General features: G+C 70.6%; 44 protein-coding genes, 1 tRNA gene and 3 pseudogenes (1 of these 48 running past the window's edge). 30 read left to right on the plus strand and 18 right to left on the minus strand.

Going from position 1 to position 57,671, the window contains the following annotated elements; translation table 11 throughout:
• Nucleotides 1–721: the 5' portion of a metallophosphoesterase gene (locus ACFYY7_RS29810; protein ID WP_388666303.1), read on the minus strand. Its footprint begins 218 nt before the window's first position; 721 of the gene's 939 nt are visible here — the first part of the coding sequence; its start codon is at nucleotides 719–721; its stop codon lies off the left edge, out of view.
• Between the two features lie 79 nt (nucleotides 722–800).
• Here ACFYY7_RS29810 and ACFYY7_RS29815 point away from each other — a divergent pair, with 79 nt between their 5' ends.
• Nucleotides 801–1,265, plus strand: a complete 465-nt coding sequence (locus ACFYY7_RS29815; protein WP_329197178.1) for a GatB/YqeY domain-containing protein — start codon at nucleotides 801–803, stop codon at nucleotides 1,263–1,265.
• Nucleotides 1,266–1,356: 91 nt separating this feature from the next.
• Here ACFYY7_RS29815 and ACFYY7_RS29820 read toward each other — a convergent pair whose 3' ends face one another.
• Nucleotides 1,357–3,612, minus strand: a complete 2,256-nt coding sequence (locus ACFYY7_RS29820) for a transglycosylase domain-containing protein (RefSeq protein WP_388666306.1) — start codon at nucleotides 3,610–3,612, stop codon at nucleotides 1,357–1,359.
• 386 nt (nucleotides 3,613–3,998) lie between these two features.
• On the opposite strand from ACFYY7_RS29820, the gene ACFYY7_RS29825 reads away from it, so the two are divergent.
• On the plus strand, nucleotides 3,999–4,349 hold the full coding sequence (locus tag ACFYY7_RS29825; protein ID WP_176740522.1) for a WhiB family transcriptional regulator: 351 nt from the start codon (nucleotides 3,999–4,001) through the stop codon (nucleotides 4,347–4,349).
• Between the two features lie 14 nt (nucleotides 4,350–4,363).
• On the opposite strand, the gene ACFYY7_RS29830 is transcribed toward ACFYY7_RS29825, so the two are convergent.
• Together ACFYY7_RS29830 and ACFYY7_RS29835 are read right to left on the minus strand one after the other, a co-directional pair.
• Nucleotides 4,364–5,827 (minus strand): ArsA family ATPase, encoded by a 1,464-nt coding sequence (locus tag ACFYY7_RS29830; RefSeq protein ID WP_388666309.1) that lies wholly within the window; start codon nucleotides 5,825–5,827, stop codon nucleotides 4,364–4,366.
• On the minus strand, nucleotides 5,824–6,846 hold the full coding sequence (locus ACFYY7_RS29835; RefSeq protein WP_388666311.1) for an ArsA family ATPase: 1,023 nt from the start codon (nucleotides 6,844–6,846) through the stop codon (nucleotides 5,824–5,826). The genes ACFYY7_RS29830 and ACFYY7_RS29835 overlap by 4 nt, the downstream gene beginning before the upstream one ends.
• A gap of 83 nt (nucleotides 6,847–6,929) precedes the next feature.
• On the opposite strand from ACFYY7_RS29835, the gene ACFYY7_RS29840 reads away from it, so the two are divergent.
• The 4 genes from ACFYY7_RS29840 to ACFYY7_RS29855 all read left to right on the plus strand — a co-directional run bounded on the left by ACFYY7_RS29840 (nucleotide 6,930) and on the right by ACFYY7_RS29855 (nucleotide 9,516).
• A complete protein-coding gene (locus ACFYY7_RS29840; protein ID WP_003967454.1) occupies nucleotides 6,930–7,088 on the plus strand; it encodes a DUF4177 domain-containing protein in 159 nt (52 codons plus the stop codon).
• Nucleotides 7,088–7,558, plus strand: a complete 471-nt coding sequence (locus ACFYY7_RS29845; protein ID WP_388666314.1) for a RidA family protein — start codon at nucleotides 7,088–7,090, stop codon at nucleotides 7,556–7,558. Before ACFYY7_RS29840 ends, ACFYY7_RS29845 begins: the two co-directional genes overlap by 1 nt.
• Nucleotides 7,559–7,726: 168 nt before the next feature.
• Nucleotides 7,727–8,689: an NUDIX hydrolase gene (locus ACFYY7_RS29850; RefSeq protein WP_388666318.1), complete on the plus strand. Its 963-nt coding sequence runs from the start codon at nucleotides 7,727–7,729 to the stop codon at nucleotides 8,687–8,689.
• Nucleotides 8,686–9,516, plus strand: a complete 831-nt coding sequence (locus tag ACFYY7_RS29855) for an MBL fold metallo-hydrolase (protein ID WP_383711872.1) — start codon at nucleotides 8,686–8,688, stop codon at nucleotides 9,514–9,516. Before ACFYY7_RS29850 ends, ACFYY7_RS29855 begins: the two co-directional genes overlap by 4 nt.
• Nucleotides 9,517–9,586: 70 nt before the next feature.
• On the opposite strand, the gene ACFYY7_RS29860 is transcribed toward ACFYY7_RS29855, so the two are convergent.
• Nucleotides 9,587–10,261, minus strand: a complete 675-nt coding sequence (locus tag ACFYY7_RS29860; protein WP_014046869.1) for a Crp/Fnr family transcriptional regulator — start codon at nucleotides 10,259–10,261, stop codon at nucleotides 9,587–9,589.
• Nucleotides 10,262–10,514: 253 nt separating this feature from the next.
• Between ACFYY7_RS29860 and nth the strand changes: the two genes are divergently transcribed.
• From nth to ACFYY7_RS29875, 3 genes are all read left to right on the plus strand, one after another.
• On the plus strand, nucleotides 10,515–11,447 hold the full coding sequence (gene nth / locus ACFYY7_RS29865) for an endonuclease III (protein ID WP_388666321.1): 933 nt from the start codon (nucleotides 10,515–10,517) through the stop codon (nucleotides 11,445–11,447).
• Between the two features lie 215 nt (nucleotides 11,448–11,662).
• Complete coding sequence (locus ACFYY7_RS29870) at nucleotides 11,663–12,421, plus strand: NUDIX hydrolase (RefSeq protein WP_388666632.1); 759 nt, start codon at nucleotides 11,663–11,665, stop codon at nucleotides 12,419–12,421.
• 88 nt (nucleotides 12,422–12,509) lie between these two features.
• Nucleotides 12,510–13,715, plus strand: coding sequence for a MarP family serine protease (locus ACFYY7_RS29875; protein WP_388666324.1), 1,206 nt, complete (start codon nucleotides 12,510–12,512; stop codon nucleotides 13,713–13,715).
• 66 nt (nucleotides 13,716–13,781) lie between these two features.
• Here the strand turns inward: ACFYY7_RS29875 and ACFYY7_RS29880 are convergent, their stop codons facing one another.
• The 4 genes from ACFYY7_RS29880 to nhaA all read right to left on the minus strand — a co-directional run bounded on the left by ACFYY7_RS29880 (nucleotide 13,782) and on the right by nhaA (nucleotide 17,248).
• On the minus strand, nucleotides 13,782–13,985 hold the full coding sequence (locus ACFYY7_RS29880) for a hypothetical protein (protein WP_388666327.1): 204 nt from the start codon (nucleotides 13,983–13,985) through the stop codon (nucleotides 13,782–13,784).
• Between the two features lie 106 nt (nucleotides 13,986–14,091).
• Complete coding sequence (locus ACFYY7_RS29885) at nucleotides 14,092–15,264, minus strand: alpha/beta fold hydrolase (protein ID WP_388666330.1); 1,173 nt, start codon at nucleotides 15,262–15,264, stop codon at nucleotides 14,092–14,094.
• Nucleotides 15,261–15,794 carry a phage holin family protein gene (locus tag ACFYY7_RS29890; RefSeq protein ID WP_388666332.1) on the minus strand — a complete coding sequence of 178 codons (534 nt, stop codon included), beginning with the start codon at nucleotides 15,792–15,794 and terminating at the stop codon, nucleotides 15,261–15,263. Before ACFYY7_RS29890 ends, ACFYY7_RS29885 begins: the two co-directional genes overlap by 4 nt.
• Before the next feature lie 47 nt (nucleotides 15,795–15,841).
• Nucleotides 15,842–17,248, minus strand: coding sequence for a Na+/H+ antiporter NhaA (gene nhaA / locus ACFYY7_RS29895; RefSeq protein ID WP_388666335.1), 1,407 nt, complete (start codon nucleotides 17,246–17,248; stop codon nucleotides 15,842–15,844).
• Nucleotides 17,249–17,582: 334 nt separating this feature from the next.
• Between nhaA and ACFYY7_RS29900 the strand changes: the two are divergent.
• Nucleotides 17,583–18,122, plus strand: a pseudogene (locus ACFYY7_RS29900) (IS30 family transposase); the annotation flags it as partial.
• 90 nt (nucleotides 18,123–18,212) lie between these two features.
• On the opposite strand, the gene acs reads toward ACFYY7_RS29900, so the two are convergent.
• On the minus strand, nucleotides 18,213–20,210 hold the full coding sequence (gene acs, locus ACFYY7_RS29905; protein WP_388666338.1) for an acetate--CoA ligase: 1,998 nt from the start codon (nucleotides 20,208–20,210) through the stop codon (nucleotides 18,213–18,215).
• Between the two features lie 208 nt (nucleotides 20,211–20,418).
• Nucleotides 20,419–23,196 (minus strand): SulP family inorganic anion transporter, encoded by a 2,778-nt coding sequence (locus ACFYY7_RS29910; protein WP_388666341.1) that lies wholly within the window; start codon nucleotides 23,194–23,196, stop codon nucleotides 20,419–20,421.
• 282 nt (nucleotides 23,197–23,478) lie between these two features.
• On the opposite strand from ACFYY7_RS29910, the gene ACFYY7_RS29915 reads away from it, so the two are divergent.
• Nucleotides 23,479–24,909 (plus strand): hypothetical protein, encoded by a 1,431-nt coding sequence (locus tag ACFYY7_RS29915; protein WP_388666344.1) that lies wholly within the window; start codon nucleotides 23,479–23,481, stop codon nucleotides 24,907–24,909.
• A 204-nt stretch (nucleotides 24,910–25,113) separates the two neighbouring features.
• On the opposite strand, the gene ACFYY7_RS29920 is transcribed toward ACFYY7_RS29915, so the two are convergent.
• Nucleotides 25,114–26,109 (minus strand): ATP-binding protein, encoded by a 996-nt coding sequence (locus tag ACFYY7_RS29920; RefSeq protein ID WP_351254437.1) that lies wholly within the window; start codon nucleotides 26,107–26,109, stop codon nucleotides 25,114–25,116.
• Between the two features lie 102 nt (nucleotides 26,110–26,211).
• Between ACFYY7_RS29920 and ACFYY7_RS29925 the strand changes: the two genes are divergently transcribed.
• Complete coding sequence (locus ACFYY7_RS29925; protein ID WP_388666347.1) at nucleotides 26,212–27,036, plus strand: oxidoreductase; 825 nt, start codon at nucleotides 26,212–26,214, stop codon at nucleotides 27,034–27,036.
• A 624-nt stretch (nucleotides 27,037–27,660) separates the two neighbouring features.
• Here ACFYY7_RS29925 and ACFYY7_RS29930 read toward each other — a convergent pair.
• The gene (locus tag ACFYY7_RS29930; protein WP_388666350.1) at nucleotides 27,661–28,497 is read right to left on the minus strand and encodes an HAD family hydrolase; all 837 of its coding nucleotides are present in this window, start codon (nucleotides 28,495–28,497) and stop codon (nucleotides 27,661–27,663) included.
• A gap of 567 nt (nucleotides 28,498–29,064) precedes the next feature.
• Between ACFYY7_RS29930 and ssd the strand changes: the two genes are divergently transcribed.
• The 7 genes and pseudogenes from ssd to ACFYY7_RS29965 all read left to right on the plus strand — a co-directional run.
• The gene (gene ssd, locus ACFYY7_RS29935) at nucleotides 29,065–30,126 is read left to right on the plus strand and encodes a septum site-determining protein Ssd (protein WP_388666636.1); all 1,062 of its coding nucleotides are present in this window, start codon (nucleotides 29,065–29,067) and stop codon (nucleotides 30,124–30,126) included.
• On the plus strand, nucleotides 30,123–31,271 hold the full coding sequence (locus ACFYY7_RS29940) for a TadA family conjugal transfer-associated ATPase (RefSeq protein ID WP_388666353.1): 1,149 nt from the start codon (nucleotides 30,123–30,125) through the stop codon (nucleotides 31,269–31,271). The genes ssd and ACFYY7_RS29940 overlap by 4 nt, the downstream gene beginning before the upstream one ends.
• 14 nt (nucleotides 31,272–31,285) lie before the next feature.
• On the plus strand, nucleotides 31,286–32,149 hold the full coding sequence (locus ACFYY7_RS29945; protein WP_388666639.1) for a type II secretion system F family protein: 864 nt from the start codon (nucleotides 31,286–31,288) through the stop codon (nucleotides 32,147–32,149).
• Nucleotides 32,146–32,970, plus strand: coding sequence for a type II secretion system F family protein (locus ACFYY7_RS29950; RefSeq protein ID WP_388666356.1), 825 nt, complete (start codon nucleotides 32,146–32,148; stop codon nucleotides 32,968–32,970). Before ACFYY7_RS29945 ends, ACFYY7_RS29950 begins: the two co-directional genes overlap by 4 nt.
• A 58-nt stretch (nucleotides 32,971–33,028) precedes the next feature.
• Complete coding sequence (locus ACFYY7_RS29955; protein WP_266731795.1) at nucleotides 33,029–33,229, plus strand: DUF4244 domain-containing protein; 201 nt, start codon at nucleotides 33,029–33,031, stop codon at nucleotides 33,227–33,229.
• On the plus strand, nucleotides 33,216–33,641 hold the full coding sequence (locus ACFYY7_RS29960; RefSeq protein WP_388666359.1) for a TadE family type IV pilus minor pilin: 426 nt from the start codon (nucleotides 33,216–33,218) through the stop codon (nucleotides 33,639–33,641). The genes ACFYY7_RS29955 and ACFYY7_RS29960 overlap by 14 nt, the downstream gene beginning before the upstream one ends.
• Nucleotides 33,642–33,760: 119 nt before the next feature.
• A pseudogene (locus tag ACFYY7_RS29965) lies at nucleotides 33,761–33,982 on the plus strand (Rv3654c family TadE-like protein); the annotation flags it as partial.
• Nucleotides 33,983–34,022: 40 nt separating this feature from the next.
• Here the strand turns inward: ACFYY7_RS29965 and ACFYY7_RS29970 are convergent.
• Nucleotides 34,023–36,608: a DEAD/DEAH box helicase gene (locus ACFYY7_RS29970; protein WP_388666361.1), complete on the minus strand. Its 2,586-nt coding sequence runs from the start codon at nucleotides 36,606–36,608 to the stop codon at nucleotides 34,023–34,025.
• Nucleotides 36,609–36,686: 78 nt separating this feature from the next.
• On the opposite strand from ACFYY7_RS29970, the gene ACFYY7_RS29975 reads away from it, so the two are divergent.
• From ACFYY7_RS29975 to ACFYY7_RS30025, 11 genes are all read left to right on the plus strand, one after another.
• Complete coding sequence (locus ACFYY7_RS29975; protein WP_003967428.1) at nucleotides 36,687–37,040, plus strand: STAS domain-containing protein; 354 nt, start codon at nucleotides 36,687–36,689, stop codon at nucleotides 37,038–37,040.
• Between the two features lie 614 nt (nucleotides 37,041–37,654).
• On the plus strand, nucleotides 37,655–38,137 hold the full coding sequence (locus ACFYY7_RS29980) for an ATP-binding protein (RefSeq protein ID WP_388666363.1): 483 nt from the start codon (nucleotides 37,655–37,657) through the stop codon (nucleotides 38,135–38,137).
• A gap of 352 nt (nucleotides 38,138–38,489) precedes the next feature.
• The gene (locus tag ACFYY7_RS29985) at nucleotides 38,490–40,949 is read left to right on the plus strand and encodes a sodium-translocating pyrophosphatase (protein WP_388666365.1); all 2,460 of its coding nucleotides are present in this window, start codon (nucleotides 38,490–38,492) and stop codon (nucleotides 40,947–40,949) included.
• 324 nt (nucleotides 40,950–41,273) lie between these two features.
• Entirely contained in the window at nucleotides 41,274–41,888 is a 615-nt protein-coding gene (locus tag ACFYY7_RS29990; RefSeq protein WP_388666368.1) for a small secreted protein, read from the plus strand.
• A 182-nt stretch (nucleotides 41,889–42,070) separates the two neighbouring features.
• Complete coding sequence (locus ACFYY7_RS29995; protein ID WP_388666371.1) at nucleotides 42,071–43,585, plus strand: methyltransferase; 1,515 nt, start codon at nucleotides 42,071–42,073, stop codon at nucleotides 43,583–43,585.
• A gap of 430 nt (nucleotides 43,586–44,015) precedes the next feature.
• Entirely contained in the window at nucleotides 44,016–44,213 is a 198-nt protein-coding gene (locus tag ACFYY7_RS30000; RefSeq protein ID WP_266731806.1) for a hypothetical protein, read from the plus strand.
• Between the two features lie 330 nt (nucleotides 44,214–44,543).
• Nucleotides 44,544–47,402, plus strand: coding sequence for a type I DNA topoisomerase (topA, locus tag ACFYY7_RS30005; protein WP_388666374.1), 2,859 nt, complete (start codon nucleotides 44,544–44,546; stop codon nucleotides 47,400–47,402).
• 185 nt (nucleotides 47,403–47,587) lie between these two features.
• Nucleotides 47,588–50,710 carry a dTMP kinase gene (gene tmk / locus ACFYY7_RS30010; protein WP_388666377.1) on the plus strand — a complete coding sequence of 1,041 codons (3,123 nt, stop codon included), beginning with the start codon at nucleotides 47,588–47,590 and terminating at the stop codon, nucleotides 50,708–50,710.
• Nucleotides 50,711–50,873: 163 nt separating this feature from the next.
• The gene (locus ACFYY7_RS30015; RefSeq protein WP_388666380.1) at nucleotides 50,874–52,079 is read left to right on the plus strand and encodes a DNA polymerase III subunit delta'; all 1,206 of its coding nucleotides are present in this window, start codon (nucleotides 50,874–50,876) and stop codon (nucleotides 52,077–52,079) included.
• Between the two features lie 230 nt (nucleotides 52,080–52,309).
• Entirely contained in the window at nucleotides 52,310–53,854 is a 1,545-nt protein-coding gene (locus ACFYY7_RS30020) for an alpha/beta hydrolase (protein WP_388666383.1), read from the plus strand.
• Between the two features lie 118 nt (nucleotides 53,855–53,972).
• Nucleotides 53,973–54,046, plus strand: a tRNA-Thr gene (locus tag ACFYY7_RS30025).
• Nucleotides 54,047–54,149: 103 nt separating this feature from the next.
• Here ACFYY7_RS30025 and ACFYY7_RS30030 read toward each other — a convergent pair.
• The 4 genes and pseudogenes from ACFYY7_RS30030 to ACFYY7_RS30045 all read right to left on the minus strand — a co-directional run.
• Nucleotides 54,150–54,376 (minus strand): annotated as a pseudogene (locus ACFYY7_RS30030) (hypothetical protein); the annotation flags it as partial.
• Nucleotides 54,377–54,438: 62 nt separating this feature from the next.
• Nucleotides 54,439–55,974: a multicopper oxidase family protein gene (locus tag ACFYY7_RS30035; protein WP_388666386.1), complete on the minus strand. Its 1,536-nt coding sequence runs from the start codon at nucleotides 55,972–55,974 to the stop codon at nucleotides 54,439–54,441.
• Nucleotides 55,971–56,396, minus strand: coding sequence for a hypothetical protein (locus ACFYY7_RS30040; RefSeq protein WP_388666389.1), 426 nt, complete (start codon nucleotides 56,394–56,396; stop codon nucleotides 55,971–55,973). The genes ACFYY7_RS30035 and ACFYY7_RS30040 overlap by 4 nt, the downstream gene beginning before the upstream one ends.
• 65 nt (nucleotides 56,397–56,461) lie before the next feature.
• A complete protein-coding gene (locus ACFYY7_RS30045) occupies nucleotides 56,462–57,592 on the minus strand; it encodes an amidohydrolase family protein (RefSeq protein ID WP_388666392.1) in 1,131 nt (376 codons plus the stop codon).
• Between the last annotated feature and the right edge of the window lie 79 nt (nucleotides 57,593–57,671).

Consider the following 57,671-nt stretch of genomic DNA (forward strand, 5'->3'; position numbering starts at 1 on the left):
GACCGGCCAGGATCAGGGGGTAGCCGTCCTGGGTGAAGGCGTCCAGGGAACGCAGGTAGGGGGCGTGGACCACGCCGATGGAGAGGTCGGCGCCCGTCTCGGGGCCGCCGGACACCTCCGCGTAGCGGTCGCGCTTGATGTGCGGGTCGTCCAGGCCGGTGAAGGCGAGCTCAAGGCCGTCGATCTTGAGGCGGCCGCGGGTGTTGGACAGGCCCAGCCAGCCCGCCTCGTCGAAGGCGTCGCGCATCGGCTCCCAGGGGTTGTGGACGACGCCGACCGCGGGCGCGTTCCCGTTGAGGCCGTGCTTGCCCCGGGCCTTTTCGATGAGGTAGCGGGCGGGGTTGCGGAGTTTGGGGCCGTAGTAGTCGTTGGAGCCGAAGACGTACACACCCGGGAACTCCATCAGCGGGCCGAGGGCGTCGAGCAGCTCGGGCACGGCCTCGGGGTCGGAGAGGTTGTCGCCGGTGTTCACGACGAAGTCCGGGCGCAGGCCGGCCAGCGACTGGAGCCAGGCCCGCTTCTTGCGCTGGCCGCCCACCATGTGGATGTCGGAGACCTGGAGCACGCGCAACGGGCGTGCCCCGTGCGGGAGTACGGGGATGGCGACCCGTCGCAGGCGGAACGAGCGGGCCTCGAATCCGGCGGCGTAGGCGATGCCGGCTGCGCCGATCGCCGCGCCGACTGCCGTGACTTTCAGGGGTACTCCGTAGCGTGCGCGCATGCGCCCATCGTCGCAGACACCGTGCGGCCGGAAGAAAACCGGCGGGCGCCGCTCGCCCCGTACCTGCCACAATCAGCACATGACCACGCTCAAGTCCAAGCTCAAGGAAGACCTCACCACGGCCATGAAGGCGCGCGACGAGCTGACCTCGTCCACGCTCCGGCTGACACTCACCGCCATCACGAAGGAGGAGGTCAGCGGCAAGACGGCCCGCGAGCTCTCCGACGACGAGGTGCAGAAGGTGATCGCCAAGGAGGCGAAGAAGCGCCGCGAGGCGGCCGAAGCCTTCGCCCAGGGCGGCCGGACCGAGCAGGCCGAGCGTGAGAAGGCGGAGGGCGAGATCCTCGACGCGTACCTGCCGAAGCAGCTGAGCGACGACGAGCTGGGCGCGATCGTGGCGTCCGCCGTCGAGGAGGCCAGGGCAGCCGGGGCCGAGGGGCCGCGCGCGATGGGCGCCGTCATGAAGATCGTGAACCCGAAGGTGGCGGGGCGCGCGGACGGCGGCCGGGTGGCCGCCTCGGTGAAGAAGCTCCTCGCGGGCTGAGCGGCGCAGGAAGCGCAGGAACACGCGAAGGCGGGTGCCCCGGATCGATCCGATCCGGGGCACCCGCCTTCACGCGTATGAGCCGTGCCGCTCAGGGGCCCTGCGTGCCGCCGTTGGTCTGGCCGCGGTGGCCGCCGCCGTTGTTCCCGCCGATCAGGTTCGGCGGGATGGTGATGCCGGGGAACGGGTTCTTGCCGCCGGGCTTCTTGCCCCCGGCGCCGGGCCGTCCTTCGTCCCCGCGGTCGCGGCCCTTGTCCCTGTCCCGCTCGTCGTTCCTCGGCGGGTCCGGGATGTCGATGGTGTTGAAGGGGGGAGCGGCCACCCCGTTGAGGGCGCCCGTCATCGCGTCGCGCCAGATCGGTCCGGGGACCTGTCCGCCGTACACCTTGTCCTGGTAGACGCCGCCGATCGTGATGCGCTCCATCTCGACGCTCTGGGACGGGCTGCCGACCCAGACGGCGCCGGACATGTTCGGCGTGTACCCGACGAACCAGGCGTTCTTGCGGGCGTCGGTCGTACCGGTCTTGCCCGCGTTGTCGCGGTTCTGGAGCCCCGCCTCCTGGCCGGTACCCGAGTCGACCACGCCGCGCAGCAGGGTGTTGATGGTGTCGGCCGTGGTCGGCGACATCGCCTGCGAGCAGGAGGTCTTGGGCACGGGCAGCGAAGTGCCGTCGGCCGTGCTGACCGACTCCATGGCTATCGGCGTGCAGTACGTACCGCGGTTGGCGAAGGCGGCGTACGCGCTCGCCATCGTCAGCGGCGACAGACCATTGGAGCCGAGGGTCAGGGTCGACGGGTTCTGCGGGAGCTTGGAGCCGTCGCCCTGCACCACGCCGAGCTTGTCGGTCATCTGCGAGACCGGGCACATGCCGATGTCCTGGAGCATCTGGACGAAGTAGGTGTTGACCGACTTCTCCATCGCCTCCCGCAGCGCGTACGGGCCCTTCTCGGTCTCGCTCTCGTTCTCCAGGTGATACTTCGGCACCCCGTCGTTGACCCACGGCTTCCCGCAGGAGCGCACCGTGTCCGGGTAGTCCATCTCGTACGGGGACGGATAGACCTGCGTGGCCGGCTTGCCGCCCTGTATGGCCGCGGCGGCGAGGAAGGGCTTGAACGTCGAACCGGTCGGGAAGCCGTAGTTGGAGCCGCCCATGGACTTGTTGACCGAGTAGTTGTACTGGGTCTCGTTGGTCCCGAAGCCGTACGGCTTGGACTGGCCCATGCCCATGATCTTGCCGGTGCCCGGCTGGACCAGCGTCACGGCCGTCGCGACCTTGTCCGTCTTGTAGACGTGGCTCTTGATCGAGGCCTGCACCGACTGCTGGGACTGCGGGTCGAGCGTCGTCCGTATCGTCAGGCCGCCCCGGTTCCAGATCTTGGCCCGGTCCTCCTTGGTCTTGCCGAAGACCGGGTCGGTGAGGAAGACGTGGCGTACGTAGTCGCAGAAGAAGCCGGCGCCGCTGACGGCCGTGATGCAGCCGTTCTGCGGCTTCTTGACCTTCAGCTTGATCGGGGTCGCCTTCGCCTTCTCGGCCTGGGCCTTCGAGATGTCCCCGACGTCCGCCATGCGCTGGAGCACCATGTTGCGGCGCTTGGTGGCCTCGGCCGTGTCGTTGACCGGGTCGTAGCGGCTCGGCGACTGCACGACGCCGGCCAGCAGCGCGGACTCCTCCAGCGTCAGGTCCTTGGCCGACTTGGAGAAGTAGCGCTGGGAGGCGGCCTCGATGCCGTAGGCCTGCTGCCCGAAGAAGGTGATGTTGAGGTAGTTCTCCAGGATCTTCTTCTTGCCGAGCTCTTCCTCGACCTGGATCGCGTACTTCAGCTCCTGGACCTTGCGGCCCATCGTCTGCTGGGTGGCCTGCGCGACCTTGTCCGGGTCGTCGCCCGCCTCCTCTACGAAGACGTTCTTCACGTACTGCTGGGTCAGGGTCGACGCGCCCTCGGTGGTCCCGCCCGTCTGCACGTTGCGGTTCAGCGCGCGCAGGATGCCCTTGAGGTCGATGGCCCCGTGCTCGTAGAACCGGGCGTCCTCGATCGCGACGATCGCCTTCTGCATGTACGGCGAGATGTTCTTCAGCGGGACCACCGTGCGGTCGCGCGAGTACACCGAGGCGATCAGCCCACCCTTGCTGTCCAGGATCGTGGTGCGCTGGCTCAGCGGCGGAGTCTTCAGATTGGCCGGGATCTCGTCGAACCCCTCGACCGTTCCCTTGGTGGCGAGGCCCAGTGCTCCGGCGGCCGGCAGCGCGATGCCCGCGAGCACGACTCCGGAGAGCGCGGCGACACCGAGGAACTTGGCGGCCTGCTGGGTCGTCGAGAGACCCCCGCCCGAGCGCTTCTTTGGCATGGGGGCAGCCTACGTTCTCATTCGCCGGACACACGTATATGCCTTGGCCTAAGCTGCTCTCAACTGTCACAGCAGTCCGGTTCCGCATCAACCCCCGTGCAAATCCCGGCCACGACCGCAGGCGCTCCCGAATTCGCCTCGTTGGTCATCGAACGTCCGTTGTGATCCAGGTGATCTGTCCCGATTCTGGCGGGATAGTCGCGTATGCCCTCGCCTCACTCCCCTGGGTGATCTGCCGCATACGCATAGTCCGTTCGGGCCATTCAAGATTGGGCCCGAAGGGGGTGTTGTGCTGTCGCCACCTTCCGTAACGTCCTCAACTGGCAGCGGTGAATATGCCGCTGTCGCCGTGGGGGAGCCTCGATTCGGGAGAGGACGGCGCCGTGATGGGCTGGGTAACCGACTGGAGTGCGCAGGCAGCCTGCCGCACTACCGATCCGGATGAACTGTTCGTACAAGGGGCAGCGCAGAACAGGGCCAAGGCGGTGTGCACCGGATGCCCGGTGCGGACCGAGTGCCTGGCCGATGCGCTGGACAATCGCGTCGAGTTCGGCGTGTGGGGCGGAATGACCGAGCGCGAGCGCCGCGCACTGCTGCGCAGGCGACCGACCGTCACGTCCTGGCGTCGGCTGCTGGAGACCGCACGCAGCGAGTACGAGCAGTCGACGGGCATCCTGCCCGTGGCGATCGGACTGGACGACGACGAACTGCACGAGAGGTACGCCGCAGTGGGATAGGACCGGCGGGTTGTTCACGCAGCTCCGGCCGGGGCGGAACCGGTCGCGAGCCGGTCTCCGACGGCCCTGAGCCCTTCGAGATCGTGTACGTCACCGGGCAGCGCGGCCACTTCGGTCACGGCGACCTCGGGGTGCAGTGCGGTGAAGCGGTCACGTGTGCGCTGCTCGCGCGCGACCACCTGCATCCGTTCGGCATGCAGCCGCAACAGACCTGCGGTCAGCTCCTCGACGGAAGCGGTCCCGGGCGTATCGGGAGCGGGTGGATCGGGAACGTGTCCCGGCGTCGGCTCGCGGTCTTCGGTGTCCTCGCACTCGTACTCGGAGTTGTCGGGCGTGGGAGCGGCCTCGGGAGAGGTGGCCGACCGGTCGGTCCGGTCACGAAGTCCAGCCTTCCCGGTCGTCTGATCCACAATGCCGACCCCGTCAAGATTTTCTGCGGCGGCCAGGGCGTGCTCGGCGGAGAGCCGGGCGGCATCGCTGCCATGGACCCGGTTGAGCACCAGGCCGGCCAGCGGCATGTCCTCCGCGGCCAGCCGTTCCACGAAGTACGCCGCCTCGCGCAGCGCGTCCCGCTCCGGCGTCGCGACGACGAGGAACGCAGTGCCGGGCGCCTGCAGCAGTTTGTACGTGGCGTCGGCCCGGGTACGGAATCCGCCGAACATGGTGTCCATCGCCGCGACGAAGGTCTGTACATCGCGCAGGAACTGACCGCCGAGCAGTTTGCCGAGGGTGCCGGTCATCATCGACATGCCGACGTTCAGGAACTTCATCCCGGCCCGGCCGCCCATCTTCGCCGGGGCCATCAGCAGCTTGATGAACTTTCCGTCCAGGAACGAACCGAGCCGCTTCGGCGCGTCCAGGAAGTCCAGCGCGGAGCGCGACGGAGGGGTGTCGACGATGATCAGGTCCCACTCGTCGCGAGCGCGCAGCTGCCCGAGCTTCTCCATCGCCATGTACTCCTGCGTGCCCGCGAAACCGGCCGACAGGGACTGGTAGAAGGGGTTCTCCAGGATCGCGCGGGCCCGCTCGGCGTCCGCGTGCGCCTCGACGATCTCGTCGAAGGTCCGCTTCATGTCGAGCATCATGGCGTGCAGTTCCCCGGCGCCCTCGCCGTCGATGCCCGGCACCCGGCGCGGGACGTTGTCCAGCGAGTCGATGCCCATGGACTGGGCGAGTCTGCGGGCCGGGTCGATGGTGAGGACGACGACCTTGCGGCCGCGCTCGGCCGCCCGTACGCCCAGTGCGGCCGCGGTGGTGGTCTTGCCGACGCCGCCCGAACCGCAGCAGACGACGATCCGGATGTCCGGATCGTCGAGCAGTGCGTCGGTGTCCAGCGCGGGGGCCGGTTCGGGGAAGGGGGAGTCGACCGCGTCCGCCGACGCGTCCGTCGAGCCGGCTGTGTCCACCGACGCGGCCGAGCCCACCGACGCGGCCGTGTCCGTTCTTGCGGTCGTGGCCGCGTCCGTGCGCTGTGTCATGCACCCACCCCTTGTCCCGCCCCTTGTCCCGCCCCTTGTCCCGTCCCTTCGTCCCCCGCTTCGCCCACGCCCTGCTTGCGCAGCTCGGTCGCCAGGTCGTAGAGACCGGCCGGGTCCATTCCCTCGCCGATCAGCGGGAGTTCGTACCCCGGAAGCTCCAGTCCGGCGAGCACGGCGCGCTGTTCACGCTCCAGCTCGACCCGCTGGGCGTGCTCGGCCGCCTGCTCGACCAGCGGGCGCACGAGCCCCGCGGAGCCGGTCACCCCCGCCCGGGTCAGCGTCTTGGCGATCTCCTTGCGGCGGCCGCCCGCGGCGGTGCGCAGGGTGTCCTCGTCCAGCAGATGGGGCCGCACCATGTTCACGATGACCCGGCCTACCGGAAGTTCGGCGGCGCGCAGCTCGGCGATGCCGTCCGCGGTCTCCTGGACCGGCATCTCCTCCAGCAGCGTCACCAGATGGACCGCGGTCTCGGGGGACTTCAGTACCCGCATCACGGCCTGCGCCTGATTGTGTATCGGGCCGATCCTGGCCAGCCCCGCCACCTCGTCGTTCACGTTGAGGAAGCGGGTGATGCGCCCGGTGGGCGGGGCATCCATGATCACGTAGTCGTAGACGTATCGGTTCTGCTTGTCCTTGCGGCGTACGGCCTCGCAGGCCTTGCCGGTCAGCAGCACGTCCCGCACACCGGGCGCGATCGTGGTGGCGAAGTCGATCGCGCCGAGCTTCTTGAGCGCCCGGCCCGCGCTGCCCAGCTTGTAGAACATCTGGAGGTAGTCGAGCAGGGCGCGCTCGGCGTCGATCGCGAGGGCGTACACCTCGCCGCCGCCCGGCGCGACGGCGATCTTGCGCTCCTCGTACGGAAGGGACTCCGTCTCGAAGAGCTGGGCGATGCCCTGCCTGCCCTCGACCTCCACGAGAAGTGTGCGCCTGCCCTCGGTCGCGAGGGCGAGCGCGAGGGCGGCGGCAACCGTGGTCTTACCGGTGCCGCCCTTGCCGCTGACGACCTGGAACCTGCTCACGTATTCGAGCCTAACCAGTCACACCGCAGGCTACGCACGAGGCTGCGCATGCCAGGGATTGCACAGGCGTTACAGTCGGGCCCATGACCAAGTGGGAATACGCGACCGTGCCCCTTCTCGTGCACGCGACCAAGCAGATTCTGGACACCTGGGGCGAGGACGGCTGGGAGCTGGTCCAGGTCGTTCCCGGCCCGAACAACCCCGAGCAGCTCGTGGCCTACCTGAAGCGGGAGAAGGCGTAGTGGCGGGCGCGGTCGAGGCGAAGCTCGCCGAGCTCGGGCTGACGCTGCCGGACGTCGTGCCGCCGCTGGCCTCTTACCAGCCGGCCGTGCGGTCCGGGGTGTACGTGTACACCTCCGGCCAGCTGCCGATGGTGGGCGGCAAGCTCGCGGTCACCGGCAAGGTCGGCGCGGAGGTCACGCCCGACGAGGCCAAGGAGCTGGCGAAGACCTGCGCGCTCAACGCGCTGGCCGCCGTGAAGTCCGTCGCGGGCGACCTGGACCGGATCGCGCGTGTGGTGAAGGTCGTGGGCTTCGTCGCCTCGGCGTCCGACTTCACCGGGCAGCCCGCCGTGATCAACGGCGCCAGCGAGCTGCTGGGCGCGGTGCTCGGCGACAAGGGCGTGCACGCGCGCAGCGCGGTGGGCGTCGCGGTGCTGCCGCTGGACGCGCCGGTCGAGGTCGAGGTCCAGGTCGAGCTGGCCGGGGCCTGAGCCGTACGTTCCTTTCGTTCCCCTTTTGATCCCGTTTCTTTTTTGGTCCCGTCCGGTCGCGACGACCGGGCGGGACCATCTGTGTGCACGGGTGTGCAGGCATGCACGGGGCGTGTACGGATCACTGCACCTCTCGAACATCGGCGCGGTTCCGGATAGCCTCCGGCCATGTCCAATGGTCAGTGGTACCCACCGGAATGGCCCGACCGGATCCGGGCACTCGCCGCAGGTGAACTGAGCGCCGCGACGCCGAAGCGGGCCGCCACCGTGATGCTGCTCCGGGATTCCGCCGCTGACACCGAGGGCGGTCCCGCCGTCCACATGCTGCGCCGCCGGACCTCGATGGCTTTTGCCGGCGGGGCGTACGCCTATCCGGGTGGCGGGGTCGACCCGCGCGACGACGACCGGCTCGTCGGCTGGGCCGGGCCCGCACTGGAGAGCTGGGCCGAGCGGCTCGGCGTCGGGACTCCGGCCGAGGCCCAGGCCATCGTCTGCGCGGCGGTCCGGGAGACGTACGAGGAGGCGGGCGTCCTGCTCGCGGGGCCGAGCGCCGACACGGTGGTCAGCGACATCACCGGTGCCGACTGGGAGGCCGACCGCGAGGCACTGGTCGCCCGGGAGCTGTCCTTCGCCGAGTTCCTGGACCGGCGAGGTCTGGTGCTGCGTTCGGACCTGCTGGGCGCGTGGGCGCGCTGGATCACGCCCGAGTTCGAGCCCCGCCGCTACGACACCTGGTTCTTCGTCGCCGCGCTCCCCGAGGGCCAGCGCACCCGCAACGCCTCCACGGAGGCCGACCGGACGGTATGGATCCGGCCCGGCGAGGCGGCCGACGGATACGACCGGGGCGAGCTGCTGATGATGCCGCCGACCGTGTCGACGCTGCGGGCGCTGAGGCCGTACGGGACGGCCGCCGAGGCCCTGAAGGCGGCGGATTCCCAGGACCTCACGCCGGTGCTGGCACAGGCGAGGCTGGAGGGCGGCGAGTTGGTACTGAGCTGGCCGGGGCACGACGAGTTCACCAAGCGCATCCCGGGCGGGCCGGCCGGTGGCGGTCCCGGCGGCGGTCCCGGCGAGGGGCCTGGTGGTGGCTCCGGCGAGGGGCCCGGTGGCGTGGGAGGCGAATCCGTATGAGCAATGCGGCAGCGCTGCCCGGACAGCCGCGAGGCACGGTCCTGTCCGGCCCCGCCACGGCCCGCGCCGTCAACGTCCTCGCCCCCAACGCCTCGCCGATGACGCTGGACGGCACCAACACCTGGATCGTCGCCGAGCCCGGCTCCGATCTCGCGGTCGTCATCGACCCGGGCCCGCTGGACGACATACACCTGCGGGCCGTCATCGACACCGCCGAGCGGGCCGGCCGCCGGATCGCGCTCACGCTCCTGACCCACGGGCACCCCGACCATGCGGAGGGCGCGGCCCGGTTCGCCGAGCTGACCCGTACGAAGGTTCGTGCCCTGGACCCGGCGCTGCGACTGGGCGACGAGGGGCTGACCGCGGGCGATGTGATCACCACCGGCGGCCTGGAACTCCGGGTCGTGCCGACCCCGGGGCACACCGCGGACTCGCTCTCCTTCCATCTCCCCGCCGACCGGGCGGTGCTGACGGGGGACACGATCCTCGGGCGCGGCACCACGGTCGTCGCGCACCCGGACGGGCGGCTCGGCGACTACCTCGACTCGCTGCGGAGGCTGCGCTCGCTGACCGTCGACGACGGCGTGCACACGGTGCTGCCGGGGCACGGTCCGGTGCTGGACGACGCGCAGGGCGCGGTCGAGTTCTACCTCGCGCACCGGGCGCACCGGCTGGCCCAGGTGGAGACGGCGGTCGAGGCCGGGCACCGGACGGCTTCGGAGGTGGTGGCGCAGGTGTACGCGGACGTGGACCGGTCGCTGTGGCCCGCCGCGGAGCTCTCGGTGCTGGCCCAGCTGGAGTACCTGGGCGAGCACGGGCTGATCTGACCTGCGGCGGAACGCGGAAAGGCCCCACCGGGCGGCGGGGCCTTCCACGTCGTGCGGAGGAGGGGTCCGGCTAGCGGGACCGCTTCGCCAGGCGCTCCACGTCCAGCAGGATGACGGCGCGCGCCTCAAGGCGCAGCCAGCCACGTCCGGCGAAGTCGGCGAGCGCCTTGTTGACCGTCTCGCGGGAGGCGCCGACCAGCTGGGCCAGCTCTTCCTGGGTCAGGTCGTGGACGACGTGGATGCCTTCCTCCGACTGGACGCCGAAGCGGCGAGACAGGTCGAGGAGGGCGCGGGCGACGCGGCCCGGTACGTCGGAGAAGACCAGGTCGGACATCTGGTCGTTGGTCTTGCGCAGGCGGCGGGCGACGGCGCGCAGCAGGGCCGTGGCCACCTCGGGGCGGGCGTTCAGCCAGGGCTGGAGGTCGCCGTGGCCGAGGCCGAGGAGCTTGACCTCGGTCAGCGCGGTCGCGGTCGCGGTGCGGGGGCCCGGGTCGAAGAGCGACAGCTCACCGATCAGCTCGCCGGGGCCGAGGACCGCCAGCATGTTCTCGCGCCCGTCGGGGGAGGTGCGGTGGAGCTTCACCTTGCCCTCGGTGACCACATAGAGGCGGTCACCCGGGTCGCCCTCGTGGAAGAGCGCGTCGCCGCGTGCGAGGGTCACCTCACTCATCGAGGCGCGGAGCTCCGCGGCCTGCTCATCATCGAGCGCCGCGAAAAGCGGGGCGCGCCGCAGAACGTCGTCCACGAGTTCTCTCCTTGTCGGCCTGTTCAGGGAACCGTGGTCCCCATCATGCCGGACGGTAAAACAGTGCGATCAATCACAAACCAGTTTGACGCACGGGCGTGCCCAATCGTGCGGCAGGGGGCCGATTGGTGGCGGATGCACGGTGACGGGGGCAGATGTCGGTGTGTGGCTCTAGGCTGGCCGGGTGTCCAAATCGCCGGTGAGAGCGCAGGCCAAGGGGGCTGATGGGGTGTCGGGAGGCCGTGATTCCGCTGTGGGCGAACAGGGTGCCATTCGCCCGGAAAGAGCGACAAAACGCCACACCGGCGAGTCGGTGGGGAAGCCGGCGAAGCAGCCGGCCGTGAAGGCCACGGCGGCCGCAGCGAAGGCCACGGCGAAGTCCTCGGCGAAGACGAAGCCGACGACGAAACCGACGACGAAGCCGGAGTCGCGGCTGGCGATGGTGCGCCGGGCCCGCAAGATCAACCGCGAGCTCGCCGAGCTCTATCCGTACGCCCACCCCGAGCTGGATTTCCGCAATCCCTTCGAGCTCCTGGTCGCCACGGTCCTCTCCGCCCAGACCACCGACCTGAGGGTCAACCAGACCACTCCCGCGCTCTTCGCCGCCTACCCCACCCCCGAGGACATGGCCGCCGCTGTCCCGGAGGAGATGGAGGAGCTGATCCGGCCGACCGGCTTCTTCCGGGCCAAGACCAAGTCGCTGATAGGCCTCTCCGTGGCGCTCAGGGACAACTTCGGCGGTGAGGTACCGGGCCGGCTCGCCGATCTCGTCACGCTGCCGGGGGTCGGCCGGAAGACCGCCAACGTCGTGCTGGGCAATGCCTTCGGGGTCCCCGGGATCACCGTCGACACCCATTTCGGCCGTCTGGTCCGCCGTTGGAAGTGGACGGAGCAGGAGGACCCGGAGAAGGTCGAGGCCGAGATCGCCACGATCTTCCCCAAGAGCGAGTGGACGATGCTCTCGCACCGGGTCGTCTTCCACGGCCGCCGCATCTGCCATGCCCGTAAGCCCGCCTGCGGCGCCTGCCCCATCGCCCCGCTCTGCCCGGCGTACGGCGAGGGCGAGACGGATCCGGAGAAGGCCAGGAAGCTGCTGAAGTACGAGATGGGCGGACAGCCGGGCCAGCGGCTGAGCCCGCCCGCGGACTACCCCGGCAAGCCCGCGCCGGCCCTCGGAGCGGGCTGACACCCGGCACCGGCCGCCGGACGGTCGATGTGGCCGGAACGGCACGGGTGACCGCAACGGCCGGAACGAAATGCGTGATGACAGGCGTTGTGAGACGAGGGGTGCCTATGAAGACGCACGAACAGAGCACGGAAACGGCAGCCGCGCCCGCAGCGGAAAGCCCGGCAGCGGCCGGCCCCGCAGCCGCAGGACCTGCCGCGCCTGCCGCCTCCGCCATGGGAAACCCGGCAGCGACCGGCCCCGCAGCGGTCAGCCCCGCCGCGGCGGTCGCGGCGGCCGCCGCCACGGCGGGAGCCGGCGGGGACGGCACGATCACCGTCACGACCGAGGGGCTGCCCGCCTGGCTCGACCCCGTGGCCCGCGCCGCGCGGACCATCGAGCCCGACCAGCTCAGCCGCTTCCTCCCGCCGGAGAGCGGCGCAGGGCGGCAGTCCGCCGTGCTCGTGCTCTTCGGCGAGGGGGAGCGCGGCCCCGAACTGCTCCTCATGGAGAGATCCGGAAGCCTGCGTTCCCACGCCGGGCAGCCTTCCTTCCCCGGCGGCTCCCTGGACCCGGAGGACGGCGACCAGGCGACGACAGGGCCGCTCAGGGCCGCTCTGCGGGAGGCCCGGGAAGAGACCGGCCTCGATCCGCGCGGGGTCCAGCTCTTCGGCGTGCTGCCCCGGCTCTACATCCCCGTGAGCGGCTTCGTCGTGACACCGGTCCTCGGCTGGTGGCGCTCGCCCAGTCCGGTCGGCGTCGTCGATCCGGGCGAGACGGCCCGGGTCTTCACCGTTCCCGTGGCGGATCTCACGGATCCGGCCAACCGCGCGACCACGGTCCACCCCAGTGGCCACCGGGGCCCGGCATTTCTGGTCGAATCTGCCCTGGTCTGGGGTTTCACGGCCGGAGTGATCGACCGAATTCTGCACTTCGCGGGCTGGGAGCGCCCCTGGGACAGGGCCAAGCAGGTGCCGCTCGACTGGCGCGCATGACAGGCTGACTCCCGTGCTGCGCTGTCCGGCCCCGCCCGGACCCAGCAGAAGGAACGGGCCCGGTGACGAATCTGCGAGGCTATAGACGGTGAACGTGCTGGACATCCTGCTGCTGGCCGCCGCCGTGTGGTTCGCGGTCATCGGCTACCGACAGGGGTTCGTCGTCGGCATCCTGTCGGTGATCGGATTCCTGGGCGGCGGCCTCGTCGCCGTCTACCTGCTGCCGGTCCTGTGGGACCAGCTGACGGACGGCTCCGAGGTCTCGTCGACGGCAGCCGTCGTCGCCGTCGTCATCGTGATCGTCTGCGCCTCGGTGGGCCAGGCCTTCACCACCCACCTGGGCAACAAGCTCCGCCGGTACATCACCTGGTCGCCCGCGCGCGCCCTCGACGCCACCGGCGGCGCCCTGGTCAACGTCGTCGCGATGCTGCTGGTCGCCTGGCTGATCGGCTCCGCGCTGGCCGGCACCACACTGCCGACGCTGGGCAAGGAGGTCCGCAGCTCCTCGGTCCTGCTCGGCATCTCCCGGGTGATGCCCACACAGGCCTCCACCTGGTTCACGGACTTCTCCTCGGTCCTCGCGCAGAACGGCTTCCCGCAGGTCTTCAGCCCGTTCGCCAGCGAGCCGATCACCGAGGTCAAGGCCCCGGACCCGGCGCTGGTGGGCAGCCCCGTAGCGGCCCGCGCCAAGCAGTCCATCGTCAAGGTCGTCGGCACGGCCCCGAGCTGCGGCAAGGTCCTCGAAGGCACCGGCTTCGTCTTCTCCGACCGCCGGGTGATGACCAACGCCCATGTCGTCGGCGGGGTCGACGAGCCGACCGTCCAGATCGGCGGCCAGGGGCGGCTGTACGACGCGAAGGTCGTCCTGTACGACTGGCGGCGCGACATCGCCGTGCTCGACGTACCGGACCTCGACGCGAAGCCGCTGCGGTTCGCCGGCACCGACCGCGACGCCCGGACGGGGAACAGCGCCATCGTCGCGGGGTTCCCGGAGAACGGCTCGTACGACGTCCGGGCGGCGCGGGTCCGGGGCCGTATCGAAGCCGGCGGCCCGGACATCTACCGCCGGGGCACCGTCCACCGCGATGTGTACTCGCTCTACGCGACGGTCCGTCAGGGCAACTCCGGCGGACCGCTGCTGACCCCCGCGGGCGAGGTGTACGGCGTCGTGTTCGCCAAGTCGCTCGACGACCCCGACACCGGTTACGCGCTGACGGCCGACGAGATCCGCCAGGACATCGAGCGAGGCCGCTCCGCCAACCAGCAGGTCGACAGCCAGGCGTGCGCGCTCTGAGCGCCTTGGAAGTGTGATGAAGCCCCGCCCGGCCGGTGAGCTCTCACCGGCCGGGCGGGGCGGACATCATCCGCGTGGATGGCGCAGCCGCGCCGAGACCCAGCGGGCCCGACGGCGCAGAATGCGCGGAATACCGAGCCGGGGGTCATGCAGAACCTGCATATCGTGCACCCGGCCCTGGGGGCCGTCCCCCTCATGAGTGCTCGGACTCGCCGTGGCGGTCGAGCGGCGGTTGCGTGCTGTGTCACCGAAGTCGTGCGTCCAGCCCATACCGGGACGTCTGCCCGTGCCTCATGGTCGGTAACCGCCCATCCGTCAGCCAATTGGCCTATGCGCCGGGCAATTGGCCGTTCGGCGGACAACCGTGCCCCTACGGCTACCGATCGGGCTCCGAATCCTTGAGCCAGCTGATGAGTTCGGCCGAGAACCCGGCCGGGTCCTCCTCGTGGGGGAAGTGCCCCAGACCGTCGAAAAGTCGCCAGCGGTAGGGCGCTTCGACGTACTCGCCGGAGCCCGCCGCACTCCGGGTGCGGATCGCCGGATCGAGTGAACCGTGCAGGTGCAGTGTCGGTACCCGTACCGGCAGCTTCATCCGCCGGTTGAACTGGATTCCGTCAGGGCGGGCGAGGGAACGCACCATCCAGCGGTACGGCTCGATCGAGCAGTGCGCCGTCGACGGGATGCACATCGCGCGGCGGTAGACGTCCACCGTCGCGTCGTCGGGGAAGTCCGGCGTCCGGGGGCCGGACCATTCGTGGATCAGCCGGCCGACCAACGCCGCGTCGTCCGCGGCGAGCTGACGCTCCGGTACCCACGGGCGCTGGAAACCCCAGATGTACGAGCCGGACCGGGACTGCGCGAAGTCGGAGAGCATCGAGGAGCGCCAGCGGCGCGGATGGGGCATCGAGGAGACCACGAGGCGGCGCACCAGCTTGGGACGCATCACCGCGGCGGTCCAGGCGAGGTAGCCGCCCATGTCATGGCCGACCAGGGCCGCGTCCGGTTCGCCGAGCGAGCGGATCACGCCGGTGATGTCGAGCGCCAGGTTGGCGGGGTCGTAACCCCGGGGCGTACGGTCGCTGCCGCCGACCCCGCGCAGGTCCATCGCGACGGCCCGGAAACCGGCGTCGGCCAGCGCGGTGAGCTGGTGGCGCCAGGTCCACCAGAACTGCGGGAAGCCGTGCAGCAGCAGCACCAGCGGGCCCTCGCCGAGCTCGGCGATGTGGAAACGCGCGCCGTTCGCCGCCACGTCCCGGTGGGTCCACGGCCCGTCGATCCGCACGGGCCCGCCGGAGCCGGCCGGGGCGGGTGAGGTGGTTGGGGCAGCTGGGGCGGGTGAGCCGCTCGGAGCGGCTGGGGTGGCCGGGCCGACCGAGGCTGCTGAGCCGGTTGAGCTTGCAGGGCCCGCAGAGCTTGCAGTGTCTGAGGCGCCGCCCGAGCCTGCCCGGCTGCCCGAGCCTGTCCGGCCGTCCCTGTCCGCAGGGGCTGCCTGACCTTCCGGGCCTACGGGGCCTACCGGGTCGAATGCGCTGGAATCGGGGACCGTCATGTGGACGAGCGTGCCACAGAGGAGCCCTTGTCCTTGACCGGAGCCTTCTCCATGGCCTTGCCCGTCAGCGTGCTGCCCGAGGCGGTCGGGAGGCTCTTCCTCGCCGTGACGGCGGGCCGCGGGTGCGGCTTGACGCCCTGCAGCACGGCCGCCGTCTGCTTCGCCGAAGCGATGGACTTCTCCGGCGGCTTGACCTTCCTGAACTTGAGCCAGCCGATCAGCCCGAGCAGGACGGCCAGGAGGAAGAACCCGCCGGCCACGATCAGGAACGACCACGCGAGACCCAGGCCCAGGTTGTGGATCCCGTAGGCGGCCGCGAAGCTCAGCATCGGCATCATGAACAGAAGCAGCACGGCCGCGACGATCAACGCCACACTGCCGATCGCCCCGCGCTTGACGTCCTGCCGCACCTCTGCCTTGGCCAGGGCGATCTCGTCGTGCACCAGTGCGGACATCTCGGCCGTCGCCGCGGCGACCAGCTGCCCGAGACTGCGGTCGGCGCTGCCCGCGTTGTTGCCGGGGTCGCTCATCCCTGACTCCCTCTCCAGTCCTGCTGCTCAACACATCTGGTGTCAGATCATGCCGGACTGTCCGGCTCGTTGCTCGCTGCCCCCGCCAGTTGGGCAAGGCGACGGTGCTCGGCCGCCTTCCTCTCGTGGATCGCGGCCATCCGCAGGTGGTACGCCGGGTCGCCCTGTTCGTAGATGTCCGGCACCCCGTCCTCGTCCTCGTCGAGCTCCTCGGCCTCGTGCAGCGCCCGGTATCTGCGTACCCGGAGCCTGATCAGTACACCGGAGAACACGGCGGCCGTCAGGGAGCCGATCAGTACGGCGGCCTTGATCTCGTTGATCACGCCCTCGTCGCCGGCGAAGGCCAGCTCGCCGATGAGCAGCGAGACGGTGAAACCGATGCCGGCGAGCGAGGCGACCGCGAAGACGTCCGCCCAGGCCAGCTCCTTGTTCAGCTCCGCCTTGGTGAAACGGGTGGCCAGCCACGTGCCGCCGAAGATGCCCACGGTCTTGCCGACGACGAGGCCCAGGACGACGCCGAGGGTCTCGGGCCGGATGAAGACGTTCGCCAGCGCGTCGCCGGAGAGGGAGACGCCGGCCGAGAAGAGGGCGAACAGCGGTACGGCGAGACCGGCCGACAGCGGGCGGACCAGGTGCTCGATGTACTCGCCGGGCGAGTGGGTCTCGCCGTCCCGCCTGGTGCAGCGGAGCATCAGACCCATCGCGACACCGGCGATCGTCGCGTGGACGCCGCTGTTGTACATCAGGCCCCAGATGACCAGGGCGAGCGGTACGTAGATGTACCAGCCGCGTACGTTCTTGCGCAGCAGCAGGTAGAAGACGGCCAGGCCGATGAAGGCGCCGGTCAGCGCCAGGAAGTCGATCTGCTCGGTGAAGAAGACCGCGATGATCAGGATCGCGAAGAGGTCGTCGACGACGGCGAGGGTCAGCAGGAAGGCGCGCAGCGCGTTCGGCAGCGAGGTGCCGATGACCGCGAGGACGGCGAGCGCGAAGGCGATATCGGTGGCGGTGGGCACTGCCCAGCCGTCCGTCGAACCTCCGCCGACCACGTTCACCAGCGTGTAGACGACGGCTGGGACCGCCATTCCGCAGAGCGCGGCGAAGACCGGGAGGGCGGCTGCCTTGGGGTCGCGCAGTTCGCCCGCGACCAGTTCCCGCTTGAGCTCGACACCCGCGACGAAGAAGAAGATCGCGAGCAGCCCGTCCGCCGCCCAGTGCTCCACGGAGAGATTGAGGCCCAGCGCCTGGGGGCCGAAGTGGAAGTCGCTGACGGACGCGTAGCTGGAACCGAAGGTGTTCGCCCACACCAGGGCGGCTATCGCGGCGACCAGCAGGATCATGCCGCCGACGGTCTCGGTGCGCAGAGCCTCAGCGAGGTAGTTCCGCTCGGGGAGGGACAGCCGTCCGAACAGGGTGCGGCGGGGCGAAGGGGGTGCGGGGGTGGGCGCGGCCACGAGTGGAGACCTCCGGGTCGGTACGGCAGCGATGGCATGGCTGATGCACTTGCCGACCAGACTTCCCGGCACACCCTGTGGAGATTTCTTATTGCTTTATTGACGCGACTGCCACTGTACCCGTGGTGTGCGGGGTTGTATCCGGTGATCTTCACCTTAGATGCCCGAGGGGCACCCGGCGCGTCTTGGGTTCCAGGAGTCGTTGCAACATCCCAGCTCAGGGGATGTTGCAATGGACTTCGAGATCCGCGGGGACCGGGCGCCTCAGGACTCTCGGAAGCTGACCCGGGAACGGGAGGCACACTCCCGTCTCGTGCGGCAGGGCTACAGCAACAACGCCCGCAGACCGCGGTTCGCCGCCCCAATGGTCATGATCGGCGAGCGCCCGGCCGAGGTCGAGGACCGGGCGGTGCCCGGACACTGGGAGGGCGACCTGATCACCGGCAGGAACGGCAGGTCCGCGGTCGGAACCCTGGTCGAGCGGGCCACCCGTTACGTGATGCTCCTGCACCTGCCTGGCGACCACGGAGCCGAAACCGTCCGGGACGCACTGGTGACCACCGTGAAGACCCTGCCCGCCCATCTGAAGCGGTCCCTGACCTGGGACCAGGGCGGCGAGATGAGCCGACACGGCGAGTTCACCGTCGCCACGGACATCCCGGTCTACTTCTGCGACCCGGCCAGCCCCTGGCAGCGCGGCTCCAACGAGAACACGAACGGCCTGCTGCGGCAGTACTTCCCCGAGGGCACCGACCTGGCCGCCCACACCCCCGAGCACCTCGCTGCCGTCGCCGCCGAACTCAACGGCCGCCCACGCAAAACGCTCGGCTGGGAAACCCCAGCCGAGCGCCTGCATGAACTACTCGCGGCTTGATCGAATCAACCACGTGTTGCGACGACCGCTAGAAACCGCGCGTTGCCGGATGCCCCTCGGGGACGTACCGCTCTGTTCTGTCTGCCGTGGTCAGTCCTCGGAGGAGGACGACGGCAGCTGGGCCTGGATCAGGTCCATCACCGAGGAGTCGCTCAGCGTGGTGACGTCTCCCACCTTGCGGTTCTCGGCGACGTCACGCAGCAGGCGCCGCATGATCTTGCCGGAGCGGGTCTTCGGCAGCTCGGCGACCGGCAGGACCCGCTTCGGCTTGGCGATCGGGCCGAGCGTGGCCCCGACGTGGTTGCGCAGCTCCGCGACCAGCTCGTCGGAGACGTCGGCCGTACCGCGCAGGATCACGAACGCGACGATGGACTGGCCGGTCGTCTCGTCGGCGGCACCGACCACGGCCGCCTCGGCGACCGAGGGGTGCGACACGAGCGCCGACTCGACCTCGGTGGTCGAGATGTTGTGCCCGGACACCAGCATCACGTCGTCGACCCGGCCGAGCAGCCAGATGTCGCCGTCCTCGTCCTTCTTGGCGCCGTCGCCCGCGAAGTACTTGCCCTCGAAGCGCGACCAGTAGGTGTCGATGAAGCGCTGGTCGTCGCCCCAGATGGTGCGGAGCATCGACGGCCACGGCTCGGTGAGGACGAGGTAGCCGCCCCCGCCGTTCGGAACCTCGTTGGCCTCGTCGTCGACGACGGTGGCCGAGATGCCGGGCAGGGCGCGCTGGGCGCTGCCCGGCTTGGTCTCCGTCACGCCCGGCAGCGGGGCGATCATCATCGCGCCGGTCTCGGTCTGCCACCAGGTGTCCACGATCGGGCACTTGTCGGCGCCGATGTGCTTGCGGTACCACATCCACGCCTCGGGGTTGATCGGCTCACCGACCGAACCGAGGACCCGGAGACTGCTCAGGTCGAACTTGGCGGGGATGTCGTCACCCCACTTCATGAACGTACGGATCGCGGTCGGCGCGGTGTAGAGGATCGTGACGCCGTACTTCTGCACGATCTCCCAGAAACGCCCCTGGTGCGGGGAGTCGGGCGTGCCCTCGTACATGACCTGCGTCGCGCCGTTGGCCAGCGGGCCGTAGACGATGTACGAGTGGCCGGTCACCCAGCCGATGTCGGCGGTGCACCAGAAGACATCGGTCTCCGGCTTGAGGTCGAAGACCGCGTTGTGGGTGTACGCCGCCTGCGTGAGGTAGCCGCCGGAGGTGTGCAGGATGCCCTTCGGCTTACCCGTCGTGCCGGAGGTGTAGAGGATGAAGAGCGGCTGCTCCGCCTCGAAGGCCTCGGGGGTGTGCTCGGCGGACTGCCGGCCGGTGATCTCGTGCCACCAGACGTCGCGGCCCTCGGTCCACGCGGTGTCCTGCCCGGTGCGACGGACCACGAGGACGTGCTCGACGGTGTCGATACGGGAGACGGCGTCGTCCACGGCGGGCTTGAGCGCGGACGGCTTGCCGCGACGGTAGCCGCCGTCGGCGGTGATGACGACCTTGGCGTCCGCGTCCTGGATGCGGGCGGCGATGGCGTCGGCGGAGAAGCCGCCGAAGACCACCGAGTGGGCGGCGCCGATGCGGGCGCAGGCCAGCATCGCGATGGCGGCCTCGGGGATCATCGGCAGATAGACGGCGACCCGGTCGCCCTTGCCGACACCGAGCTCGGTGAGGGCGTTGGCGGCGCGGGAGACCTCGTCCTTGAGCTGTGCGTAGGTGATCGCGCGGCTGTCGCCGGGCTCGCCCTCGAAGTGGATGGCGACCCGGTCGCCATTGCCGGCCTCGACGTGGCGGTCCACGCAGTTGTACGCGACGTTGAGCTTGCCGTCCGCGAACCACTTCGCGAAGGGCGGGTTGCTCCAGTCGAGCGTCTCGGTCGGCTCCGTGGCCCAGGTCAGGCGACGGGCCTGCTCTGCCCAGAAGCCCAGCCGGTCCGCCTCGGCCTGCTCGTACGCCTCCGCCTTGACGTTGGCGTTCGCGGCCAGATCGGCAGGCGGTGCGAACCGCCGCTCCTCACGAAGCAGATTGGCCAAGCTTTCGTTGCTCACGACATCTCCCATTCCCAGGGTGTCCGTTGTGTCCCAGGGCATAGCTCATCAGGCCAAAGGCCGGGTGACAAGTGTCTGCCCGGAATTGGTTTAGACCTGTGCCTCGTGTATGGAGACACGGTCCCGCATCCACGTGCGGTGCGACGCGGTACGGCGCAGTGCGGAGGGAGCTGTGCAATGCGCCGCGGCGCGACTCGGAGCAGTGCGGAGGCAGGACCACAAGGTCTCACGGACCTGGGACGAATGCGGTTCAGGCGCCCGTGCGTTCCAACTCGCCGGAATTGGGGGCGTCGCCGGGGTCCACCCGGTCGAAGACCTCGTCGAGCTCCAGTCCGCTGCTGGCCGCCTCGGTCAGCAGATAGGCCTGTGCCTCGCCCACGTGGAAGTACATGCCGTGCAGCCGGATCGTGCCCTCGGCGAGTCGCCGAGCCACCGATTCGTGTGCCCGCAGATGGTCCAACTGCTGGACCACATTGGTGAGGCAGAGCTGCTCGAGCGCGTCGGTCGGCAGTCGTCCGGAGATCCGGGCCCAGGCGTGGTGCCGGGATGCCATCCGCTCCAGGCTCGGCAGCCCATGTCTCAGCCACCGCCACAGGGACGTGACCGGATTCTCCTGGTCCGGTTCGGCGCCCAGCAGTGCCTGCATCGCTCCGCAGCCGGAGTGCCCGCAGACGGTGATGGACTCCACCTTCAGCACGTCCACCGCGTACTCGATCGCCGCACCCACCGAGTGGTCCCCCGACTCGGCGTTCGGCAGGGGCACCAGATTGCCGATGTTCCGCACGGTGAACAGGTCGCCCGGGCCACTTGCCGTGATCATGCTGGTGACGAGGCGGGAGTCCGCGCAGGTGATGAAGAGCTGGGACGGGCGCTGCCCCTCGACGGCCAGCCGGGCCAGCTCGTCGCGCACCAGCGGAGCGGTGTTGCGCTGGAACGAACTCAGACCGCTGACCAGCCGGTTGCCGCCGGTCGGGCGGGGGGCTGCGGTGGCCGGCTCACGACCTGGGGTGTTGGCGTTGGCGCGGGTGTTGCCCGGGGCGCCGGGGGCCGTGCCGTGGGTCGCGTCGTGGGCAGCGTCGTGGGCCGCGTCGTGGGAGGTGCGGTGGTCGCCGCCGGGGCTGATGCGGCCGGTAGTGACAGCATTGCCGATGTTGCTGATATTGCCGACGTTGGCGGTACTGCCGGCATTGCCGATGTGGGCTCTGTCGGGGCGGGCGTCGGTGGACGGTTCGCCGGGGCCGTGGTCCGCTCCGGGCGTACGGCCGGGCTCGTCGTGGCAGTGGTGGTTGCGCCACGGTGTCCAGGGGCGGCAGCAGGAGTGCGCCGCCGAGGCGGGCTCGGCGATCCGGCTGCCGGACCTGCCGGTGAACACGACCCTGCCGCCATGGGCGGTCTGGGTGGTGCTCCAGTCCTGGATCGCCTCGTACGCCGCATGATCCATGAAGAAGCCGTCCAGCTCGACGACGGCATCCCCGCCCTGGGGCAGCTGGCCGAGCGTACGGCTGAGCCGGGGCACCGCGAGAAACGTCAACTGGCCGCGTACGACGACCAGATGCTGTCCGCCCTGATCGGTGACCGTGATCCGGGTCCGGGCCAGCCGGTGCAGGGCGACCGCCACTGCCACCGCGATGCCGATCGCCACGCCCTTCAGCACGCCGAAGACGACCACGCCGGTGATCGTCGCGCCGTAGACCAGGAATTCGCGGTGCTTATGGACGTTGCGGATGTGGGCGAAACTCACCATCTGGATCCCGACCATCATCACCAGCGCAGCGAGCGCGGCCAGTGGGATCCACTCCAGCACGGTGACCAGCAGTCCGGTGGCGAGCAGCACCCAGACGCCGTGCAGCACGGTGGAGGCGCGTCCGGTCGCCCCGGCGCGTACGTTCGCCGAACTGCGCACCGCGCCACCGGACACGGCCAGCCCTCCCACCAGCCCGGACAGTGTGTTGGCGATGCCCTGGGCGCGCAGCTCGCGGTCGAGATCGGAGCGTCTGGCGGGCAGGGCGAGCGGCGCGGCCGGAGTGGGCGGCGAAGGTGCGTGTGCGAGCGCGGGTGCGGGCGCCCCGGTTGAGGCCCCCGCCTGGGCGGGTGCCGACATCGCACCCGCACTGGGCCGGGCGGCCGTTCTCTCGGCGGCGCGGTCGGCCGACAGCTTGTTCACGGCCACCGCGGCGAGAAGTGATTCCAGGCTGGCCACCAGCATCACCGTGAAGACGGCGGTGGCCAGGGCGAGTACGGGGCCGTGCGGCATTTCGGGCAGGGCGTGCGAGCGCCAGGACGGCAGATCGACCCGGGCGATGCCGGGCGCGACGATCGCGGCCATCGCCGTAGCGGTCACCACCGCGGCGAGGGCGGCCGGAATCCGCCGTACGGCTCTGCCGACCCCGCCCGGAATCCGTGGCCAAAGGATCAGGATGGTGATGGTCAGTACGCCGATGAGCGGGGCGGCCGGGCTCACCCGGCCCAACTGATCGGGGAGCGCTAGGGCGTTGGCGACGGCCGAACTCTGTGGCGAGCCGCCGAGCACGATGTGCAGCTGGGCGAGCGCGATGGCCACGCCGATCCCGGCGAGGGTGCCGTGGACGATGGCGGGGCTGACGGCGAGGGCGCTGCGCGCCGCTCGCAGCGAGCCGAGCAGGATCTGGAGCAGCCCGGCGCCGATGGTGATCGCGCAGGTGGTGCGCCAGCCGTAGATCTGGATCAACTCGGCTGTGACCACGGTCAGCCCGGCGGACGGGCCGCTTACCTGGAGTGGGGTGCCGCCGAGCAGTCCGGCGACGATGCCGCCGATCGCGGCGGAGATGAGGCCGGCTTCCAGCGGGGCGTCCATGGCGACGGCAAGGCCGAGCGACATGGGGACGGCGAGCAGGAAAACCGTGATCGATGCGGACAGATCGGCGCCCGCGATACGGAATCGACCACCGCGCGGTGGCGGCGGGCTGTGTGGTCGCTTGACTCCCGAGGCGCGCGAGGGACGCGAACTACGGGATGTGCGGTTGTGACGAGTGGGGACGCAAGCAGACATGTTCCCGTCTCCTCCGGGCAGCGCGGTCGCGGAATGTAGTGACGCGGCCGTGGGTCAAGGCGTGCAGCGGCGGGGATTTCTCAACTCTCAGTAAACAGATCGTAATGGAGAGTAAATATCTGTGTCCACACTTGTGATCGAATGGGCAAGTCGATCACCCATTCAAGTGAATAAGCATCTTTTCATTCAATATGTCCTACTGATCTCGAGTGGCCGCGTGCGAACTTGACCGCGCCGTGTCGGCACTTCGACGCGAATAACCCGCAGGGAAGAGGTGGGCGGATGATGGCTGCCACGACGAGAGTCGTTTCGCGGAGGGCCGCCACGGAGAGGGCGGCCACCGGGCGGGTTGCCCTGGGCGTCGTGGCCGTCGCTCTGACCGCTGGAGTGGCCGGGTGCTCCGGCGGCTCCGGCGACGACACCGGAGCCGCCGGCCCGGGGGCGGCGGAGAAGGCCCCTGAGGCGAAGGAGGCCCCTGAGGCGAAGAAGGCTCCCGAGGTGAAGAGGGCTCCCGAGGTGAAGAAGGAGGCCCCTGAAGTCCCGGCCGCGCCCAACAGCGTTCTCCGGCTCATCGGCGACGGGTCCACCGCGTTCACCGGCAGCCAGCCGAAGCAGCCTGTGGCCAAGCGCCTGGCGCCCGGTCAGAAGCCGCCGCAGTTCGTGGTGTTCTCGTGGGACGGTGCAGGCGAGGACAGCCAGAAGCTCTTCTCCCGCTTCCGCGAGGTCGGCAGGAAGTACCACGCGAACATGACGTACTTCCTCAGCGGCGTGTACATGCTGCCGGAGGACAAGCGGGAGCTCTACGACCCGCCGAAGCACAACGTCGGCAGCTCCGACATCGGCTTCAACGACACCGAGGGAATCCGGAACACCATCACCCAGGTGCGCGGGGCCTGGGAGGACGGTAATGAGATCGGCACCCACTTCAACGGGCACTTCTGCGGCCCCGAGGGCGGCGTCGGGACCTGGTCCGTCGACCAGTGGAAGAGCGAGATCAGCCAGGCCAAGGCCTTCGTGAAGAACTGGAAGACCAACGACCCGGGCCTCGAAGCGGAGAAGCCGCTTCCCTTCGACTACGACAAGGAGCTCATCGGCGGCCGCACCCCCTGCCTGGAAGGGCAGAAGAACATGGTGGCGGCAGCACGGACGATGGGCTTCCGCTACGACTCCAGCGGGGTCAACAACCAGGTCTGGCCGAAGAAGAAGGACGGCGTCTGGGACCTCTCGCTGCAGCTCGTCCCCGTGCCGGGCCGCAAGTTCGAGACCCTGTCGATGGACTACAACTTCATGGTCAACCAGTCCGGCACCGAGACACAGGGCGATCCGGGCATGCACGAGTACTGGGGCAACCAGATGCGCGACGGCCTGCTCCAGGCCTTCTACCGCTCGTACGACGGGAACCGCGCCCCGCTGATCATCGGTAACCACTTCGAGTCCTGGAACGGCGGCACCTACATGCGCGCAGTCGAGGACACCATTGCGACGGTCTGCACCAAGGAAGGTGTCCGCTGCGTTTCCTTCCGGCAACTGGCCGACTGGCTGGATGCGCAGGACCCGGCGACGCTGGCGAAGCTTGCCACGCTCGATGTCGGCCAGGCACCCGAGGAGGGCTGGTCCGCGTTCCTCGACGGAACGGGGACTTCCGAAGCCGGCCGGGCAGCGGGTGCCGACAAGGCTCACGCGGGGCCGGGCGAGGACGAGAACAGCCGCTGAGCCGCGCGGCCTCCGGCCGTGACCGACGCGTCGTGCGCCGGACCGGCCGGATGGCGGGGCTGTGCGTCGGGCGCCGGACGGGCCGGGCGACGGGGCTGTGCGTCGGGCGCCGGACGGGCCGGAGATCCGATCCTGTCCGGCGCTCTGTGGAGATGACGGCTTCCGCCGGGAGGGGCGAAACCCGTACGGCAGGGCGCCGAGGGTTCAGGCGGGTTGAGCGGCGCCGTCCTGGGCGTAGCGCTCATCGAGAACGAAGGCGGGATCGACCTGGGCGGCCAGATCGGCGCCCGTCTTCTCGTTGCCCCAGCTCTCCGCGTTCTTCAGATGGAAATGGACCATCTGACGCGTGTAGCGCCCCCAGTCCCGCTGCTCGTACGAGTCCTCGGCGGCGTTCTGCAGCGCCTGCAGAGCCATCCGGTTGTCCGCCTCCAGCAGCTCGAAGCGAGCGGGGCGGCCCTTCTCCATCGCCCGCACCCAGTCGGAGTGCCCGACGCTGACCAGTAGATCGTCGCCCACCTCGGCGCGCAGGAACTCCAGATCGTCCTCGCCCTGCACCTTGTTGCCGATGACCTTCAGGGCGACCCCGAAGTCCCGTGCGTACTCCTTGTACTGGCGGTAGACCGAGACGCCCTTACGGGTCGGCTCCGCGACCAGGAACGTCATGTCGAAGCGGGTGAACATCCCGGAGGCGAAGGAGTCCGACCCTGCTGTCATGTCAACGACGACATAGTCGTCGGGGCCGTCGACGAGATGGTTCAGGCAGAGTTCGACCGCGCCGACCTTGGAGTGGTAGCAGGCCACGCCCAGATCCGACTCGGTGAACGGCCCGGTGGCCATCAGCCGGATCTCCCCGTCGTCCAGCCGGACCGTACGCGCGCATGCGTCATAGATCGGGTTGTCCTCGCGGACCCGCAGCAGTCGTGAGCCCTCGCCGGGCGGAGTCGTCTTGATCATCGTCTCGCCGGAGGCGATGCGGGGGTTGCTGCCGCGCAGATACTCCTTGATCAGAGGCAGGTGCGCTCCCATGGCGGGCAGCGCCGCGGCCTCCTGGTCGTCGAGGCCGAGCGCGGCCCCGAGGTGCTGGTTGATGTCGGCGTCCACCGCGACGACATGGGCTTCATTGGCGGCGAGGTGGCGGATGAAGAGCGAGGACAGCGTTGTCTTGCCGCTGCCGCCCTTCCCTACGAAAGCGATCTTCATGTTCACCTAGGGTAGCGGTGCGATCGCGTTCTGCTGTCGCACTTCGTGAAGAAGGCCACTCCCGGGCGGTATCGGCACGGTGGACGCGTAGCCTCGCTACTTATGAGTACGCCTGCCCCTGATCCGCTCGCCGCCCTGGGCACCCTGCCGGGGGTCGCCGACGCGGTGGACTCCGTACGCAAGGCCGTCGACCGGGTCTACGGTCACCGCGTCATGCGGCGCCGCAGTAATGAGGTCACCGCGGAAGCGGCGCTGCGCGGTGCCCGTGGTTCGGCGGCGCTGTCGGGCGCCGACTGGAACCTGGAGGAGGTGCGCCGGCGTGCCGACTTCAGTGGTGACGGCGAGGCGCACGTGATCGGGGCGGCTCTGCGGCTGACCGCCGAAGCGGGCCAACTGCTCTCCATCTGGCGGCAGTCACCGCTGCGGGTGCTGGCGCGGCTGCATCTGGTCGCGGCCGGCGGAGCGGTACCCGACGACACCGTCGGCCGGCCGAGGCTGGCGGGCGAGCCCGTGGACGAGCCGCTGGTCGAGGCGCCGTTGCCGGCTGCCGACGAGGTGGCCGGGCGGCTGGAGGGACTCTCCGGGCTGATTCTTTCCGGCACTTCGGCGCCCGCGCTCGTCACGGCGGCGGTGGTGCACGGCGAACTGCTCGCCCTGCGTCCCTTCGGTTCGTACAACGGGCTCGTCGCACGGACCGCCGAGCGGATCGTGCTGATCGGGAGCGGGCTCGACCCCAAATCGATCTGCCCGGCGGAGGTGGGTCACGCCGAGCAGGGGCGGGCGGCGTACGTCGCGGCGTTCGAGGGTTATCTGTCGGGGACGCCGGAGGGCATGGCAGCCTGGATCGCGCACTGCGGACGCTCCGTGGAGCTGGGTGTCAGGGAGTCGACGGCGGTGTGCGAGGCGCTCCAGCGCGGGGCCGCGTAGAGGTCCCGCAAGAAGCCGCGTGGAAGCTGCGCAAGAAGTCGCGTAGAAGTCGCGTGGAAGTCGCGCAATGGGGAAACGGCTGGATTTCGGACCGAGGCTGCGAGCCCGTCGGGTGCCGGTTTCGCGGTGTGCGTCGCGATAAAACCACCGAGGTAACTTCATCGCGGTAACTCGCGAATTGTCTTCGCCATGTCGACTTGTCGAGTCGACTTCACTCCCCGGTAAAAGGGTTGCGGCGGTACCGTCCTCGGTACCGCCGCTGGCATGTCTACCCAGTTACCATGCGTCCTCGATATATGCCCATCAGGTCGGGATGCTTTGCCCGTTCCCTGGTGCGGCTGGCCCGTAATCGACGGGTCGACGTCGCGTGGGTGCTCGGTTTTCATGCTCGGTCCGTGGGGCCGTCTCTGCGTTACAGGTAATCCTCTCGGATGTCCTTGGTCTCGCGGGCCGTTGAGTCATTTGTACTCCAGAGCCGGGGTGAGCGGTAGTGCTGGCCCCACTTCTTTACTTTTAGGTTCAATTACGGGCGAGTTGGATATTTCGCGCCGGCCGTCGAGTCGGCGTGCCGGGCCGTCGCTCGGGAGGTCGCGCCGGGCCGTCGCTCAGGGGTGCGTCAGCGCGTCAGGCGGAAGCCGCGGCGCGGCGGCGCGAGGAGTACCAGACCAGTCCCGCCGTGACGGCGGCCGCGCCCACCGCTGCCGCCGCGACCAATGCCGGACGTGGCGGCAGTGAGAAAGCGGGCAGTCGCTGCTTGAGCCGGACCGGCCGGTCGAAGACGAGAATCGGCCACTCGCGGAAGGTCGCCTCGCGCCGCAGCGCGCGATCCGGATTGACCGCGTGCGGATGGCCGACCGACTCCAGCATCGGTACATCCGTGGCGGAGTCGCTGTATGCGTAGCAGCGTGAGAGGTCGTACCCCTCCGACACCGCGAGGGCCCTGATCGCCTCGGCCTTCGTCGGCCCGTAGGCGTAGTACTCGACTTCGCCGGTGAAGCAGCCGTCGTCGCCGACGACCATTCGGGTGGCGACGACCCGGTCGGCGCCGAGCAGCTCGCCGATCGGTTCGACGACCTCGGCGCCCGAGGTCGAAACGATCACTACATCGCGTCCGGCGGTGTGATGCTCCTCGATGAGCGTCGCCGCTTCGTCGTAGATGATGGGGTCGATCAGCTGGTGCAGGGTCTCGGCGACGATTTCCTTCACTTGCTGGACGTTCCAGCCCTTGCAGAGTGCGGAGAGATATTCCCGCATCCGCTCCATCTGGTCGTGATCTGCGCCCCCGGCAAGGAACACGAACTGTGCGTACGCAGTGCGCAGTACAGCGCGGCGGTTGATCAGTCCGCCTTGGTAGAAGGACTTGCTGAAGGTCAGCGTCGAAGACTTCGCAATGACCGTCTTGTCCAGGTCAAAGAAGGCGGCTGTGCGCGGCAAGAAGCGGTTTTCCACAAGGCAGAGCATAGGGGGACATCATTCGGCGTAAACTCCGGTGCGTGGGTTTGCCTGAGAAGGCTCTCGGGTACACCATGGAAGTCACGGATCGTTCGCGACCGTGCTAACCCGGTCCGGCTCCTCCCCCCCCGAGTCGGCCGTGGGGACGACCCCCGCTCTCCCCCCCGGCGGGGGTCGTCGCATGTCCGGACGCGTTTCTGTTGTTCGGAATCAAGCATTCCGCCCCCCGTTTCGGTCTCTGCGGCCCGCTTCTCGGGCTGCCGTCTCCATCATGACTCGTCACGGTGCGTAGCGGAAGGGCTGCACTCCGGAAGTCGCCGGTATGGGCGACGGAGATATTCACAACGGTGGAGTTGTCCACAGTTTTCGAGCAAGATCCACACGATTTTCCGAAGCGCTGCACGGTGATTCCAGCCGCGAAGTCCGCGGGTTGTGGAATCGCCGATCCCGGAACGCTCCGAGATCACCGCGAACCGCGATGAAGGTGCAGTGAGAAGGGGGGCGGAGATCGTGGTCGAGTCCATCGCGCGGGATCCTCTGCCGGCCGCCGGAGGGCGGCAGGGCGGACCGCTGATCGTGACCGAGGATGTGGAACTGCTCGACGATCTGCTGAGGCTGTGTGCGGCCGCCGGAGCGGAACCGGAAGTTCATCACTCGCCACCCGAGAACAGGGGCAGCTGGGAGCAGGCTCCGATGGTTCTCGTGGGCGACGATGCCGCCCAGCGCTGCCGAGGGGCGGTGCGCAGGCGGGGCGTGATGCTCGTCGGCAGGGAACAGGACGCCCCGGATGTCTGGCGCCGAGCCGTGGAGATCGGGGCCGAATATGTGCTGAGGCTGCCCGATTCGGAGAGCTGGCTCGTCGACCAGATCGCCAACGCGGCGGAGGGGGTGGGCCGGCCGGCACTCACCGTGGGGGTGATCGGCGGACGGGGCGGCTCGGGCGCGTCCACACTGGCCTGCGCCCTGGCGGTGACCGCGGCCAGGGCCGGGCGGCGGACGATGCTGATCGACGGCGACCCGCTCGGCGGTGGCATCGACGTGCTGCTCGGTGGCGAACGGGCCGAAGGAATGCGATGGCCGGATTTCGCCCACTCCAAGGGGCGGGTCGGCGGGGGTGCGCTGGAGGAGTCACTGCCGGCGCTGCACGGGCCGCGGGTGCTCAGCTGGGGCCGCGACGACTGCGTGACCATCCCGCCGCAGGCCATGCAGGCCGTGCTGGCCGCCGCACGGAGGCTCGGCGGGGTGGTGGTCGTCGATCTGCCGCGCCGGGTCGACGAATCGGTGGCCGAGGCGCTCGCGCAGTTGGACCTCGGGCTGTTGGTGGTCCCGGGGGAACTTCGTGCGGTCGCGGCGGCGAAGCGTGTGGCGTCGATGGCCGGGATGATCCTGGACGACCTTCGAGTGGTGTCCCGCGGGCCGTACGCGGCGGGCCTCGACGAGCGGTGGGTGGCACAGGCACTGGGGCTTCCGCTCGCCGGTGAACTCCCCGTCGACGCCGGGCTGCTGGCCGCCCAGGACGGCGGCGCGCCTCCGGGTGGCAGTGCGCGCGGTCCGCTGGCCCGGTTCTGCGCGGCGTTCTGGGAGCGGGCACTCGCCCCGGAAGGCGCAGGAGGACGAGCCGGTGGGGGTGCGTCATGACCCAGACGCTGCTCGACGCCGTACGGCAGCGGCTCGCGCAGAGTGGCACCGCGCCGACGCCGGCCGGGGTCGCGGCGGCGCTGCGGGCCCAGGGGCGGCTGCTCGGGGACGCCGAAGTGCTCGGTGCGGCCGATGAGTTGCGGGGCGAGTTGGTCGGGGCCGGGGTTCTGGAGCCACTGCTCGCAGATCCGGTGGTGACGGATGTGCTGGTCTCCGCGCCGGACCGGGTCTGGGTGGACCGGGGTGGCGGCCTCGAACTCACCGGGGTGACCTTCACGGACGCGGCCGCGGTGCGCAGGCTGGCGCAGCGGCTGGCCGCCGTGGCGGGGCGGCGGCTGGACGACGCCCGCCCCTGGGTGGACGCGAGGCTGCCGGACGGCACCCGGATGCATGCCGTGCTGCCGCCGGTGGCCGTCGGCTCGACGTGCCTGTCGCTGCGGGTGGTTCGGCCCAGGGCCTTCTCGCTGGCGGAGCTGGTCGCGGCGGGGACGGTGCCGCCCGGCGGTGACCGGGTGCTGCGGGCTCTGGTGGAGGCCCGGGTCTCGTATCTGATCAGTGGAGGGACGGGGGCCGGGAAGACGACTCTTCTGTCGAGTCTGCTGGGCGCGGTCGGGGAGCGGGAGCGAATCGTGCTGGCAGAGGACTCGGCGGAGCTGCGGCCGGACCATCCGCATGTGGTGCGCCTGGAGTCGCGCCCCGCCAACCAGGAGGGGGCGGGCCGGGTGACCCTCCGGGATCTGGTGAGGCAGGCCCTGCGGATGCGGCCCGACCGGCTGGTGGTCGGAGAGGTGCGGGGCGCGGAGGTCACCGAGCTCCTTGCCGCCCTGAACACCGGCCACGAGGGCGGTTCGGGGACGGTCCACGCCAATGCGGCCGAGCACGTACCGGCCCGTCTTGAGGCGCTGGGGACGGCGGCGGGGCTGGATCGGACGGCGCTGCACAGCCAGTTGGCGGCCGCGCTGTCGGTGGTGGTCCATCTCGTACGGGACCGGACCGGGCAGCGGCGGATCGCCGAGGTGCAGGTTCTGGAGCGGGACGCGGCGGGGCTGGTGGTGACCGTGCCCGCGCTGCGCTGGGGCGCCGATGGATTCGAGCGGGAGCGGGGCTGGGAGCGGCTGCGGTCGCTGATCGGGGGTGCGCTGTGACGGGGGACGCGTCGATGGGGCTGTCGGTGGGCGTGAGTGGTGCGGTGGCCCTGTGCGTCGGGACGGCGGCCTGGCTGGTGGCGGCGCAGGACCGTGGCCGGCGGAGGGCCAGGGTGCTGTTTGCCGACGGGGAGGTCCGGCCGCCGCTGCGAGTGCTCCGGGAGCGGGCCGTGGCGTGGCTGCTGGAGCGGTCGAGGCAACGGCGGGAGTGGCTGTGCCTCCCGGTGGCGCTGGTCGTCGCCGTGCTGGGGGAGTCCGTGCTGCCGCTGCTGGGTGGGGCGGCGGCCGTGCCGCTGGTGCGGCGGTGGCTGCGCAGACGGGCCCTGGGCAAGGAACGGGAGCGCCGGGAAGCCGGGGTGGTGGCACTGTGCGGCGCGGCCGTGGGCGAACTGCGGGCCGGACACGAACCCGGGCAGGCGCTGCTCGTCGCCCTCCGGGGCAACGGGGTGATGGGGGCGGCTGAGGCGGGTGTGTCCGCTGCGGCGCGATTCGGCGGCGACGTGCCGGGAGCGCTCGCTCAGGCGGCGCGGGAGCCAGGGCTGGACGGACTCGCCGGGGTGGCGGCCTGCTGGCGGGTGGCGGTCGACGGCGGGGCCGGGCTCGCGGCGGGGCTGGACCGCCTGGAGGGCGCGCTGCGGGCCGAGCGGCGCAGACGGGAGGAACTGCGGGCCCAACTGGCGGGTGCCTGGTCGACGGTGGCTGTGCTGGCGCTGCTCCCGGTGCTGGGTCTGGGGCTGGGGGCGGCGCTGGGGGCCGATCCGTTGCGGGTGCTGCTGCACACCCCGGCCGGGCTGGTCTGTCTGGTGACGGGCGGACTGCTGGAGGCGGCCGGCCTCTGCTGGGCGGCCCGGATCGTACGGGCGGGGGAGGCGGGGTGAGCGGGGTCGCCCATGAAGCCGTGCACCGGGTGGCGGCGGTGTGCGCGGTGGTGAGTGCGGTCGCTTGTCCGGCCTTCGCCCTGGCAGGGCTCGGGCGTAGGCGGGCGGTGCGCCGCCGGGGCGCGGCACTGCTGGCCTTCGGCGGGCCGGAACGCAAGCGCGAGCGTTGGGGTGGGCGCGGGGACGGGCGCGGACATACGGCGCCCAACGCCCGGGTGAAGGAGTGGATCGCGCCGCTGGGCGCTGTGGCGGTGGGCTGGGTCCTGGTCGGCGGTCTGCCGGGTTGCGCGGCGGGGCTGTTCGGGGCGTACGGCGCCTGGCGGTGGCAGCGGGGCCGACGTGGCACCGAACCGGGAGCCGGACTCGCGGAGATGGCTGAGGCCGCACGTCAGCTCCCGTTGGCGGCCGATCTGTTGGCGGCCTGCATCTCCGCCGGGGCCGGGCCCCGGGAGGCGGCCGAGGCGGTGGGTGAGTCGCTGGGTGGGCCCGTCGGCAGGTGCCTGGCGCGGACGGCCGCGGAGATCCGGCTCGGTGGTGAACCTGCGGCGGCCTGGGGGCGGTTCGGAGAGATGCCGGGTGCGAGTGCGCTGGCCCGCTGCCTGGAGCGGGCGGGGTCGACCGGGGCTCCGGCAGCGGATCCGGTGGCACGGCTGGCCGAGGCGATGCGGGCCGAACGTGCGAGTGCGGCCGTGGCGCGCGCCCAGCGGGCAGGCGTGCTGATCACCGGTCCCGTCGGGCTCTGCTTTCTGCCCGCTTTCCTGACGGTCGGGGTGGCGCCCGTGGTGATCGGCCTGGCGACCGGACTGCTTCAGGCCAAATGACCGAAAAATGTCAATGAAAATCCATTCGATATGAATTACCGATTTCACGGGGGTTGAAATGATTCAGCGAATCAGGGGCTGGGTGCGTGGCATGGCATTCCGGGCCCGGTCGGACAGCGGAATGACGACATCCGAATACGCGGTGGGGACGATCGCGGCCTGTGCGTTCGCGGCGGTGCTCTACAAGGTGGTCACCAGCCAGCCGGTGATGTCCGCATTGCAGTCGCTGCTGAAGGACGCGCTCGATGCGAAGTTCTGAGAGCGGTCCCGGAGCGTGCGCCGGAGGCCGTTCCCGTGTCGAGGGCGGGAGACGGGGCGTCCGGGCGTCGGATCGGGGCGCGGTGACTGCGGAAGCGGCCATGGCGGTTCCGGTGCTGGCGATGTTCGCCCTGGCGCTGGTCTGGGCGCTGATGGCCGCCTCCGCCCAGATCCGGTGCGTGGACGCGGCGAGGGCCGGGGCGAGGGCGGCCGCCCGTTCCGAGCCGGAGGCACAGGTGCTTGAGGTGACCCGTTCGGCGGCACCCGGGGGAGCCGAAGTCGCGATGGAACGGTCCGGGGAACTGTGGCGGGTACGGGTGGCGGCTCCGATGCCGGGGTCGGGCCCGCTGGCCCTGACGCTGCACGCGGAGGCGGCCGCACTGGCCGAGGACACGGTGGGGGTGACGCAATGAACCGGACGGGAGGGAGGTGGCGGGCGGCTGCGCTCGCGTGGCTGCGGGCAGCCGTCCCTGCGCGGCTGGGCAGGGCTGGGCGGAGCGAGGACAGGGGGCTGGCCACGGTGTGGGTGGCGATGACCACGGCCACGCTGTGCGCGGTGTTCGCGGTCGTGCTGGCGCTCGGGCAGGTGGTGGCCGTTCGGCACCGGGCGGGCGGTGCGGCGGATCTGGCGGCGCTGGCCGCGGCCGACCGGGCCCTGCAAGGTCCTGGGGAGGCATGCGGGGCCGCCGAGAAGGTGGCCGCGGCGCAGGGGGCCGTGGTGGTCCGGTGTTTGGTGCGCGGGGAGATCGCCGATGTGACGGCCCGGGTGAGTTTCGGGCCGTACGAACCGGCGGTCAGGTCCCGGGCCGGTCCTCCGGCGGCTGCTCCCGCATCTCCGGCGCTTCCGCCTCCCGCACCGGAGCCGAATTCGGCTCCGGCGGCTGCGCGGGGTTCGGTTCCGGCGGCTCTTCGGGGTCCGGTTCCCCGGGGGGCGGGGGTGCGTATCGCAGGAGTTCGGTGAGGAGGCGGACGGCGCCACGCTTGTGCAGCGGTTCGTTGCCGTTGCCGCACTTGGGGGACTGGACGCAGGACGGGCAGCCGGCCTCGCACTCGCAGGACGCGATCGCCTGGCGGGTCGCGGTCAGCCAGGCACGGGCTGTGTGGAAGGCCCGCTCGGCGAATCCGGCACCGCCCGGGTGGCCGTCGTACACGAAGACCGTGGGCAGCAGGGTGTCCGGGTGCAACGGCACGGAGACGCCGCCGATGTCCCACCGGTCGCAGGTGGCGAAGAGCGGCAGCATCCCGATCGACGCGTGCTCCGCGGCGTGCAGGGTGCCGCCCAGGATCTCCGGATTGATACGGGCGGCGTCGAGCTGGTCCTCGGTGACCGTCCACCAGACGGCTCGGGTCCGCAGGGTGCGGGGCGGCAGGTCCAGCTTGGTCTCGCCGAGGACCTCGCCGGTGATCAGCTTGCGACGCAGGAAGGAGACGACCTGGCTGGTGACCTCCACGGAGCCGTAGCAGAGCCGTCCGTCACCCCACGGGATCTCGGTGTCGGACTCCAGGACGGCGATGGAGGTGGTGTCGCGGGCGGTGGTCGAGTACGGCGGGACGGCCTCCTCGACCAGGGCCACCGAGTCCTCCAGGTCCAGCTTCCGGACCAGGTAGGTGCGGCCCTGGTGGAGGTGGACGGCGCCTTCGTGGACGGCGGTGTGCGCGGCCGATTCGTCGACGGTGCCCAGCAGCCGGCCGGTGCCCTCCTCGACGATCTGGACGGGGCGGCCGCCCTCGCCACGGATGTCGGTGAGGTCCGCGGCTCGTTCCCGGCGGGTCCAGTGCCAGCCCGATGGCCGCTTGCGCAGCAGCTTCGCGGCCTCCAGTTGCGGCAGCAGTTCGGGCACGGCCGGGCCGAAGAGTTCCAGGTCGAGCCCGGTGAGGGGGAGCTCCGCGGCGGCGGCGCACAGATGGGGGGCGAGTACGTACGGATTGTCCGGGTCGAGGACGGTCGACTCCACGGGCTGCTGGAACAGCGCCTCGGGATGGTGGACGAGGAAGGTGTCCAGCGGGTCGTCGCGGGCCACCAGGACGGCCAGGGCGCCCTGGCCGGAGCGTCCGGCGCGGCCCGCCTGCTGCCACAGCGACGCCCTGGTGCCGGGATAGCCGGCGATCACGACGGCATCCAGGCCGGAGACGTCGATGCCGAGTTCGAGGGCGGTGGTGGCGGCCAGTCCGAGCAGTTCCCCGGAGTGCAGGGCGCGCTCCAGGGCGCGGCGTTCCTCGGGGAGGTAGCCCCCGCGGTAGGCGGCGACCCGGGCCGGCAGGGAGCGGTCCACCTCGGCGAGGCGCTCCTTCGCGATGACGGAGATCAGCTCGGCGCCGCGCCGGGAACGCACGAAGGCGACCGAGCGGACGCCCTGGACGGTGAGATCGGTGAGCAGGTCGGCGGTCTCGGCGGTGGCGGTGCGGCGGACAGGGGCGCCCTTCTCGCCGTGCAGGTCGGTCAGGGGCGGCTCCCACAGCGCGAAGACCAGCTCGCCGCGGGGTGAGGAGTCGTCGGCGACCTCCTTGACCGGGAGACCGGTGAGGCGGCCGGCCGCGACAGAGGGTTCCGCCGCGGTGGCGGAGGCGAGGAGGAAGACCGGGTCGGCTCCGTAACGGGCGCACAGCCGGCGGAGCCGGCGCACGACCTGGGCGACATGGGAGCCGAAGACGCCGCGGTAGGTGTGGCACTCGTCGATGACGACGAAGCGCAGGGCGCGCAGGAAGGAGGACCAGCGGGGGTGGGACGGGAGTATCCCGCGGTGCAGCATGTCGGGGTTGGTCAGGACGTAGTTGGCGTACTGGCGCACCCACTCGCGTTCCTCGACCGGGGTGTCGCCGTCGTAGACCGCGGGCCTGACGGCGTTGCCGAGCGGTGCCGCGAGCTGCTTCACGGAACGCCTCTGGTCGGCCGCCAGGGCCTTGGTGGGCGCCAGGTACAGGGCGGTGGCGCCGCGGCCGTTCGGGGCCTCGGAGCCGTCGAGCAGGGCGCTGAGGACCGGGGCGAGGTAGGCGAGCGACTTGCCGGACGCGGTTCCGGTGGCGATGACCACGGATTCGCCGTCCAGGGCGTGCTCGGCGGCGGCCGCCTGGTGCGCCCACGGATGTTCGATTCCGGTCCGCTGGATCGCGGCGACGACTTCCGGCCGGATGCGATCGGGCCAGATGGCATGGGTTCCCGCGCGCGGGGGCAAGTGCTCCGTATGAGTGATGCGCGCGGACCGGCCCGCCACTGCGGCGAGCCGGTCGAGGACCATGGCGGGAGAGTGACTGGTGTCGCTGTTCCCGGGTGGTCGACTGGGGCGGTGATTCTTGGCCATCGGCACCGAGTGTGTCACTGGCGTGACGGACAATGGCCCCAAGCCGTCGTGCATGGCTGCTGGTAAGTGATTGAATGCCATCGCGGCTGGCGATCCGTTCCCTGGCTCCGCCGGGGAGACCGAGGGGCGACCGCTCGATAGCAAGGTGCTGGAGGATCCGTGGACCTGTCCTTGTCGACTCGCAATGTGTCCGGCCCTGGTGGCGACCGTACGGTCGTCGAGGTCGGTGGCGAGATTGATGTGTATACCGCGCCCAAGCTGCGCGAGCAGTTGGTCGAGTTGGTGAATGACGGCAGCTACCACCTGGTTGTCGACATGGAAGGCGTCGACTTCCTCGACTCCACCGGCCTCGGCGTGCTCGTGGGTGGCCTGAAGCGTGTCCGGGCCCATGAGGGCTCGCTGCGCCTGGTCTGCAACCAGGAGCGCATTCTCAAGATCTTCCGAATCACTGGTCTGACCAAGGTGTTCCCGATTCACACCACGGTCGACGAGGCCGTCGCGGCCACCGACTGACGGTCGGCCGTGGCCGGTCCGCCGGTCGGGCCGGCCCAGGCCGGTCCAGTACGCAGCCGACGCACCGGCGGCCCGCCAGGCGGCCGGTGCGAAGCGGGCGTGCCTGACGGCCGACTGCCGCGTGGCAGACCGATCGCACGGTCGGGTTGTCGCCCGGTGGCCGGGCGGTCAGGTGGCCCGGCGGCCGGATGGTCGGTCGTGGAGCCGGATGACCGGTGCTCCGGTCGGCCGGGTGCTCGGACGACCGGGCCGGTCGGTGTTCGGCCGGTCGGCGTGAGCCGTTTGGCGGTCGGCCGGTGGGCTGTCGTTCGACCGGCTGCCGGCCGGGGCCGTTCGTTCGGCTCGTCCGGTTCGTTCGGTGACCGTTCGTTTGCGAGCGGTCACGCTGCCGGACGGATGTCTGTCGGTCCGTCGGCCGACGGCTGTACGTCGCTTCCGGCGGCGTCCGGTGGTCGACGACGCGATCGACGCGATCAGCGAGATCGGCGAACCCGCGAGTCGTCGGATCTGAGAAGAAGCGCGAAGAAGAACGAAGAAGTGCGAAGAAGAGCAGGGACGCCGGGCAGCGCGCCCGGACCCCTGGGATGCACGCCCGTACGTCTGAGGGGGATCGCATGGCCACCGTTGAACTCCGCTTCAGCGCCCAGCCCGAACACGTCAGGACGGCCCGCCTCGTGGCGGCCGCCGTGGCGCGCCGGGCAGGGGTCGACGAAGCCGTGCTCGACGAGGTCAGACTCGCCGTCGGTGAAGCCTGCAGCCGCGCAGTCGGGCTGCACCGCAGCCATGACATCACCGCTCCCGTCTCCGTCGCCCTGATCGAGGAGGAGAAGTCCTTCTCCGTCGAGGTGGCCGACGAGGTGCCCGGCCCCGGGGCCGATCCCGCTCTCGGCGGACCCGTAGGAGCCTCCGCGACACGCGGCGCCACGCCCGGCGGTGGGCTCGATGAGCCTGATCGCGAGAGCGACGCCGATGGCGAGGACGAGATGGGCCTCGCGGTCATCAGCGGCCTCGTCGATGATGTGGAAGTCAGATCGGGGGCCAAGGGCGGAGTGATCCGCATGAGCTGGCCGAAGACACCCCCGACCGTGCTGTCCTGATGCCGTGAGCGTGCTGCCATGACGCTGCTCCCCTGAGGCGCCACGGGCGACGCATGCGCGTGGGCGGCCCGCCGTCCCGATCCGCCCGCCCCGGTCCGGTCGAACCTCTTCCCCGGTCCATTTCTTGATCCGTCTTTTGAGGCCCTGCTGAGCAGGGCCTTTTTCATTTATGCGTGATCAATGATCTGCAGAAAATGTGCCTGCCCCATTACTGCATTCGGACCCCTCCGAGAGGGCGATCATTTACCGATCGGCGGGTGAAGGTCAATTACATTTACGGCGCACTGTTTTGATCAGCTCTCGCTCCCTACAATCCGTCCACGTCTTGAGCGCTGAGCGTCGAGGAGGACGTATGGCGGAGTTCTTCAACACCCCACTGGCAGGATCCGCGCAAGATTCCGCATTTTCCGCACCTTCCGGCCGGTCCGCTTCACTGGCGGCCGCGGTTCTCACCGATGACAACCGTGTCATCGTGAGCGTCGTCGCGGTCGTCGCCGTCGCTGCCCTGGTCGTCGCCAGACTGCTGGTGCGCCAGGTGCTGGCGGCCGGTGAGGGCACCGACCGCATGAAGGAGATCGCGGCCGCCGTCCAGGAAGGCGCGAATGCCTATCTGGCCCGGCAGTTGCGCACAGTCGGCATCTTTGCCGTCGTGGTCTTCTTCCTGCTTCTGCTGCTACCGGCCGACAACTGGTCGCAGCGCGCGGGCCGTTCGTTGTTCTTCCTGGTGGGTGCGCTTTTCTCGGCGGTCACCGGATACATCGGGATGCGGCTCGCGGTACGCAGTAATGTTCGTGTGGCCGCTGCTGCGCGAGAGGCGACTCCCGCGGAAGGCGAGCCGGAGAAAGATCTCACCGCTGTTTCGCACAAGGCGATGAAGATTGCTTTCCGTACCGGTGGCGTGGTCGGCATGATCACCGTGGGCCTCGGCCTGCTCGGTGCGTCCTGTGTCGTGCTCGTCTATGCCGCCGACGCCCCGAAGGTGCTGGAGGGCTTCGGCCTCGGGGCCGCACTGATCGCCATGTTCATGAGGGTCGGTGGTGGCATCTTCACCAAGGCCGCGGACGTCGGCGCCGACCTCGTCGGCAAGGTCGAGAAGGGCATCCCGGAGGACGACCCCCGCAACGCCGCCACCATCGCCGACAACGTGGGCGACAACGTCGGCGACTGCGCAGGCATGGCGGCCGACCTGTTCGAGTCGTACGCCGTGACGCTCGTCGCCGCGCTCATCCTCGGCAAGGCCGCCTTCGGCGACGCCGGACTGGCCTTCCCGCTGATCGTTCCGGCGATCGGCGTGATCACCGCGATGATCGGGATCTTCGCGGTCGCCCCGCGCCGCGCCGACCGCAGCGGAATGACCGCGATCAACCGCGGATTCTTCATCTCCGCGGTGATCTCGCTGGTACTGGTGGCCGTGGCCGTCTTCGTCTACCTGCCGTCCTCGTACGCGGAACTGGACGGTGTGACCGACGGCGCGATCACCTCGCACGGTGGCGACCCGCGGATCTTCGCCCTGGTCGCCGTCGCCATCGGCATCGTGCTGGCCGCCCTGATCCAGCAGCTGACCGGTTACTTCACCGAGACCGGCCGGCGCCCCGTCCAGGACATCGGCAAGTCCTCGCTGACCGGTCCGGCCACCGTCGTACTCGCCGGTATCTCCATCGGCCTGGAGTCCGCCGTCTACACGGCGCTGCTGATCGGCCTGGGCGTCTACGGGGCGTTCCTGCTCGGCGGTACGTCGATCATGCTGGCGCTCTTCGCGGTGGCCCTGGCGGGAACCGGGCTGCTCACCACCGTCGGTGTCATCGTCGCCATGGACACCTTCGGTCCGGTCTCGGACAACGCGCAGGGCATCGCCGAGATGTCTGGTGATGTCACGGGTGCCGGTGCGCAGGTCCTCACCGACCTGGACGCCGTCGGCAACACCACCAAGGCCATCACCAAGGGCATCGCCATCGCCACCGCCGTTCTGGCGGCGTCGGCGCTCTTCGGCTCGTACCGCGACGCGATCGCCATGGCGGTCGACGACGTGGGGGCCAAGGCCGGCGCGATGACGCTCAGTCTGGACATCTCGCAGCCCAACAACCTGGTGGGCCTGATCCTCGGTGCCGCGGTCGTCTTCCTCTTCTCCGGGCTCGCGATCAACGCGGTGTCGCGGTCCGCCGGGTCCGTGGTCTACGAGGTGCGGCGGCAGTTCCGCGAGCACCCCGGGATCATGGACTACAGCGAGAAGCCGGAGTACGGGCGCGTCGTCGACATCTGCACCAAGGACGCCCTGCGCGAGCTCGCCACACCCGGTCTGCTGGCCGTTCTGGCGCCGATCGCCGTCGGCTTCACGCTCGGTGTCGGAGCGCTCGGTTCGTATCTCGCGGGTGCCATCGGGACGGGCACCCTGATGGCGGTCTTCCTCGCCAACTCCGGTGGCGCGTGGGACAACGCCAAGAAGCTCGTCGAGGACGGCCATCACGGCGGCAAGGGCAGCGAGGCCCATGCCGCGACCGTCATCGGCGACACGGTCGGCGACCCGTTCAAGGACACGGCGGGACCGGCGATCAACCCCCTGCTCAAGGTGATGAACCTGGTCGCCCTGCTCATCGCCCCGGCGGTGGTGCAGTTCAGCTACGGGCAGGACGCGAGCGTCGGCGTGCGGGCGCTGGTGGCGGCGCTCGCCCTCGGGGTCATCGTCGGCGCGGTCTATGCCTCCAAGCGGCGCGGAATCGCCGTGGGCGACGAGGATCCGGGCGACGGGGACGGAGGCAGGGACGGAGACGGGAACAGGCCGGCCAGGTCGCCCGGCCAGGCAGCCGTTTCATGAACCGATGGCCGGGGCCGGGCGGTGACACGTAGCCGGCCCAGGCTCAATGACCGGGCGGACGGCGCATTCTGATGCGCCGTCCGCCCGCTCGCATCTCGGGCCCGGTGCCCGTCCTCGGCTGATCCGCCCGATCCGTGCACCGCTCGTGTGCTTGCTCGTACGTGTGTTCCCGAACGGCGGAGGGCTGTGTGGGTGAGTTGTATCTCCCCTGTTTCCCTTGGTGCAAATGGCTACAAAAGGCCACTCATCGGACGCCCGGCATCCGGATGGAGTGCGCTCGCCGTGTAAGTTCCGGGGCCGAGAGCCTTGGAAGGGACCGATCCGGTGAACAAGAAGCTTGCGGCCGCGCTGTCCGGCGGCGCGGTACTGGTACTTACGCTGTCGGGCTGCAGCGACGACAACAGCGACGAGGTGAACGACTGGGCCAAGAAGGTCTGCGACCAGGTCCAGCCCCAGCTTCAGAAGATCGCGAACGCCAACGCCGCCATCCAGCAGCAGACCGCGGACAACAGCAAGCCCGCCGACGTCCAGAAGACCGACTCGGCCGCCTTCCAGCAGATCTCGCAGGCGTACAAGGCACTGGGCGCGGCAGTCGAGTCCGCGGGCCCGCCGCCGGTCGACGGCGGCGAGACCACGCAGAAGGAAGCCGTGAAGGAGCTCGAAGCATCCTCCGCGGCGTACGCGAACCTGCAGAAGAAGATCGACGCCCTGGAGACGAAGGACCAGGCGAAGTTCGCCGACGGGCTCAAGGGCATCGCGGACGAACTGAACAAGATCAGCACCAGTGGTGACGAGGCGTTGAAGAAGCTTCAGTCCGGCGAGGTCGGCACCGCCATGGCGAAGCAGAAGGGCTGCCAGAAGCCGACGGCCTCGGTGCCGCCGAAGGCCGACACGTCGCCGTCCACGGCGCCTTCCGCCTCGCCCAGCAAGAAGGCGTGACCCGGCGGCAGCAGCGCCGGTAACTGTTCCCGCGATGCGCGGTCGCTGCGACGCGCGGCTGTCGCGCCGGACGACGTGCCGGAGTGGCGGCCGCGCCGCATGACGTGTCGTACGGACGGCCCGGCCGCCCCGATGGGCGCCGGGCCGCTGCCGTTGTCAGTGGGAGCGGCCACAATGGGTGGGTGAGTACGACCAGCCTCCCCGTGCCCGACCGTTCGCCCCGGCTCCGCGAAGCCCTGCTTGCCGCCGCTTTCACCGCCGACGGGCTCCTCGACCTGCTCGGTGCGCCCGCCTACGCCGCGCTCGCCCGCAGCGAGACGGTCCCGGCGCTGCGCGCCACCCGGGGTGATGCTCCGCTGGACACGCTGGTGCGGCTCTTCCTGCTCCAGCACCCGGTGCCGTACGAGCGGGCCCGCGCCGCGCTCCCGCTGGCCGAGTGCGTCGAGGACGGCTGGGTGGCCCACGTCGGTGACCAGGTCCGGGCCGCGGTCGACGTACGTCCGTACAGCGGGCCCGAGGGGCAGGACTGGTACATCGTCTCCGACCTGGGCTGTGCCGTCGGCGGCGCGGGCGGCATCGGCTCGCGCGAGGAGGGCGTGGTCCTGGGCGTCGGCGGGGCGTCCACCACGCTCGCCGGGATCACCGTCCGTACGCCTGTCGCCTCCGCGCTCGACGTCGGCACGGGCTCCGGCATCCAGGCGCTGCACGCCTCGCAGCACGCCACCCGGGTCACGGCCACCGACCTCAACCCCCGTGCACTGGACTTCACCCGGCTGACGCTCGCGCTGTCCGGGGTCGCCCCGGCCGAGCTGCGCCAGGGCTCGTTGTACGAGCCGGTCGGCGCCGAGACGTACGACCTGATCGTCTCCAACCCCCCGTTCGTCATCTCGCCCGGTGCCCGTCTCACCTACCGCGACGGCGGCATGGGCGGTGACGATCTCTGCCGGACCCTGGTGCAGCAGACCGGCGACCGGCTGAACGAGGGCGGATACGCCCACTTCCTCGCCAACTGGCAGCACGTCGAGGGCGAGGAGTGGCAGAGCCGGCTGAGTTCCTGGGTTCCGTACGGCTGCGACGCCTGGATCGTGCAGCGCGAGGTCCAGGACGTCACGCAGTACGCGGAGCTGTGGCTGCGCGACAGCGGCGATCACCGTACAGACCCTGCCGAGTACGCCGCGCGGTACGACGCCTGGCTGGACGAGTTCGAGGCCCGCAAGACCAAGGGCGTCGGCTTCGGCTGGATCACCCTGCGCAAGTCCGCCGCGGCCGCCGCCGGCAACCCGTCCGTCGTGATCGAGGAGTGGCCGCACGCGGTGGAGCAGCCGCTCGGACCGGCCGTAGAGGCCCATTTCGCCCGTCAGGACTACCTCCGCGAGCAGGACGACGCGGCGCTCCTGACCGGGCACTTCACCCTGGCCGCCGAGGTCGTGCAGGAGCAGGTCGGCCTGCCGGGCGCGGAGGACCCGGAGCATGTGGTGCTCCGTCAGAACCGGGGCATGCGACGTGCGACGAAGGTCGACGCCGTGGGCGCCGGTTTCGCGGGGGTGTGCGACGGCACGCTGCCGGCGGGCCGGATCCTGGACGCGATCGCCCAGTTGATGAACGAGGACCCGGTGCTGCTGCGCGACCGGACCCCGCAGGCGATCCGGCTGCTGGTCGAGGAGGGCTTCCTGGAGCCGGTTCCTTCGGCGGGCTGATGGCGCGGGTCCGGTGCGGCAGGGCCGGTGCGGCAGGACCGGTGGTGCGCCGGTCGTGCTGAGGGCCTTCCTCGGGCTCCGTTCCTTCCCGGGTGCGTACCGCCGTACGTAAGGAAGGGCCCCACGATCAGCGGATTCGGGTTCGCCGTCGGCGGTGCGTCGTGGAGGGGGCGGATTCCGGATCGGGCGCCGGACGGAGCTGCGCGCGGAGTTGCGGACGGAGTCCCGGGGCAGCTCGTCGGCCGGTTCGTGGCGGGAGCCCCGCCGGGGACCTGGCCGGACGTCCGTCCTGCGGTCACGGGGTGGAGGCGGATGCGGGTGGAACCGGCCATTCACCCGGGGTTCGCATGGCCGACGTCCTGGGGTGGCAGCCTCCCCCTGGCCGGACGGCACCCGCCCCGGCCCGGCCAGGAACAGGGAGGCGTACGGCATGGAGAGCGGACCCGCGGTCTTCGCCGGATCGGCATTCGCGCTGTTCGGCGCCGCGCTGCTGCTGTGGACGGGGGCGCGCGTGCTGCACCGCGCGCCGGTGGCGCACGGTGTGAGCCCCGTGGCCTCCGCCGCGCTCGCCACTGTGTTCGGCGTACTCTTTCTCGTCCTCGGCGTGTGGTGCTTCACCCGCATCTGATCCACCGCCCACCGGTCCGGCCGGAAACCCGCAGCGCACAGCAGGCAGTGGCGGGGAACACGCCCGGACCGCAGGCGGCCCGCCACCGGCGTCCGCAGCGCCGCCACAGCACCCGGAAACCCGCAGGCAGTGACCGCGCACACGGCGGACCGGGCGGTCCGGGCGGCAGGAATGGCGGAAGTCGGGTTACCGTTCGAGTGGCCGTTGCGGGCTTTTGCCGTTTGACACGGGGGCGGGTTGTACCGTCACACTCCGCAGCGACAGCACCATCGGCAGCGTCATCGCGCTGCCCGGATGCCCACCGAGCGTCGACCGGAGAGAAGAGCGAAGTTGTCCCCGACCAGCGAGACCGCACAGGGCGGCCGCCGACTCGTCATCGTCGAGTCGCCTGCCAAGGCGAAGACGATCAAGGGCTACCTCGGCCCCGGATACGTCGTCGAGGCGAGCGTCGGGCACATCCGCGACCTGCCGAACGGCGCCGCAGAGGTACCGGACGAGTACACCGGCGAGGTCCGTCGGCTCGGCGTCGACGTCGAGCACGACTTCCAGCCCGTCTATGTCGTCAACGCGGACAAGAAGGCCCAGGTCAGGAAGCTCAAGCAGCTGCTGGCCGAGTCCGACGAACTCTTCCTCGCCACCGATGAGGACCGCGAGGGCGAAGCCATCGCGTGGCACCTGCAGGAAGTCCTGAAGCCCAAGGTCCCGGTCCACCGGATGGTCTTCCACGAGATCACCAAGGACGCGATCCGGGCCGCCGTCGCCAACCCGCGCGAGCTCAACCAGCGCATGGTCGACGCCCAGGAGACCCGCCGCATCCTCGACCGTCTCTACGGCTACGAGGTCTCGCCGGTCCTGTGGAAGAAGGTCATGCCGCGCCTGTCGGCCGGCCGTGTCCAGTCCGTGGCGACCCGTCTCGTCGTCGAGCGGGAGCGCGAGCGCATCGCCTTCCGCTCCGCCGAGTACTGGGACCTCACCGGCACCTTCGCCACCGGCCGCACCGGTGACGCCTCCGACCCGTCGAACCTCACCGCCCGCCTCAGCGCGGTCGACGGCCGCCGCATCGCCCAGGGCCGCGACTTCGGTCCGGACGGGCAGCTGAAGTCCGCCTCCGGCCAGGTGCTGCACCTGGACGAGACGAACGCCCGCGCCCTGGCCGCCGCGCTCGCCGGCTCCTCGTTCGCCGTCCGGTCCGTCGAGTCGAAGCCGTACCGCCGCTCCCCGTACGCCCCGTTCCGTACGACGACCCTCCAGCAGGAGGCGAGCCGCAAGCTGGGCTTCGGGGCCAAGGCCACCATGCAGGTCGCGCAGAAGCTGTACGAGAACGGCTTCATCACCTATATGCGTACCGACTCCACGACCCTCTCGGACACCGCGGTCTCCGCGGCACGGGCGCAGGTCACCCAGCTCTACGGCGCCGACTACCTGCCGGACAAGCCGCGCACGTACGCCGGCAAGGTCAAGAACGCGCAGGAGGCGCACGAGGCGATCCGCCCCTCCGGCGACCGCTTCCGCACCCCCGCCGAGACCGGCCTCACCGGCGACCAGTTCCGGCTCTACGAGCTGATCTGGAAGCGGACCGTCGCCTCCCAGATGAAGGACGCGGTCGGCAACTCCGTCACCGTCAAGATCGGCGGCCGGGCGAGCGACGGCCGGGACGCCGAGTTCTCCGCGTCCGGCAAGACGATCACCTTCCACGGCTTCATGAAGGCGTACGTCGAAGGCGCCGACGACCCGAACGCCGAGCTCGACGACCGCGAGCGGCGCCTGCCGCAGGTCGCCGAGGGCGACGCGCTGTCCGCCGAGGAGATCTCGGTCGACGGCCACGCCACCAAGCCGCCGGCCCGCTACACCGAGGCCTCGCTGGTCAAGGAGCTCGAAGAGCGCGAGATCGGCCGCCCGTCGACGTACGCGTCGATCATCGGCACGATCCTGGACCGCGGCTACGTCTTCAAGAAGGGCACGGCGCTCGTTCCGTCGTTCCTCTCCTTCGCCGTGGTCAACCTGCTGGAGAAGCACTTCGGCCGGCTCGTCGACTACGACTTCACCGCGAAGATGGAGGACGACCTCGACCGCATCGCACGCGGTGAGGCCCAGTCCGTGCCGTGGCTCAAGCGCTTCTACTTCGGTGCGGGCGACGACACGGCCGGTGCGGGCTCGGCCTCCGACGCGGGCAACGGCGACGGCGACCACCTCGGCGGTCTCAAGGAGCTCGTCACCGACCTCGGTGCGATCGACGCCCGCGAGATCTCCTCGTTCCCCGTCGGCAACGACATCAAGCTCCGGGTGGGCCGCTACGGCCCGTACATCGAGCGCGGTGAGAAGGACGCCGAGGGCCACCAGCGCGCGGACGTGCCGGAGGAACTGGCGCCCGACGAGCTGTCCGTCGAGTACGCGGAGGAGCTGCTGGCCAAGCCGAGCGGCGACTTCGAGCTCGGCGCGGACCCCGTCACCGGGCACCAGATCATCGCCAAGGACGGGCGCTACGGCCCGTACGTCACCGAGGTGCTGCCCGAGGGCACCCCGAAGACCGGCAAGAACGCGGTGAAGCCGCGGACCGCCTCGCTCTTCAAGTCCATGTCCCTGGACACGGTGACGCTCGCCGACGCGCTCAAGCTGATGTCGCTGCCGCGCGTCGTCGGCGAGGACGCCGAGGGTGTCGAGATCACCGCGCAGAACGGCCGCTACGGCCCGTACCTGAAGAAGGGCACGGACTCGCGTTCGATCACCTCCGAGGACCAGCTCTTCGACATCACGCTCGAAGAGGCCCTCGCGATCTATGCCCAGCCCAAGCAGCGCGGCCGGGCCGCGGCCAAGCCGCCGCTGAAGGAGCTGGGCACGGACCCGGTGAGCGGGGCTCCGGTCGTGGTCAAGGACGGCCGCTTCGGCGCCTACGTCACCGACGGCGAGACCAACGCGACGCTGCGCACCGCAGACAGCGTCGAGGACATCACGCCGGAGCGCGGCTACGAGCTGCTCGCCGAGAAGCGTGCCAAGGGACCCGCCAAGAAGAAGACGGCGAAGAAGGCCCCGGCCAAGAAGGCGACCGCGAAGAAGACGGCCGCCAAGAAGACCACGGCGACCGCCAAGAAGACGGCGGCGAAGAAGACGACGGCGGCCGCGAAGAAGACGACGACCGCCAAGAAGGCGACCGCGGCGAAGAAGGCCACCGCGGCGTCCGTGGAGGACTGAGCGGCGTCCGTGGAGGACTGAACCGAGCGGTGGGGCCGAAGCGTCCCGGGGGGCCGGATTTTCCGGCCCCTTCGGCGTTCGCACGGGATTCCGGCGGGGCGGGCCGGAAGCACCGGAACGGCTCGGGCGCCCGTATGTTCGGACGGGGCCCCCGGGGACCCCGCCGCTCCGGATAGGCTGGGCGGATGACGCGAGCCGAGCAGCCAACGGTCGTGAGCCCCACCTCCGACACACTTGCCGCAGACTCACGCGAGCGCGCCGTACGAGCCCTGTTGCGTGTTCCCCCGCTGAAGCGGTTGTGGAGCGCGCAGCTCGTCGGCAGTACCGGCGATGCACTCGCCCTTCTCGTGCTGGTGCTGATGTCGCTGCAAGCGGCGGTCCTTGAGGGCTCATTCGGGACCGGGTACCGAGGTGCGGCCTTCGCCGTCGCCGCGGTGTTCGGTGCCCGGATCCTTGCCACCCTGCTCTTCGGAGCCGTACTCCTGGGGCCGCTGACGACGCTCACCGCGCCCGGCGGACCGCTGGACCGGCGGTGGCTGATGATCGGGACGGACGGGCTGCGGCTCGCGCTGCTGGTCGTCGCGCCGCTGTGGATCGACTGGATGCCCGACAAGGCACTCATGATGATCCTCATCACCGTCTTCGTCGTCGGCGCGGCCGAGCGCCTGTGGACGGTCGCCAAGGACGGCGCCGCCCCCGCGCTGCTGCCCGCCCCGCCCCCCGAAGGCGCGACGGTACGCCCGCTGCCCGACCACCTCGACGCACTGCGCCGGCTCTCCGTCCGTACCGACTTCGCCGCGATCCCGCTGGCGGCGGCCGCACTGCTGATCGCCACCCTCATCGGCAATCTGCTGGGCTCGGGCCTGGAATGGTTCTCGATCCACCAGGCGGCCCTCGGCTCGTACGTCGCGGCCGGGCTCTTCTCGGCGTCGATCTCCATCCTGTACTTCCTGGAACTGCCCGGTACGCAGACCCCGCGCCCGCGCTCGCCGCTGGAGGGCCTGCGACGGCCGTCGAGCGGCAGCGGACCCGACAAGGGCCGCACCGGATCCGTCCCGCTGGTCGTCGGAGCGTCGGCCGCCGTCGCCGGAGCCATCGCCGCGGCCGCCGCCGTCTCGGTGCTGCACGCCGCCGACCTGGGCGGCGGACCCGCCACCTTCGCACTGCTGATCCTCGGCCTGACCGGCGCCACCGGGGTCGGCATCCGGACCGCGGAGAAGGTGCTGCCCACCCTGTCGCGGCGCCGGCTGCTCTCGCTGGCCACCGCCGTCACCGGCCTCGCGCTGCTCGCCATGGGCCTCGTGCCGGACACGGCGACCGTGCTGATGATCGCGGTGCTCGCCGGTTACGCCGCGGGCGTCGCCGCCCACACCGGTCATGTCCTGGTCGACCAGGAGACCGAGGAGTTCCGCCGGGCCAGGACCACCGAGCACCTCCAGGCCGTCGTACGGGTCCTCATCGCGCTCGGCGCGCTCGCGGGCCCGCTGCTGGCCGCCGCGATCGGCGCCCACCGGCTGGGCTCGGGCGACTTCGTATTCGAGCACGGTGGAGCGGCCTTCACGCTGATGCTGATCGGCGCGCTGCTGCTGCCGGTCGCCGTGATCGTCCTCGCGAAGACGGACGACCGCTCCGGAGTGCCGCTGCGCCGCGATCTGCGTGAGGCGCTGCGCGGCGGCGACCCGGCGGTCGCCCCCGCCGCGACCGGTTTCTTCATCGCTCTGGAGGGCGGCGACGGCGCGGGCAAGTCCACCCAGGTCGAGGCGCTCGCCGACTGGATCCGCGCCAAGGGCCACGAGGTCGTCGTCACCCGCGAGCCGGGCGCGACGCCGGTCGGCAAGCGGCTGCGCTCGATCCTGCTCGACGTCTCGTCGGCCGGGCTGTCCAACCGGGCCGAGGCGCTGCTGTACGCCGCCGACCGCGCCGAGCACGTCGACTCGGTCGTCCGCCCGGCGCTGGAGCGGGGCGCGATCGTCATCTCCGACCGCTACATCGACTCGTCCGTCGCCTACCAGGGCGCGGGCCGCGACCTCTCCCCGACCGAGATCGCCCGGATCTCGCGCTGGGCGACGAGCGGCCTCGTCCCGCACCTGACGGTGCTGCTGGACGTCGACCCGGAGACCGCGCGGGAACGGTTCACCGAGGCCCCCGACCGGCTGGAGTCCGAGCCGCCGGAGTTCCATGCCCGGGTCCGGTCCGGCTTCCTGACGCTGGCCGCGGCCGACCCGACCCGTTACCTGGTCGTGGACGCGGGCCAGGATCCGGAGTCGATCACCACGGTCGTACGGCACCGGCTCGACCAGCTCCTTCCGCTCTCCGAGGCCGAGATCAAGGCCCAGGAGGAGGCGCGCAAGGCCGCCGAGGAGGAGGCCAGGCGCAAGGCCGAGGAAGAGGCGGCCCGCAAGGCCGAGGAGGAGCGGCTGGAGCGCGAGCGGCAGGAACAGCTCGCCAAGCTCCGTGCCGAGGAGGAGGAGCGCAAGGCCCGCGAGCTGGAGGAAGCACGCCGGCGCGAGGCCGAACGGCAGGCGGAGGAGGCCCGGCAGCGGGCCGAGGAAGCCCGTCGGGTGGCCGAGGAGGAGCGGGTCCGGCGGGAGGCCGAGGAGGCTGCCCGCGAGGCCGAGCAGGCCAGGCTGCGCAGGCAGGCCGAGGAGGAGGCGCGGCTGCGCAAGGAGGCCGAGGCGCTGCGGCTGGAGAAGCAGCGCAAGGCCGAGGAGGCGCTGCTGCGCGCCGAGGAGGCCCGCAGGCGTGCGGAGGCCGAGGCCGCCGCGGCGGCGGAGAAGGCCCGGGCGGAGGCCGCCGCAGCGGCGTCCGTGCCGGAGAACGAGATCACGGTGCCGACGCCGATCGTCAACCCGAACGACGTGACGCAGCAGGTGCCCGCGCCGGACAGCTCGCCTTCCGACGAGGCCGAGACGGCGATGATCCCCAAGATCCACGACCGGTCCGGCCGTGCCGGCGGCTCCGGTGCGGCGGGTGCCGCCGACGAGACGACGGTTCTTCCCCCGGTACGGGAGACGAATCCGGCGGACCGTATTCCGCGGGGCATCTTCCGCGACGAGCGCCCGGCGAGCCCCGCGCCGGAGAGCGAGAACGAGCGCACCCGCGAGCTTCCGCAGGTCGGCGGCTGGGAGGACCAGCAGCGTCCGGAGCACCGGGAGCGCTCCGGCCGGCGGCCTCGTCCCGACTGGGCCGAGGAGACCCCGCTGGACGATCTGCCGACGCTGGCGGACGAACTGCTGGGCGATCACCGCGACCAGCCGGACGACGAGGGCTCGGGCCGCTCGGGCCGGGAACGCCGCCCGCGCCGCTGATCCGTGCCGGCTGCCGGGCGGGACGTCCCGCCCGGCAGCCGGCACGCCTTGTTGCCGGGATTGTCAGACCCGTCCCCCACAATGGGAGTCGGATCGGGGAATCCGGATCGGCAAGCAGCGACCGGCAACAACAAGCAGCGACGAGCAGGAAGGGCGGTGACCCATGACCGTATGGGACGACCTGGTCGGCCAGGACCGGGTGCAGGAGCAGCTCGGCGCCGCCGCCCGGGACGCCGATGCGCTGGTCACCGCCCACTCGGCGGGGGAGCAGGTCCCTCCGGGGTCGAAGATGACCCATGCCTGGCTGTTCACGGGGCCCCCGGGCTCGGGCCGTTCCACCGCCGCCAGGGCCTTTGCCGCCGCCCTCCAGTGCACCAGCCCCGACCGCGCCCTGGGCGGTGCGCCAGGCTGCGGCTTCTGCGACGGCTGCCACACCAGCCTCATCGGTACGCACGCCGACGTCGAGGTGGTCCGTACGGACCTGCTCTCCATCGGTGTGAAGGAGACCCGCGAGCTGGTCCGCCGCGCCCAGCTCTCCCCGGCCGTCGGCCGCTGGCAGGTCATCGTCCTGGAGGACGCCGACCGTCTCACCGAAGGCGCGGGGAACGTGCTGCTGAAGGCGGTCGAGGAACCCGCGCCCCGCACGGTGTGGCTGCTCTGCGCGCCCTCCCTCGAAGACGTGCTGCCCACCATCCGCTCCCGCTGCCGTCACCTCACGCTGCGCACGCCCCCGGTCGACGCGGTCGCCGACGTCCTGATCAGGCGGGACGGCATCGACCCGGAGCGGGCCGCGTCCGCCGCCCGGGCCACGCAGGGCCACATCGGCAGGGCCCGCCGCCTCGCCACCGACGAGCGGGCCCGCTCGCGCCGCGCCGCCGTGCTCAAGCTCCCGTTGCGGGTCGAGGACATCGGGGGCTGTCTCAAGGCCGCCCAGGAGCTGATCGACACCGCCACCGACGACGCCAAGCAGGTCTCCGAGGAGGTCGACGCCAAGGAGACGGAAGAGATGAAGGCCGCGCTCGGAGCCGTCGCCGGGGGACGGCTGCCGCGCGGCACCGCAGGGGTGATGAAGGAGCTGGAGGACCGGCAGAAGCGCCGCAAGACGCGTACGCAGCGCGACAGCCTCGATCTGGCGCTCACCGATCTGACCGGCTTCTACCGCGACGTCCTGGCCATCCAGCTGGGCTCGGGGATCGCCATCGCCAACGCGGACGCCGAGGACGCGCTCGACCGGATCGCCCGCTCCTCCACGCCCGAGGGCACCCTGCGCCGGATAGAGGCGGTGATCGCCTGCCGCCGGGCGCTGGACCGCAACGTGGCGCCGCTGCTCGCGGTGGAGGCGATGACAATGGCCCTGCGCGCGGGCTGACACCACGGCCGGGGCGCGGCTGCCTGCCCGTGGGCGACCCGTCCGCCCGGCCCCATCCGCACCTGCCGGGCCCACCGAGCCCGTCCGGCGCCCACCGCCCCCACTCGCGAATCCGTCGTACCGGCGGCCGATCCGCACCACCCCGTTCACGATCGCTCATTCATGATCGCGCGTTCACTCGTCCGGGGAGCGAATCGGGCGAGTCGTCACAGGGCGACTACGCTCCGAGGATGAACACCAGGCGCTCGCTCCGTATCCTCGCCACCACGCTCGGCACCGCCGGCCTTCTCATCTCAGGCTGCACCAGCGGCAGTTCGACGAGCGCCTCGCCGTCCACATCGCCCGCAGCGTCCGCGCCGGCCGTCCCCGAAGCGCTCAAGCCGTACTACGCGCAACAGCTGAAGTGGCGGGACTGCGGCGTCGAGGGATTCCAGTGCACCACGATGACGGCCCCGCTGGACTACAAGAATCCGGACAGCGGCGACATCAGGCTGGCCGTCTCCCGCAAGAAGGCCACCGGTCCCGGTGAGCGGATCGGTTCCCTCCTGGTGAACCCGGGCGGACCCGGCGGTTCCGCCATCGAATACCTCCAGAGCTACGCGGGCGTCGGCTACCCGGCCCAGGTCCGCGCCCGGTACGACATGGTCGCCATCGACCCGCGCGGAGTGGCCCGCAGCGAGCCCGTCGTATGCCTCACCGGTCCGCAGATGGACAAGTACACCCAGGTCGACCAGACCCCGGACGACGCGGCCGAGGTCACCGAGCTGGACAGCGCGTACGAGCAGTTCGCGAGCGGCTGCGAGGACCGCTCCGGCGAGATCCTGCCCCATGTCTCCACCGTCGAGACCGCCCGCGACATGGACATGCTGCGAGCCCTGCTCGGTGACGAGAAGCTGAACTACGTCGGGGCGTCGTACGGCACCTTCCTCGGTGCGACGTACGCGGGGCTCTTCCCCGCCCGGGTCGGCCGTCTGGTCCTCGACGGCGCGATGGACCCGTCGCTGGACGCCGTCGAGCTGAACCGCGACCAGACCGCGGGCTTCGAGACCGCGTTCCAGGCCTTCGCCGCCGACTGCGTGAAGAAGGCGGACTGCCCGCTCGGCACCACCTCGACCGCCGATGCGGCCACCCGCCTGAAGCGGCTCTTCGCGGACCTCGACGCCCGGCCGATCGCCACCGGTGACTCCCGCAGGCTCACCGAGTCCCTGGGCACCACCGGGGTCATCGCCGCCATGTACGACGAGTCGACCTGGCCCCAGCTCCGCGAGGCCCTCGCCGGCGCCCAGAAGGGCGACGGCTCCGGCCTCCTGGCCCTGTCGGACAACTACTACGAGCGCCAGCCGAACGGCACGTACGCCAACCTCATGTTCGCCAACGCCGCCGTGAACTGTCTGGACCAGCCGCCCGCCTTCGCCGACGCCGAGGCCGTCACCCGGGCCGTCCCCAGCTTCGAGAAGGCCTCTCCGGTCTTCGGCAAGGCCTTCGCCTGGGCCGCCCTGAACTGCGCAGACTGGCCGGTCCCGCCCACCGGCACCGCCCACCGCATCGAGGCGAAGGGCGCCGCCCCGATCGTGGTGGTCGGCACGACCCGCGACCCCGCCACCCCGTACGAGTGGGCCGAGTCCCTCGCAGGCCAGCTCTCCTCCGGCACCCTCCTCACCTACCAGGGCGACGGCCACACGGCGTACGGCCGCGGCAGCGACTGCATCGACACGGCGATCAACACCTACCTCCTGGAGGGCACCCCGCCCACCGAGGGCAAGAAGTGCACCTGACCACCCCGCCTCGCCACTGACCTGCGAAAACGGCCCGGAGCGGGGCTGGTACGGAGCACCCCCGGAAACTGTGTAGACTTGGCGACGCTGCTGATCGCACCATGGTGCGACAGGGCGTGCCGCCTTAGCTCAGTTGGCCAGAGCAACGCACTCGTAATGCGTAGGTCTCGGGTTCGAATCCCGAAGGCGGCTCGGAATTACCCCAGGACTCACTCGCCGTGACCTGGGGTTTTTTCATGCCCGGGCATGCCGAGCCGCACGGCGAGGACGTCGTGGAAGTGCTTGCGTGAGCGGGGTCGACGGCGACGGCGAGCATGAGCGTGGCCGCGCCGTGCCGGAGGTCGTGCAGCCGGTTCGGCGGGAGGCCCGGATGCGGCGACGAGCCGTTGGCGTCGCGGATGTCCCTGAACATCTCGCTGAGGTGGCTGACACGGAGCTGCTCGAACGACGGTTACCGATGCGCGGCTTGAGGTGCACTCGGATGTCGGTTTCATAGCGGCTCGGGCCGGACTCCCGAATGCGCGAGACCGAGACATCCACGCGCGGCTCCGTCGGGGGCGTCGGTGCGCAGGGAGCGGCGTGCTTCAGCTGTGGTGTGCGTGTTCTTCGTGAGCGGGGAGTCGTGGCGGCCGGCCGCCAACGCGTTGTCCGGGGCTCAGGACCACGAACTGGCCCATCATTCCCTGGTCCTCGTGGTACAGCATGTGGCAGTGGAACATGTACGGGATGTTCGGGTCCGAGTAGTCGGTGAACCGCATGATGAGGCTCATCGCCGTACCGGGAGGCAGGAGGACCGTATCCTTCCACCCGGACAGTCCCGGGGGCGGCTGCTGTCCATTCACCGACAGGACCTGGAACTGGACGTCGTGCACATGGAAGCTGTGCAAGGTGCCGTCGCCGCTGTGTACATCCCAGATCTCGGCGGTGTCCTTGCGCACGGCGACATCGATGCGGTCCGTCTGCATCTGCCTGCCGTTGATCCGGTGCTCGGCGAGTTCGAATGTCCGGGTCCTGGTGGCCGAGGTCTCCGCGATCCGGGGGATGTGTGCCAGCCGCGTCGGAATGCGGGGTGAGGCGGTCAGCGTGGAGGCCGCCCGCAGTTGCAGTACGTCGAAGCGGTCGGATCCGCCGTCCTGCTGGACGAAACCGCTGCCGGTGGCCGGCGAGTCGCTGCGCAGCACCAGGCGTTCACCGGCTCTGACCTCGACCACGATCTCGGCGCGCTCGCCCGGTGCGAGTTGCACCCGGTCGGTGGTGTGGGGTGTCGGCAGCAGTCCGCCGTCGGAGGCGATCTGGTGGAACGTGCGGTTGTCGGCGAAGTGGAAGTTGTAGACACGTGCGTTGGAGCCGTTCAGCAAACGCAGCCGTATTCGCTCGGTGAGGACGTCCAGGTAGGGCCCGTGTACGCCGTTGACCAGCAGTTCGTCGCCGAGGAAGCCGGTGGTGCCGGCCATCTGCTCGTCCGGGTCCACCCTGCCGTCGATGAACCGCCGGTCCTGCACGATGACCGGAACATCGTCGATGCCGTACTGGTGGGGAAGCGATCCGGCCGTGGCGGCGTCGTCATCGTCGATGAGGAACATGCCGGCCACACCGCGGTAGAGGTGTTGGGCGGTCTTCCCGTGCGGATGCGGGTGGTACCAGAGCGAGGCGGCGGGTTGGTCGATCGTCCAGGTGGGCGACCAGGTCGCTCCCTGCGCGATCGTCTGGTGCGGTCCGCCGTCCATCGTGGGCGGCAGGTGCATGCCGTGCCAGTGCAGCGAGGTCGCCTCGCCCGCATCGTTGGCCACGTCGAACAGCACGGTCTCACCGCGCTCGGCCCGCAGCGTCGGGCCGAGATAGTCGCCATTGACTCCCCAGGTCGGCGACCACCTGCCTGCCGTGAACTCCCTTCTTCCCTCGCGGATGTTCAGCTTGAAGACCCGCCTTCCCTCGCGGTCGATCCGGGACGGGGCGAGCGGGGGTGCCTGGACTCGGTTGGTGAAGGCGACCTTGCCCACCGTGTCGATCTGCTTGCCGGTGACGGCCGCCTTCAGCGCCGGTAGCCCCAGGCCGAGGGCAGGCAGCCCCACGGCCGATCCCCCGAGGAGTTGGAGCGTCCGCCGTCTCGTGAACGTCACGATGCCTCACCGCCTCGGGCCGACCGGTCACCGTTCCGGACCTGGACCAGCAGCATGATGCTCGCGCCGAACATCAACACTCCGACCGGTACATGGAGTTCCCGTACGTGGGCGTAGCCGAGCGCCATCTGCGCCAGCGTGAACAGCAGCATGGGGATGCTCTTGACGATCAGGCGCGGCGAGCCGCCGCCCGGCCGCCAGGCCAGGATCGCGGCGCCGAGGTTGAGCAGCACGGCGAGCAGGACGGCTCCAGCCATCGCACTGTGCACCGCCCGGCCGTCGGGAACGGAGGCGAGCAGGAGTCCGGCCGTGACCGCCTGCGTAAGGATCACGAGCGACTGCAAGGCGAGCGTGATCCGCATCAGCTGCTGGGCCGGGTGACGCCCGGCGCGGGGCGGGGAGTTGAGCGTGGGTAGGGACATGAAGGTGCTCCAGGGAGACATGGACGGTGGCAGGGCGCTTGTGGCGGGCCCAGGGCCCGGTGCCGTCAGCCGGATTGCCGGATGCCGCGCTGCCGGACACCTCGGCGCCAGATGTCCGCGATGGCACGGCTGGCGATGATGTCCCGGGTCGGATCGCCGTCGACGAGGACCAGGTCGGCACGGAGGCCGGGGGCGATGCGGCCGCGGTCGGTCAGTCCGAAGTGCCGGGCGGTGACACCGGTGCCGGCGGCCAGTGCTTCGAGCGGGGAGAGGCCGGCCCGGACCAGCAGTTCCAGCTCGCGGTGCAGGCCGTCGCCGTTGCGAGGCGCGAAAGGGTTGGCATCGGTGCCGGCCAGCAGCGGTACGCCTGCCCGGCGCAGTACGCCGACCACGTGGGCGGCGTTGGTGAGGCGGTCCGGGCTGTCGCCGCCGATGGACTCGAAGTAGGCGAGCGTGCTCACCACGAAGACCCCCTGGTCGGCGAGCCTGGAGGCCAGGGCGTCGGCGGCCGGATCACCCGGTGGGGTGTCGGCCCAGACGTGGGCCAGGCCGTCGACGCCCGCATCCAGAGCGAGCGCGGTCTCCCCGGCGGTGCACGCGTGCGCGATGGTCCTCAGCCCGGCGGTGCGGGCCGCGTCGACAAGTGCGGTCGCGATGTCCGGCCCGAGGGTGGGTACCGGTGTCCCGGCCATCGACCCGTCGTCGAGCACGATCTTCAGGTAGTCGCTGCCCTCGGCTGCCCGAGCGGCGACGAAGGATGCGGCCTGGGCGGGGTCGGCGATTGTCTCGAACGCTCCGGCCGCATCCTCGGGGTTGTCCAGCATGGTGGATATCGCCGCCATGACTCCCGTCGGATGGCCGCCTGGTGCGGTGGCGAGGACTCCGGCACTGCGGAGGTCGGCGACGTCATCGCGCTCGGCGGCCAGCTTTCGCTGGCGCCGCAGGTTCGACGGCAGGCAGAACATGTCCAGTTCGGTGGTCACGCCGTACGTCAGTGCCCGCGCGAGGCTGCCGTCGAACGTGTGCGTGTGCGCGTCGATCAGCCCCGGGAGCAGGGTCTTGCCCGCGCCGTCGAGTTCGACGTCCGCGCCGCGGCCGTCCGGTTCGGCGATCCGGTCGCCGTCGATGAGGATGTCGGCGCTCGCGATGGCCCGCACGCCGTCGAAGGCGCGCACATCACGGATGAGAGTTCGCACAGCGGTCTCCTCAAATCCTTCGCTCGAAGATAGTTCGCCAGATTACAGTACTCCAGCGAACTATCGTCTGGCGAATAGA

It is taken from the genome of Streptomyces sp. NPDC001933 (assembly GCF_042890955.1).
Lineage (GTDB): Bacteria > Actinomycetota > Actinomycetes > Streptomycetales > Streptomycetaceae > Streptomyces.

Bases quoted from the DNA above. Each gene is read 5' to 3' on its own strand.
- tmk (WP_388666377.1), top strand. From the start codon at position 47,588: ATGACGCGAGCCGAGCAGCCAACGGTCGTGAGCCCCACCTCCGACACA.
- acs (WP_388666338.1), bottom strand. From the start codon at position 20,210: ATGCCCTGGGACACAACGGACACCCTGGGAATGGGAGATGTCGTGAGC.
- ACFYY7_RS29920 (WP_351254437.1), bottom strand. From the start codon at position 26,109: ATGAAGATCGCTTTCGTAGGGAAGGGCGGCAGCGGCAAGACAACGCTG.
- ACFYY7_RS29970 (WP_388666361.1), bottom strand. From the start codon at position 36,608: ATGGCATTCAATCACTTACCAGCAGCCATGCACGACGGCTTGGGGCCA.
- ACFYY7_RS29910 (WP_388666341.1), bottom strand. From the start codon at position 23,196: ATGTCTGCTTGCGTCCCCACTCGTCACAACCGCACATCCCGTAGTTCG.
- ACFYY7_RS29955 (WP_266731795.1), top strand. From the start codon at position 33,029: ATGATTCAGCGAATCAGGGGCTGGGTGCGTGGCATGGCATTCCGGGCC.
- ACFYY7_RS29820 (WP_388666306.1), bottom strand. From the start codon at position 3,612: ATGCCAAAGAAGCGCTCGGGCGGGGGTCTCTCGACGACCCAGCAGGCC.
- ACFYY7_RS29855 (WP_383711872.1), top strand. From the start codon at position 8,686: ATGAGCAATGCGGCAGCGCTGCCCGGACAGCCGCGAGGCACGGTCCTG.
- ACFYY7_RS29925 (WP_388666347.1), top strand. From the start codon at position 26,212: ATGAGTACGCCTGCCCCTGATCCGCTCGCCGCCCTGGGCACCCTGCCG.
- ACFYY7_RS30000 (WP_266731806.1), top strand. From the start codon at position 44,016: ATGGAGAGCGGACCCGCGGTCTTCGCCGGATCGGCATTCGCGCTGTTC.
- ACFYY7_RS30015 (WP_388666380.1), top strand. From the start codon at position 50,874: ATGACCGTATGGGACGACCTGGTCGGCCAGGACCGGGTGCAGGAGCAG.
- ACFYY7_RS29850 (WP_388666318.1), top strand. From the start codon at position 7,727: ATGTCCAATGGTCAGTGGTACCCACCGGAATGGCCCGACCGGATCCGG.
- ACFYY7_RS29940 (WP_388666353.1), top strand. From the start codon at position 30,123: ATGACCCAGACGCTGCTCGACGCCGTACGGCAGCGGCTCGCGCAGAGT.
- ACFYY7_RS29915 (WP_388666344.1), top strand. From the start codon at position 23,479: ATGATGGCTGCCACGACGAGAGTCGTTTCGCGGAGGGCCGCCACGGAG.
- ACFYY7_RS29930 (WP_388666350.1), bottom strand. From the start codon at position 28,497: ATGCTCTGCCTTGTGGAAAACCGCTTCTTGCCGCGCACAGCCGCCTTC.
- ACFYY7_RS29830 (WP_388666309.1), bottom strand. From the start codon at position 5,827: ATGACACAGCGCACGGACGCGGCCACGACCGCAAGAACGGACACGGCC.
- ACFYY7_RS29825 (WP_176740522.1), top strand. From the start codon at position 3,999: ATGGGCTGGGTAACCGACTGGAGTGCGCAGGCAGCCTGCCGCACTACC.
- ACFYY7_RS29840 (WP_003967454.1), top strand. From the start codon at position 6,930: ATGACCAAGTGGGAATACGCGACCGTGCCCCTTCTCGTGCACGCGACC.
- ACFYY7_RS29870 (WP_388666632.1), top strand. From the start codon at position 11,663: ATGGGAAACCCGGCAGCGACCGGCCCCGCAGCGGTCAGCCCCGCCGCG.
- ACFYY7_RS29880 (WP_388666327.1), bottom strand. From the start codon at position 13,985: ATGGGCTGGACGCACGACTTCGGTGACACAGCACGCAACCGCCGCTCG.
- ACFYY7_RS29885 (WP_388666330.1), bottom strand. From the start codon at position 15,264: ATGACGGTCCCCGATTCCAGCGCATTCGACCCGGTAGGCCCCGTAGGC.
- ACFYY7_RS29945 (WP_388666639.1), top strand. From the start codon at position 31,286: ATGGGGCTGTCGGTGGGCGTGAGTGGTGCGGTGGCCCTGTGCGTCGGG.
- ACFYY7_RS29980 (WP_388666363.1), top strand. From the start codon at position 37,655: ATGGCCACCGTTGAACTCCGCTTCAGCGCCCAGCCCGAACACGTCAGG.
- ACFYY7_RS29890 (WP_388666332.1), bottom strand. From the start codon at position 15,794: ATGAGCGACCCCGGCAACAACGCGGGCAGCGCCGACCGCAGTCTCGGG.
- ACFYY7_RS29960 (WP_388666359.1), top strand. From the start codon at position 33,216: ATGCGAAGTTCTGAGAGCGGTCCCGGAGCGTGCGCCGGAGGCCGTTCC.
- ACFYY7_RS30040 (WP_388666389.1), bottom strand. From the start codon at position 56,396: ATGTCCCTACCCACGCTCAACTCCCCGCCCCGCGCCGGGCGTCACCCG.
- ACFYY7_RS29985 (WP_388666365.1), top strand. From the start codon at position 38,490: ATGGCGGAGTTCTTCAACACCCCACTGGCAGGATCCGCGCAAGATTCC.
- ACFYY7_RS29815 (WP_329197178.1), top strand. From the start codon at position 801: ATGACCACGCTCAAGTCCAAGCTCAAGGAAGACCTCACCACGGCCATG.
- ACFYY7_RS30020 (WP_388666383.1), top strand. From the start codon at position 52,310: ATGAACACCAGGCGCTCGCTCCGTATCCTCGCCACCACGCTCGGCACC.